This is a genomic window from Labrys sp. E2SS-1L, assembly GCF_057073705.1.
Genome location: NZ_CP172712.1, coordinates 5,466,949 through 5,524,619, shown reverse-complemented (window position 1 = coordinate 5,524,619; position 57,671 = coordinate 5,466,949). Strand labels below are relative to the sequence as shown.

45 protein-coding genes and 5 pseudogenes (2 of these 50 only partly in view) are annotated in these 57,671 nt (G+C 59.7%); 28 read left to right on the top strand and 22 right to left on the bottom strand.

From position 1 onward, the window contains the following. Positions 1-783 carry the 3' portion of a GlxA family transcriptional regulator gene (locus ACIGJE_RS25760; protein ID WP_483679047.1) on the top strand. The gene continues 177 nt to the left of window position 1, outside the view, so only the last 783 of its 960 coding nucleotides appear in the window; its start codon lies off the left edge, out of view; the stop codon is at positions 781-783. Positions 784-966: 183 nt separating this feature from the next. Here ACIGJE_RS25760 and ACIGJE_RS25755 read toward each other — a convergent pair. The 3 genes and pseudogenes from ACIGJE_RS25755 to ACIGJE_RS25745 all read right to left on the bottom strand — a co-directional run. Continuing rightward, a pseudogene (locus ACIGJE_RS25755) lies at positions 967-1,408 on the bottom strand (DDE-type integrase/transposase/recombinase); the annotation flags it as partial. A gap of 69 nt (positions 1,409-1,477) precedes the next feature. Then, positions 1,478-2,176: a class II aldolase/adducin family protein gene (locus ACIGJE_RS25750; protein ID WP_483679046.1), complete on the bottom strand. Its 699-nt coding sequence runs from the start codon at positions 2,174-2,176 to the stop codon at positions 1,478-1,480. Positions 2,177-2,225: 49 nt separating this feature from the next. Further along, entirely contained in the window at positions 2,226-3,611 is a 1,386-nt protein-coding gene (locus ACIGJE_RS25745; RefSeq protein WP_483679044.1) for an MFS transporter, read from the bottom strand. A 259-nt stretch (positions 3,612-3,870) separates the two neighbouring features. On the opposite strand from ACIGJE_RS25745, the gene ACIGJE_RS25740 reads away from it, so the two are divergent. From ACIGJE_RS25740 to ACIGJE_RS25710, 7 genes are all read left to right on the top strand, one after another. Further along, complete coding sequence (locus tag ACIGJE_RS25740; protein WP_483679043.1) at positions 3,871-4,755, top strand: LysR family transcriptional regulator; 885 nt, start codon at positions 3,871-3,873, stop codon at positions 4,753-4,755. 438 nt (positions 4,756-5,193) lie between these two features. After that, on the top strand, positions 5,194-6,630 hold the full coding sequence (locus tag ACIGJE_RS25735) for an aldehyde dehydrogenase family protein (protein ID WP_483679041.1): 1,437 nt from the start codon (positions 5,194-5,196) through the stop codon (positions 6,628-6,630). Positions 6,631-6,769: 139 nt separating this feature from the next. Further along, a complete protein-coding gene (locus tag ACIGJE_RS25730; protein WP_483679040.1) occupies positions 6,770-7,255 on the top strand; it encodes a cupin domain-containing protein in 486 nt (161 codons plus the stop codon). 11 nt (positions 7,256-7,266) lie between these two features. Then, positions 7,267-8,781: an argininosuccinate lyase gene (argH, locus tag ACIGJE_RS25725; RefSeq protein ID WP_483679039.1), complete on the top strand. Its 1,515-nt coding sequence runs from the start codon at positions 7,267-7,269 to the stop codon at positions 8,779-8,781. A gap of 144 nt (positions 8,782-8,925) precedes the next feature. After that, positions 8,926-9,192 (top strand): (2Fe-2S)-binding protein, encoded by a 267-nt coding sequence (locus ACIGJE_RS25720; protein WP_483679037.1) that lies wholly within the window; start codon positions 8,926-8,928, stop codon positions 9,190-9,192. A 2-nt stretch (positions 9,193-9,194) separates the two neighbouring features. Then, positions 9,195-10,628 (top strand): FAD/NAD(P)-dependent oxidoreductase, encoded by a 1,434-nt coding sequence (locus ACIGJE_RS25715; RefSeq protein ID WP_483679036.1) that lies wholly within the window; start codon positions 9,195-9,197, stop codon positions 10,626-10,628. After that, positions 10,612-11,775 carry an NAD(P)/FAD-dependent oxidoreductase gene (locus ACIGJE_RS25710; protein ID WP_483680304.1) on the top strand — a complete coding sequence of 388 codons (1,164 nt, stop codon included), beginning with the start codon at positions 10,612-10,614 and terminating at the stop codon, positions 11,773-11,775. The genes ACIGJE_RS25715 and ACIGJE_RS25710 overlap by 17 nt, the downstream gene beginning before the upstream one ends. A gap of 29 nt (positions 11,776-11,804) precedes the next feature. On the opposite strand, the gene ACIGJE_RS25705 is transcribed toward ACIGJE_RS25710, so the two are convergent. After that, entirely contained in the window at positions 11,805-12,350 is a 546-nt protein-coding gene (locus tag ACIGJE_RS25705; RefSeq protein WP_440727166.1) for an Lrp/AsnC family transcriptional regulator, read from the bottom strand. A 123-nt stretch (positions 12,351-12,473) separates the two neighbouring features. Between ACIGJE_RS25705 and ACIGJE_RS25700 the strand changes: the two genes are divergently transcribed. From ACIGJE_RS25700 to ACIGJE_RS25680, 5 genes are all read left to right on the top strand, one after another. After that, positions 12,474-13,376: a LysR family transcriptional regulator gene (locus ACIGJE_RS25700; protein ID WP_483679034.1), complete on the top strand. Its 903-nt coding sequence runs from the start codon at positions 12,474-12,476 to the stop codon at positions 13,374-13,376. Positions 13,377-13,542: 166 nt separating this feature from the next. Further along, positions 13,543-14,409 carry a transporter substrate-binding domain-containing protein gene (locus ACIGJE_RS25695; protein WP_483679032.1) on the top strand — a complete coding sequence of 289 codons (867 nt, stop codon included), beginning with the start codon at positions 13,543-13,545 and terminating at the stop codon, positions 14,407-14,409. Then, positions 14,406-15,125, top strand: a complete 720-nt coding sequence (locus tag ACIGJE_RS25690; protein WP_483679030.1) for an ABC transporter permease — start codon at positions 14,406-14,408, stop codon at positions 15,123-15,125. Before ACIGJE_RS25695 ends, ACIGJE_RS25690 begins: the two co-directional genes overlap by 4 nt. Further along, entirely contained in the window at positions 15,122-15,817 is a 696-nt protein-coding gene (locus ACIGJE_RS25685; RefSeq protein ID WP_483679028.1) for an ABC transporter permease, read from the top strand. Before ACIGJE_RS25690 ends, ACIGJE_RS25685 begins: the two co-directional genes overlap by 4 nt. 123 nt (positions 15,818-15,940) lie before the next feature. Then, complete coding sequence (locus ACIGJE_RS25680; RefSeq protein WP_483679027.1) at positions 15,941-16,732, top strand: ABC transporter ATP-binding protein; 792 nt, start codon at positions 15,941-15,943, stop codon at positions 16,730-16,732. A 611-nt stretch (positions 16,733-17,343) separates the two neighbouring features. On the opposite strand, the gene ACIGJE_RS25675 is transcribed toward ACIGJE_RS25680, so the two are convergent. Next, positions 17,344-20,688 carry a hypothetical protein gene (locus ACIGJE_RS25675; RefSeq protein ID WP_483679025.1) on the bottom strand — a complete coding sequence of 1,115 codons (3,345 nt, stop codon included), beginning with the start codon at positions 20,686-20,688 and terminating at the stop codon, positions 17,344-17,346. 185 nt (positions 20,689-20,873) lie between these two features. Here ACIGJE_RS25675 and ACIGJE_RS25670 point away from each other — a divergent pair. The 3 genes and pseudogenes from ACIGJE_RS25670 to ACIGJE_RS25660 all read left to right on the top strand — a co-directional run bounded on the left by ACIGJE_RS25670 (position 20,874) and on the right by ACIGJE_RS25660 (position 23,302). Next, a pseudogene (locus ACIGJE_RS25670) lies at positions 20,874-21,803 on the top strand (IS3 family transposase). A gap of 148 nt (positions 21,804-21,951) precedes the next feature. Further along, on the top strand, positions 21,952-22,815 hold the full coding sequence (locus ACIGJE_RS25665) for a DUF2971 domain-containing protein (protein WP_483679024.1): 864 nt from the start codon (positions 21,952-21,954) through the stop codon (positions 22,813-22,815). A 343-nt stretch (positions 22,816-23,158) separates the two neighbouring features. Then, positions 23,159-23,302 (top strand): phage integrase N-terminal SAM-like domain-containing protein, encoded by a 144-nt coding sequence (locus ACIGJE_RS25660; protein ID WP_483679022.1) that lies wholly within the window; start codon positions 23,159-23,161, stop codon positions 23,300-23,302. A 102-nt stretch (positions 23,303-23,404) separates the two neighbouring features. Here ACIGJE_RS25660 and ACIGJE_RS25655 read toward each other — a convergent pair whose 3' ends face one another. Further along, complete coding sequence (locus ACIGJE_RS25655) at positions 23,405-28,678, bottom strand: sacsin N-terminal ATP-binding-like domain-containing protein (protein ID WP_483679020.1); 5,274 nt, start codon at positions 28,676-28,678, stop codon at positions 23,405-23,407. 57 nt (positions 28,679-28,735) lie between these two features. Here ACIGJE_RS25655 and ACIGJE_RS25650 point away from each other — a divergent pair. After that, positions 28,736-29,080 (top strand): annotated as a pseudogene (locus ACIGJE_RS25650) (site-specific integrase); the annotation flags it as partial. On the opposite strand, the pseudogene ACIGJE_RS25645 reads toward ACIGJE_RS25650, so the two are convergent. From ACIGJE_RS25645 to ACIGJE_RS25615, 7 genes and pseudogenes are all read right to left on the bottom strand, one after another. Continuing rightward, positions 29,066-29,332 (bottom strand): annotated as a pseudogene (locus tag ACIGJE_RS25645) (transposase); the annotation flags it as partial. The pseudogenes ACIGJE_RS25650 and ACIGJE_RS25645 overlap by 15 nt on opposite strands. 332 nt (positions 29,333-29,664) lie before the next feature. Further along, positions 29,665-30,417, bottom strand: coding sequence for a hypothetical protein (locus ACIGJE_RS25640; protein WP_483679019.1), 753 nt, complete (start codon positions 30,415-30,417; stop codon positions 29,665-29,667). Between the two features lie 2 nt (positions 30,418-30,419). After that, positions 30,420-31,022, bottom strand: coding sequence for a competence protein CoiA family protein (locus ACIGJE_RS25635; protein ID WP_483679017.1), 603 nt, complete (start codon positions 31,020-31,022; stop codon positions 30,420-30,422). Between the two features lie 667 nt (positions 31,023-31,689). Next, a complete protein-coding gene (locus ACIGJE_RS25630; RefSeq protein ID WP_483679015.1) occupies positions 31,690-32,184 on the bottom strand; it encodes a DUF6985 domain-containing protein in 495 nt (164 codons plus the stop codon). A 90-nt stretch (positions 32,185-32,274) separates the two neighbouring features. Continuing rightward, a complete protein-coding gene (locus tag ACIGJE_RS25625) occupies positions 32,275-33,453 on the bottom strand; it encodes a hypothetical protein (RefSeq protein WP_483679013.1) in 1,179 nt (392 codons plus the stop codon). A 400-nt stretch (positions 33,454-33,853) separates the two neighbouring features. Then, the gene (locus ACIGJE_RS25620) at positions 33,854-34,072 is read right to left on the bottom strand and encodes a conjugal transfer protein TraD (RefSeq protein ID WP_483679011.1); all 219 of its coding nucleotides are present in this window, start codon (positions 34,070-34,072) and stop codon (positions 33,854-33,856) included. Position 34,073: 1 nt separating this feature from the next. Next, the gene (locus ACIGJE_RS25615) at positions 34,074-34,400 is read right to left on the bottom strand and encodes a conjugal transfer protein TraD (RefSeq protein ID WP_483680302.1); all 327 of its coding nucleotides are present in this window, start codon (positions 34,398-34,400) and stop codon (positions 34,074-34,076) included. A gap of 168 nt (positions 34,401-34,568) precedes the next feature. On the opposite strand from ACIGJE_RS25615, the gene traA reads away from it, so the two are divergent. From traA to ACIGJE_RS25595, 4 genes are all read left to right on the top strand, one after another. Then, on the top strand, positions 34,569-37,616 hold the full coding sequence (gene traA / locus ACIGJE_RS25610; RefSeq protein WP_483679010.1) for a Ti-type conjugative transfer relaxase TraA: 3,048 nt from the start codon (positions 34,569-34,571) through the stop codon (positions 37,614-37,616). 128 nt (positions 37,617-37,744) lie between these two features. Further along, positions 37,745-37,969, top strand: coding sequence for a helix-turn-helix transcriptional regulator (locus ACIGJE_RS25605; RefSeq protein ID WP_483679008.1), 225 nt, complete (start codon positions 37,745-37,747; stop codon positions 37,967-37,969). A gap of 204 nt (positions 37,970-38,173) precedes the next feature. Beyond that, positions 38,174-38,626, top strand: coding sequence for a hypothetical protein (locus ACIGJE_RS25600; RefSeq protein WP_483679006.1), 453 nt, complete (start codon positions 38,174-38,176; stop codon positions 38,624-38,626). Between the two features lie 132 nt (positions 38,627-38,758). Further along, a complete protein-coding gene (locus tag ACIGJE_RS25595; RefSeq protein WP_483679004.1) occupies positions 38,759-38,998 on the top strand; it encodes a hypothetical protein in 240 nt (79 codons plus the stop codon). A 769-nt stretch (positions 38,999-39,767) separates the two neighbouring features. Here ACIGJE_RS25595 and ACIGJE_RS25590 read toward each other — a convergent pair. Beyond that, a complete protein-coding gene (locus ACIGJE_RS25590; protein WP_483679002.1) occupies positions 39,768-40,727 on the bottom strand; it encodes an aminoglycoside phosphotransferase family protein in 960 nt (319 codons plus the stop codon). A gap of 482 nt (positions 40,728-41,209) precedes the next feature. On the opposite strand from ACIGJE_RS25590, the gene ACIGJE_RS25585 reads away from it, so the two are divergent. Continuing rightward, positions 41,210-41,689, top strand: coding sequence for an N-acetyltransferase family protein (locus ACIGJE_RS25585; RefSeq protein ID WP_483679000.1), 480 nt, complete (start codon positions 41,210-41,212; stop codon positions 41,687-41,689). Between the two features lie 28 nt (positions 41,690-41,717). Here the strand turns inward: ACIGJE_RS25585 and ACIGJE_RS25580 are convergent, their stop codons facing one another. The 5 genes from ACIGJE_RS25580 to ACIGJE_RS25560 form a co-directional block, all read right to left on the bottom strand. After that, on the bottom strand, positions 41,718-42,236 hold the full coding sequence (locus ACIGJE_RS25580; RefSeq protein ID WP_483678998.1) for a PIN domain-containing protein: 519 nt from the start codon (positions 42,234-42,236) through the stop codon (positions 41,718-41,720). Continuing rightward, positions 42,237-42,992: a hypothetical protein gene (locus tag ACIGJE_RS25575; RefSeq protein WP_483678996.1), complete on the bottom strand. Its 756-nt coding sequence runs from the start codon at positions 42,990-42,992 to the stop codon at positions 42,237-42,239. Between the two features lie 159 nt (positions 42,993-43,151). Then, positions 43,152-43,718: a recombinase family protein gene (locus ACIGJE_RS25570; protein WP_483678994.1), complete on the bottom strand. Its 567-nt coding sequence runs from the start codon at positions 43,716-43,718 to the stop codon at positions 43,152-43,154. Between the two features lie 161 nt (positions 43,719-43,879). Further along, positions 43,880-44,254 (bottom strand): hypothetical protein, encoded by a 375-nt coding sequence (locus ACIGJE_RS25565; protein ID WP_483678992.1) that lies wholly within the window; start codon positions 44,252-44,254, stop codon positions 43,880-43,882. Positions 44,255-44,371: 117 nt separating this feature from the next. Beyond that, positions 44,372-45,208 carry a glyoxalase superfamily protein gene (locus ACIGJE_RS25560; RefSeq protein WP_483678990.1) on the bottom strand — a complete coding sequence of 279 codons (837 nt, stop codon included), beginning with the start codon at positions 45,206-45,208 and terminating at the stop codon, positions 44,372-44,374. A gap of 496 nt (positions 45,209-45,704) precedes the next feature. On the opposite strand from ACIGJE_RS25560, the pseudogene ACIGJE_RS25555 reads away from it, so the two are divergent. After that, positions 45,705-45,917 (top strand): annotated as a pseudogene (locus tag ACIGJE_RS25555) (helix-turn-helix transcriptional regulator). A 30-nt stretch (positions 45,918-45,947) separates the two neighbouring features. Here the strand turns inward: ACIGJE_RS25555 and ACIGJE_RS25550 are convergent. Both ACIGJE_RS25550 and ACIGJE_RS25545 read right to left on the bottom strand, forming a co-directional pair. Next, positions 45,948-46,280, bottom strand: coding sequence for a hypothetical protein (locus tag ACIGJE_RS25550; protein ID WP_483678989.1), 333 nt, complete (start codon positions 46,278-46,280; stop codon positions 45,948-45,950). Positions 46,281-46,601: 321 nt separating this feature from the next. After that, positions 46,602-47,315 carry a hypothetical protein gene (locus ACIGJE_RS25545; RefSeq protein WP_483678987.1) on the bottom strand — a complete coding sequence of 238 codons (714 nt, stop codon included), beginning with the start codon at positions 47,313-47,315 and terminating at the stop codon, positions 46,602-46,604. 107 nt (positions 47,316-47,422) lie between these two features. Here ACIGJE_RS25545 and ACIGJE_RS25540 point away from each other — a divergent pair, with 107 nt between their 5' ends. Then, positions 47,423-47,719, top strand: coding sequence for a helix-turn-helix domain-containing protein (locus tag ACIGJE_RS25540; RefSeq protein WP_311943041.1), 297 nt, complete (start codon positions 47,423-47,425; stop codon positions 47,717-47,719). A 72-nt stretch (positions 47,720-47,791) separates the two neighbouring features. Here the strand turns inward: ACIGJE_RS25540 and ACIGJE_RS25535 are convergent, their stop codons facing one another. Beyond that, complete coding sequence (locus tag ACIGJE_RS25535) at positions 47,792-48,787, bottom strand: hypothetical protein (RefSeq protein ID WP_483678985.1); 996 nt, start codon at positions 48,785-48,787, stop codon at positions 47,792-47,794. Between the two features lie 288 nt (positions 48,788-49,075). Here ACIGJE_RS25535 and tssI point away from each other — a divergent pair, with 288 nt between their 5' ends. The 4 genes in view from tssI to ACIGJE_RS25515 are tightly spaced (at most 25 nt apart) and all read left to right on the top strand, a layout consistent with a single transcriptional unit that may run on beyond the window. Beyond that, positions 49,076-51,622: a type VI secretion system tip protein TssI/VgrG gene (gene tssI, locus ACIGJE_RS25530; protein ID WP_483678983.1), complete on the top strand. Its 2,547-nt coding sequence runs from the start codon at positions 49,076-49,078 to the stop codon at positions 51,620-51,622. 25 nt (positions 51,623-51,647) lie between these two features. After that, positions 51,648-52,826, top strand: coding sequence for a DUF2169 family type VI secretion system accessory protein (locus ACIGJE_RS25525; protein ID WP_483678982.1), 1,179 nt, complete (start codon positions 51,648-51,650; stop codon positions 52,824-52,826). Then, complete coding sequence (locus ACIGJE_RS25520; protein ID WP_483678981.1) at positions 52,823-53,245, top strand: PAAR-like domain-containing protein; 423 nt, start codon at positions 52,823-52,825, stop codon at positions 53,243-53,245. Before ACIGJE_RS25525 ends, ACIGJE_RS25520 begins: the two co-directional genes overlap by 4 nt. A 1-nt stretch (position 53,246) precedes the next feature. After that, positions 53,247-57,671 carry the 5' portion of an RHS repeat-associated core domain-containing protein gene (locus tag ACIGJE_RS25515; RefSeq protein WP_483678980.1) on the top strand. The gene runs 192 nt beyond the window's last position, so 4,425 of the gene's 4,617 nt are visible here — the first part of the coding sequence; it begins with the start codon at positions 53,247-53,249; its stop codon lies off the right edge, out of view.

The window sequence follows — 57,671 nt, the reverse complement described above, 5'->3', positions numbered from 1 at the left end:
GCACTCGACGATCTGCCTGATGACATCGATACGATCATCGTTGCCGGAGGCAGCGAAGACGGATTGCGAAAAGTCATCTTCCAGACCGGGCTGATCGAGTGGTTGAAGTCGCGCGCAGGCCGAACGCGCAGGCTTGCCAGCGTGTGTACGGGCGCCTTCGTTCTTGCTGCCGGGGGCTTTCTCGACGGCAGGCGAGCGACGACCCACTGGAACTCGGCAGCTCTCCTCAAGCAATTACGCCCGCAGGTCGATGTCGAGCCGGATGCGATCTTTGTAGCCGAGCCGCCAATATATACCTCTGCCGGTATCACGGCCGGAATCGACCTGTGTCTTGCTTTGGTGGAAGCCGATTGTGGCCCGCAGACGGCTCTGTCCGTATCCCGGCAAATGGTGCTTTTCATGCGCAGGCCCGGAGGTCAGTCCCAGTTCAGCCCGGGGCTGGCAACTCAGGCTATGGCGACGCCGCGCCTTCGCAACCTGGTCAATGAAATCGTGGAGGACCCTACCGGCGATCTGTCAGGACCCGCTCTTGCGATGCGCGCCGGCATGAGCGAGCGCACCTTTTCGCGCTCGTTCCACAAGGAGACCGGCACGACACCGGCGCAATTCGTTGAGGCCGCTCGGATTGCACGCGCAAAGACGTTGCTGGAGACGTCGGACTGGCCATTGGCTCGCATCGCCGAGCGTGCGGGTTTCAGGAGCCTCCACGCACTGCATCGGGCATTCCAGAAGCGGCTCGGCATTACGCCGGGTTTCTATCGTGATCGCTTCGGGGCAGGGTAGAGCGCCATTGTTACGGTGACATGAGGCGGCCAATCGCCTGCGTTGTAATCCGTCGAGAGAATATTGTGGCGTGCTGTGGAGTATGACTTGGCTGCGCTCCCCCCGCGACCAATTCTGTCATAAATCGCTCGCCATCTGGGTCTAACCGGCCAGGCAGACCGGTTAAATGAGTGAGGTCGGACTGGCCGTGATGACCTCGCGGTTTGTCCGGCTGCCGTCGACGATAGCGCGTGCGGGCGCCGGAGTGCCCTGCGGATAAACCGTTCGCGACCGCCACATCCCGGTGCTCGTTGAAGAAAAATGCAACCGTGTCGCTAACACCGTCAATGGTTCGGTACATACACACCCAGTGTCCGCCGTCCCAAATGTAAATCTTGCTGCTCAGCGCTCCCCTTCGGGTCATCGATATGCCATCGTCTCGTGATGATCGGTTTGCGCCGGTTGAACCGCTCGAACAGCGGCGGAGAGAAGCCAACAAACCAGCGGTAGATAGTGGACTGATCCACGGGGATACCATGCTCGGCCATCATCTCTTCCAGATCGCGCAAGGCTGAGGTTTGTACGCCAGATCCCAGCGAATGCGCAGCAAGATCTCAGAACGATCGAAGTGGCGACCTTTGAACATCACGAGCTGCTCAAAGACGGAGAGCTTCATGGTCTGACATAGCTTGCCGTCCGTTTGCGACAGAGCCGATTATCTCGCCACTTTGCGCTTGTAAAAGCTCCAGAAGGTATCGATCAGCACGGGATCGAAGATTTGGTCCTTCTTTGCCTTCAGCTCCGATGCAGGCGTTGTTTTGTAAGGTAACTGGGTGGCGAGCAGTTGCATCTGCGCGCGGCAAGCCCCTTCAAGAAAAATGCCCATCAACGCCGCCTCCGCAATCGAGCCGCCCACGAACAGGACGCCATGGTTGCGCATGAGCACTGTCGATTGCGAGCCGAGTGAGCGGGCCAGACTCGCGCCAAGCGCCGGCGTGTCGATCAGGCCGGTCGTCTCATCGAAACGCCCGACCGGCAGGCCAAGATTGGCCGCCTCATTGGTGACCGCCTGCAGTTCGACATCGAGGGCGGAGAAAGCCGTGGCAAAGAACGGATGACTGTGCCCAACGCAGTGCACATCCAAACGGGCGCGCAAGACTTCGGTGTGGATGGGCCATTCCTTGTGGATGCGCCCCTCTCCTGTGAGCCTGCGTCCCTCGAAATCGATCAGTACGAAATCCTCCGGCCCCACCACCTCACCGAGCCCGATGCCGGAGCGTTTGATCCAGACGCCCCGCCCGGAAGGGTCACGTAGCGACAGGTGGCCGAGTGTCATGTCGGCATGCCCTTCCATATGCAGAATACGGCAAGCGGTCGCGACCTCCAGCAGGTCGTCATGGGGAATGTCGGTCATTGGTGTTCTCCGGGTTTTGTGATTGTGAAGCTGAGGGCGAGGCTGCTGCCTATCTGGGCGCATGATCTGTGATGCGACGCCTGAAACCGACCAGGGCAAGGATCAGGGCACATCCTGCCATTGCGGCTGCGACCCGGAACGTGCTCTCCATGCCTCGTGCAATTGCGGCCTGTGTGGCTGCGGTAGTGCCGCCGCTCGCTGGACCGGTCTGGCCGGCAGCGGCACCGAAGATGGCTCCCATCAAAGATGCGCCGGTGATCAGGCCGAGATTGCGGCCAAGGGCGAGGAGCGCCGACACCAGGCCGCGCTGCTCGGATCGCGCAGCGCTCATCACGGCCGTATTATTGGGCGTCTGGAAGAAGGCCAGGCCCACGCTGACGAGAACGATCGAGGCGGCATACTCCTGAACGCCGTGCTCTATCGTGATCAACGACATGAAGGCCGAGCCGATGGTCATCAAGGTGAGACCGCCTAGCAGTGTGAGCCTTGGCCCAACGCGGTCGGACATCCAACCGGCTGGAATGCTCATCATTGCTGAAGTCAACGGGCCAACCGTCATGACGAGGCCGGTTATACGGGTATCGAGGCCGACTCCTCGTGTCAGAAAGATCGGGCCCAGTACCAGCGTCGCCATCATGACTGCGTAGGCGAGGACGCTGACCATCATGCTTGTCGAGAGTAATCGGTCCCGGAACAAGCCCAGCGATAGCAGCGGCTGCCGGGCCTTGATCTCGATTGCGAGAAAGAGGACCAGTCCGAGAACTGCTCCGGCGAGGTACTCGAGGACCAGGGAGTGGTTGATGCCATGACTTCCCGACAACGTCATGGCGACGCAATAGGCAAGAAGAGTAAGGCTCAGGACGATCGTGCCAGACCAATCGAAATTGCCAAGGGATCGAACGCTGCGCGCCGGGTCGACGGTCCGAGGCAAATAACGGCTTAACAGAACATAAGTGAGCAGCCCGAACGGCAGGTTTATCCAGAACATCGCCCTCCAGCCGAAGGTCACGAGCGCGAGGGAACCGAGCGAAGGGCCTAGTGCGATGCCCAGAGCAACCATCATCGAGAGGACGCCCATGGCCAGGCCGATGCGATCTTTTGGCATGATCTCGCCGACAAAGGCGAAGCTCAAAGCCATGATGACAGCGCCGCCCAGGCCCTGGAGCCCTCGGCCGACAATCAGCACGACCAAGTTCGGCGCCAAGGCACAGATCACGGATGCTGCCAGGAAGCTGATGAGCCCGGCAAGATAAAGCCTCTTCTTGCCCAGTTGATCGGCGAAGCGACCGACACCGACGATCAAGGCGGTGACGGTTAGAAGATAGGCGACGACTACCCATTGGACTTCAGCAAAGGTCGCGCCGAACTCCTGCATGAATGTCGGCAGGCCGACGCCGACGACGTTCGTACCGAGCTGCGACAGCAGGATGCCCACGGACAACCCCGTCAACGCGTATCCGAAATGAATGGGCCGATGATGCAGCGCAGGATGACAGTGCTGATGAACTGTCTGAGCCATTGCTATGCCGAGGTTGTCATCCTGCAACGCGGTCAGGTGGGGCCGGCCGCCACACATTTCGCATGGGGCACGAGGGAAGTAGCAGCACGGCATTGATGTGAAAATTGCATGCTTGTAACTCTATTCGTGCATCAAACGCACTTCAGGAAGCATGCTCACCCGGAAAGCGCAGCCAATGATTTTGCCCGATCTGAACCTCCTGATCGCGCTCGATGTCCTACTGACAGAAGGGAGCGTCGCCGCAGCAGCGAAGAAGATGAATCTGTCTCCCCCCGCCATGAGCCGGACACTCGGCCGTATTCGGGATTTGCTCGGCGATCCGGTGCTTGTTCGCTCGGGACGTGGTCTTACTCCAACAGTGCGGGTCGAGGCTCTGCGCGAGCGTTTACGTGCGGTCGCAGAAGATGCGCAGGCCATCATCCGCACCGAAAGGCGACTCGATCTGGCGCGATTGGAGAGAACGTTCACCATTCATGCCAATGATGGCTTTGTGGAAACCTTTGGCGCGCCCCTGATCGCAAAAGTCACGGAGGTGGCGCCCGGGGTACAGTTACGCTTCGCTCAGAAGCCGGAAGGTAATGATATGGCGTTGCGTGAGGGGCGCGCAGATCTAGAGACCGGCGCGACAAGCCGACCTTTGCCCGAGCTACGGGTTCAGGCTCTCTTCAAGGATCGTTTCGTGGGTGTCGTTCGCGTAGGGCACCCCTTGCTTGAAGGCAGGGTGACACCGAAACGCTTTGCGGCCTTCGGACATATTTCCGCGTCAAGACGTGGCCTCGACCATGGACCGATCGACGATGAACTAGCTACCAAGGGGCTTCGGCGCCGAGTTGCCGCAGTCGTTCCGGGCTTTTCTGCAGCACTGGCGCTTGCTCGAGATTCGGATCTCGTCGCGAGCGTACCGGAAAAGGAGACGAGCCGTGCCCGCAACGGCTTGGCGATGTTCCCATTGCCTGTTAGCACGCCGACCATCACCGTCTCTCAATTCTGGCACCCGCGCCTCGATGCGGACCCGGCCCATCGATGGCTGCGATCATGTGTGAAGGATATCTGCAGATAAGATGTCACCGAACCGCGCCAGCAACCTCTCCGAAGCAGATGATTTGACCGGCACGCTCCTTGGTTTGGTACCCAGCACACACCTTCGGCCATAGTTCCATTTTAGCCATTGGCCGTTCCCAAGGCCGGGCCGGTCGAGATGAATCAAGCAGCTCCGCGCCGGCGGTGTTAGGCTGGCCGCGCTATGGAAATCGGCCAAGGCTTTGCAGCGGCCGTCGCGAGACGATCAAGCCCGCAATCGAAGGTGACGTGCTTTGACTGGCTGCCAGTAGACGAGGCCAGTGCAGGCCACCGCAAGGTTCGGTTGAAGCTTTCCGCGCCACGGCAGAATTTGTCCGCGCAGCGCCCGGCAATGACAGCATATTCTCCCCTCTCCGCGCGATACAGGGGCGCGCGGTATCCGCATCCCAGCGTGCCGCTGTTCATAGCGAGGTTATGCATGCCACAGGTCAGGAACAACTATATCGATGGTGCATGGCGTCCGGCCGAACTTTGCAGCGAGAGCTACAATCCGTCCGACACGAGCGAGTTGGTCGGCCGCTTCGCCATTGCCAGCACCGCCGATGTCCGCGACGCGGTGAACGTCGCCCGTAAGGCTTTCACCCACTGGAAGGAGACCTCACCGCAACAGCGTTCCGATATTCTCGATCGTGCGGCCGACGCGATCGACCGCCGAACGCCGGAGCTGGCGACGCTGTTGTCGCGCGAAGAGGGTAAGACCTTGCCGGAGGCCGTCGCCGAAGTGACCAAGGCCGCGCATACCTTCAGATATTTCGCCGGCGAAGCCGTGCGCCTTGCCGGTGCGAGCCTGCGTTCCGTGCGCAAGGCCGTCGATGTCGATGTTCGGCGCGAGGCAGTCGGCGTCGTCGGCCTTATCACGCCATGGAACTTTCCTTTCTCGATCCCGGCTTGGAAGAGCGCACCGGCGCTGGCCTATGGCAATTGCGTGATCCTAAAGCCGTCGGAACTGACCAATGCCATCGCCTGGGAACTGGCCAGCATCCTGCACGAAGCTGGCGTGCCGCCTGGCGTCTTCCAGATGGTCATGGGCGGCGGCGACATCGGCGCGGCCCTGGTTTCCAGCCCTGATGTCGATGCGGTCAGCTTCACGGGATCGGGAGCTGTCGGTCGCCTGATCGCGGCACAGGTCATCGGCCGCGGCGCCAAGCTGCAGCTCGAACTCGGCGGCAAGAACCCGCTTGTGGTCGCCGATGACGCCGACCTTGACAAGGCCGTGGACGCCGCCGTGCGGGGCGCCTTCTATTCGACCGGACAGCGCTGCACGGCATCCAGCCGCATCATCGTCGACGCTGCCATCCACGATGACTTCGTCGAACGGCTGCTGGAACGAACGGCCAGGCTGCGTGTCGGCCATGCCCTGGATGAGGCGTCCGACATCGGCCCGCTGGTCAGCGCCGCGCAACTGGAGCGCGTGTCCCGCTATGTGCAAGCCGCGCCATCCGGCGGCGCGCGCCATGCCTACGGTGGTCGCGTGCTTGAGACGCCGGCAAACGGCTACTACTTCGAACCGGCGATCTTCCTGGACGGCAACATGCGCCAGAGCATCAACCGAGAAGAGGTCTTCGGGCCGATCGTCTCGGTGTTCAAGGCTACCGATTTCGAGGATGCCGTGCGCCTCGCCAACGCTACCGAATTCGGCCTTAGTGCCGGTATCTTCACCGCCTCGCACGCGAAGGCCCGCGCCTTCATCCGCGCCAGCAACAGCGGCATGGTGATGGTCAATCTGCCGACCGTCGGTTCCGACTACCACGTGCCGTTCGGCGGGCGCGGCGCCTCCGCCTACGGGCCGAAGGAAATGGGGCTTGGTGCGGTCGAATTCTTCACCCAGACCAAGACCGCCTACATCGCGGACTAGATCGGAGGGTGTCACGACACCTTCTGTCATGAACCCAGGCAAGGCGACAAAATCCGCTTTCTGCAACCGGGGAAACGGAAACTTGTGCTCCTCCCGGTGGCCTATCGTCGGCTTCTGACACCGGCAAAGAGGCCGGCGCATGAAAGGAGCCAAGATGTCCAATTCGCCGCACGTGATCGATCCCGCAAGCATCGAGCCGGATACGAGATCGACCTATCCGGAGCATCTGCAGGGACCTGTCAAAGGCCGCCGCAAGCGGCGGCTTGGCTCGCTCGCGGGTCTTGGCAATTTGTCGGCCGTCCATGTCGAGCTGCCCTCTGGCTGTGCATCGTCGCTCAGAGTCTGGCACAGCCACGAGGACGAGCTCATCATCGTGCTGAAGGGCGAGGCGACGCTGGTCACCGACCAGGGCGAGCAACTGGTGCGTGCCGGTCAGGCGATTGGATTCCCGGCGGGGGAAGCCAATGGTCATCAGATCGTCAACCGTGGCGAAGCGCCAGTCGTCTTCATCGAGGTGGCCAGTTTTGCCGAAGCCAATGTGTCGACCTATCCGGACGACGACCTGTTGCAGATACCGGACGGCCGCGGCCGCCGCTTCGTGCGCAAGGACGGCACTCCCTACTGAGGTCCGGTATCATGCAATCGAAGATTTCGCCGCGTCTCGCCCAGCCACTGGCGCCCGAGATACTCGATCTCGTCTTCCGGCCGCGCATCGAGCGCGAGCTGGCGCTTGGGATCGACGATCTGTGCGCGGTCAACGAGGCCCATCTCGTCATGCTGGCCAGTACCGGCTTGATCCAGCCTGCGATCGCTTGCGAGCTTGCCGATGCACTGTCCGGCATCCGCGAGGAAGGCGAGGGTGCCGTTCCACGCGATCCGGCCCGCGAGGACGGCTACTTCAATTTCGAGGCCCTGCTGATGGCCCGCGCCGGTGCGAAGGCAGGTGGACGGCTGCATGTCGCACGCAGCCGTAACGATATCAACGCCACGCTCGACCGCCTGGCGATGCGGCGGATGGTTCTCGACCTCCTGGCGAAAACCATCGCGTTGCGCCAGGCCCTGCTGCGTCGGGCGAGCCAGTTTGCCGACACCCTCATGCCCGGCTACACGCATATGCAGCCGGCACAGCCGATCACGTTTGGCTTCTACCTGACGGGCGTCGCGCAGGCTTTGGCTCGCGACGCCGAGCGGCTCTTCAACGCCTATGGCGCGGCCGACTCCTGCCCACTCGGAGCCTGCGCCTTTGCCGGCACATCCTTCCCAATCGACAGGCAATTGGTTGCAGGCCTGCTTGGCTTCGGTGCCATCCAAGTCCACGCGCAGGATGCGGTGACATCGCGCGACTATGTCTGGGATGCAGGTGCTGCCGTTCTGGCCATCGCGGCGAACTGGGGGCGATTCGCACAGGACATGTATGTGTGGAGCACGCAGGAATTCGGCCTCATCCGCTTTCCAGACAGCATCGCCGGCACGTCGAGCATCATGCCGCAGAAGAAGAACCCGGTGGCAGTCGAATATCTCAAGGCGAGTTCCGGTGAAGTGATCGGTGGCCTGACCGCCACCTTCGCGATCCTGAAAGGCGGACATTTCAGCCATGCGGGCGACACCGGCCGCTCGTCGCTGGCGCCACTATGGCCGTCCTTGCGCCTCGTCGGCAATGCATTGACGATCGCCCGTCTCGTTGCGGAGAAAATCGAGCCCAATGTCGAGACGATGCGGCAACGCGCCGGGGCCGGTTTCTCGACGGCAACCGACCTTGCCGACTGCCTGGTGCGTGAAGGAGGCTTGTCGTTCCGCGAGGCGCATCACGTCGTGGCCGACCTGGTAAGGGATGCCCTTGAGCGCGGCTTGAACCCAGACGAGCTCAGGCATGGCGATGTGCTTGCCGCTATCGAGCGCGTGCTCGGTCGGACCATCGAGTTGCCCGACGAAGCCGTCGCGCAGGCGTTCGACCCGGGTCGCTCCGTCGAGGCACGGCGATCGGCGGGTGCTGCTTCGCCGGCCGAAACGCGGCGCATGATCAAGGCGGCTCTGGTCGAGCTGGATCGCCACCGGTCCAGGCTCGACGCGCTCCACGCACATCTGGCATCGGCGCGCGGGCGGCTAGAAGAGCGGCTCGATAAGCTCAGGCAGGCGGTTCCGTCGAACTGATGCGGCAGGCATCCGATGTTTGGAAGAATCTGCTCGTGGAGACATTTCATTTGGAAGAGTCCGCGAGCGGACAATCGCTAGGTTAGTCCTGGTATTTCGAGTTTTGATCCAATGACAGGCAGCAGTGCAGGACAATTCATCCGCTTGGGCGAGACCGACAGGACGCCGGTTGCGATTCTTATCGATGGCGAGAGTGTCTCTTGCCTCGCCGGTGATACGCTCTTGACCGCGATACTCTTGAACGGCCGGTTCCTGCGTCATTCCGAATTTGGCGACGGGCCGCGCGCTGGTTTCTGCAACATGGGCGCCTGCCAGGACTGCTGGCTGACGCTCGCATCGGGAGAGCGGATTCGCGCCTGCACCACCGAAGTGCGCGACGGCATGGTCGTGTTGACGCGCGAGGCAAGGTGATCATGGCCAGCAATGACCGCATCGTCATCGTGGGCAGTGGGCCAGCGGGTACGCGGGCAGCCGAAACGCTCCATCGCGCCGGCTGCCGCAACCTCACGGTGATCAGCGAGGCCCCGGCAAGCGGCGGCCAGATCTACAGGCGTCAGCCCCATGGCTTCAGGCGCCCGCCGGCTAGCCTCTATGGTGACGACGCGCCGAAGGCGGTGCGCTTGCACGACATGTTCGATGCCTTCGCGGGCAAGATCGACTATCGACCCAATACGCTGGTCTGGAACATTTTCGATCATGCCGTGCACACCAGCGACGCATCCGGTACGGACAGGCTGGAGTTCGATCGGCTGGTGCTGAGCACCGGTGCCATGGACCGGATCGTCCCGATACCGGGGTGGACCCTGCCTGGCGTGTTCACGCTCGGCGGTTCGCAAATCGCGCTCAAGAATCAGGCCTGTTCCATCGGCCGCGCCGTCGTCTTCGCCGGCACGGGACCGCTGCTCTATCTCGTTGCCTACCAATACGCAAAGGCCGGCGCCAATGTCGCGGCGGTGCTTGATTGCGCCTCCTATCTCGACAAGGTGCGCGGTGCCGCGCGCATGGCCCGCCTGCCCAGATTGCTGCTGCGCGGGCTTACCTATCGCCGCTATCTCTCGCGCAAGAATGTCATGCTGCGGGAGGGTGTGCGGCTGCGTTCGATCGCAGGTAGTGACAATGTGCAGGGTATCCACTTCAGCGCTGTTGGCCGGGATGAATTCGTGCCATGCGACGCCGTTGGCTTCGGCTTCGGACTAAGCCCCGAGATGCAGCTTGCGGAGATCGCCGGATGCCGAACCCGCTTCGATGCGGCCAACCGGCAGTGGGTCGTCGCGCATGACGGACAGGGCCGCGCGGGCGATGGCATCTATGTCGCTGGCGACGGCAGCGCGATCGGCGGCGCCGATGTGGCCGAACTGGCTGGCGAGCGTGCGGCACTGGCGCTGCTTGCCGATATTGGAATGCCGTCGTCGAAGGCGCGGCTGCGCCAGATCGAGCGCAAGCTCGGCCGGCTGTCGACATTCCGCAGGGGCGTCGAGACGAGCTTTCCCTTTCCAGCAGACTGGATCGGCGAGGCGCCCGACGAAACCATCCTTTGCCGCTGCGAGAACGTCACCTTCGGCGAGGTCCGAGCCGCCATTGCCCGGTTCGAGCCGCAGGAGGTCAATAGGCTGAAGGCGCTTGCACGTCCCGGTATGGGACGCTGCCAGGGGCGCGTCTGCGGCCCGGTCCTGGCCGAGCTGCTTTCAGCAACGACCGGAAAGCCACTCGATCAGGTCGGCAAGCTTCGCGGGCAGGGACCAGTAAAACCGATTTCTTATGGACGCACTTGCGGCCAGGCCGACCCACAGGTCGACGCCTGGATGCGTGCCGGTGAAAAGCGTGACGGCGATGACCAGGGTTTTTGAAACGGATGTCATGATCATCGGCGGCGGCATAGCCGGCGTCTGTTCGGCCTATTATCTCGCACGGCGCGGCGCCCGGGTCAGCCTATTCGAACGTGGCGCGGTCGGAGCCCAGGCCAGCGGCGTGAACTTCGGCGGTTTACGCACGAACGGCCGCGCCGAACCCGAACTGCCGCTCAGCCTGCGCGCCCGCAATCAGTGGCAGAAGATCGACGCACTTGTCGGCGATAGTTGCGAAACGGAAATCACCGGACATGTGGAGATCTGTGACCGCCCCGACCATATGGCGGCGGTCGAGCAATGGGCCGTCATGGCCGAGCGTCACGGCGTCGGCGCGCAGATGCTGACAAGTACCGAAATTGCCAGGCGCTTCCCCTGGATCGGCACCAAGGTACTCGGCGGATGCTACGTCGCCGGGGATGGCGCGGCCAACCCGCGGCTGGTTACGCCGGTATTCGCCATTGCCGCACGCAAGCTGGGCGCCGACATAGTCGAATACGACGCGGTGCGGACTGCTCATTATGACGGGACGTGCTTCAGAATCGAAACAGAGGCCGGCACCAAAGCCCGCGCACCTACCCTGATCAATGCTGCCGGCGCCTGGGGCGCACGTCTCGCAGCCCAGTTCTCGGAGAGCTTCCCCCTTGACGTCATGGCGCCGCAGATGGTCGTCAGCGAGCCGTTTCCGCGCTTGGTCACGTCGACGGTGGACTATCCGGTCAATGGGCGCTTCTTCTATGCCCGGCAGATCGGGCGGGGCAATCTGCTGTTCGGGCGCGGTCCCGGCCGCGCCGACCTGGATACAGGCCGCGCGAAATATGTTCCGCAGAACCTGTTCGATGCCTCCCGCATCGCTGTGGATGTCCTGCCTTTCCTGCGCGGACGCAATTTCATCCGCAGTTGGGCCGGCGTCGAAGGCAAGTCACCGGATTCACTGCCCTTCGTGGGCAGGAGCCGTGCCGTCGACGGGTTGATCCATGCCTTCGGCTTCTCCGGACACGGTTTCCAGCTCGGGCCAGGCATCGGCGAAGTGATAGCCGAGTTGGTGCTCGATGGCCGCACATCCACGCAGATCGAAGGTTTCGACCCCTACCGGTTCGACAGACGGGCCGATGGCGCGGGCAAGTCGACACACGCCCAGACCGCCTGAACCGAGGCGGTCCGGCCCAGGTCACCGGATCAGGCGACCCGCCGCAATTCATCCTGTGATCCCTGCAGCGAGGCGAGCGCCGGCGACAAGGGCTCGTTCTTGATCTCGCGCAGCACCACGAAGCTGTCGAAACGCGAGAAGGACACGTCGCCGTCGAGAAGTTCACGCGAGATCGCTTCATAGGCCGCGATATCGCTACAGTCGAAGCGCAGCATGTAATCGTAAGGCCCGCACAGTCCGAAGCAGTTGGTGATTTCCGGATGGTGTTTGATACGGCGCTCGAAGGTCTGGAAGTCGGCAGAACCGTGATTCTTGAGCGACACGGCAGCGAAGACCGAGACGTTGGAGTAAAGCCGGGACCAATAGATCTGCGCGCGGTAGCCCCTGATCAGCCCCATCTTTTCCAGGCGGCGCACGCGCTTGTGACACGGGCTGGCGGAGATGCCGACGATCGAGGATAGCTTGAAGTTCGTGATCCTGCCATTCTTCTGCAATTCGGTGAGGATGCGAAGGTCGATGCGATCGACCTTGCCGGGCAGGCCTGCGAATTCCGGTTTCAAGGGCACCATGTTCATTGTGTTTTCTCCTGACGAGGCTCAACTGTGGCGGTATGCGCACCGTCGGCCAGTTGGTCTGCTGGGGCACTGTCACAATGAGAGGACGCCCTGGGCTTGCAATGGAAAAATGGTAACGCCTGAATGAGCATCAGACATGCACAGACCGTCAGGCTCCCCTGGCTCAACACACTGGTCGCATTCGAGGCCGCATCCCGTCTCGGCAGCCTGACGCTTGCGGCCTCCGAATTGAACCTCACCCCCGGCGCAGTGAGCCGGCAGATCAAGCTTCTCGAACAATCCCTCGAGGTGACGCTGTTCCAGCGCAGCCACAACGCCATCGAACTGACGGATACGGGCAAAGCCTTCCTCGGCCATGTCAGGAATGCACTGGCCGAAGTTCGCAAGGGTGTGCGCGAGGTTTCCGGCCAGGCCACCAAGCTGACCATACGGGCACCGCTGACACTGACGCAGCGCTGGCTGATCCCGAGGATAGAGCACTATCGTCTCGGCCACCCCGGGGTCGACCTGCGCTTTCGCACCATCGGGTCGGCGGGCGGCGACCGGATCGACATCGAAATCAAATATGCCCGCGGCTTGCCAGCGGCAGCGGATGCCGAGGGCGAGGTGTTCCTGGCGGACAACACGGCGCCGATCTGCCGGCCGGAGCTCCTGGACGGCAGCTCCCTCGAGGTCGAACCGGCACAGGTTCTCGCCCTGCCGATCCTGCAAGACACGGCAGATGCCTGGTCCTGGCGACAGTGGTGCAAAGGGGCCGCCATCCCCTTCGAGCCGCTGGGCTGCAGCATGGTCTTCGATACCGACGAAGCGTCGATCGACGCCTGCCTTTCGGGTCTCGGCGTCGCCCAGGCCAACACGGCCTTCGTCGCCTCCCTCCTGCAGTCCGGGAGCATCGTCCGGCCATGCCCGTCGGTCGAAGTCGTGCTTGGAGCCTACTATGCCGTCGTCCATACGCCGGGGCGGGTCTCGGAGGCATTCGTGGCTTGGTTGAAGAGTCAGGGAACCCAGATCGAGCTGGCGAAATAAACTGTCGGGCCGAGCGCTAAACTAGACATATTTTGCCACCTGCCGCGGCTCGTTTGACCAAACGTGGCTGTCTTTCGGCCTACTCTCGACAAGGCTCCGCGCAAGACGTCCGTTCCGGGCGCTTCATGGGCGGCGTAAACGAGAACAGAGGGTGAGCGAAATGAACATGAAGAGACGAGTTCTGCTTGTCTCCGTGGCGACGCTTGTCGCCGGAGCCGGAATGGTCCATGCGGCTGATCAGCGGGTGGTGAAACTCGCAACCGATGGCACCTACGCGCCATTCAACTATACCGATCCTTCAGGCAAACTGGTCGGTTTCGAAGCCGATCTGGCCGATGACATCTGCAGACGCATGAACGTCAAATGCGAGTGGGTCATCCAGAATTTCGACGGCATGATCCCGGCCCTCAACGAGAAGCGGTTCGACGCCATCCTGGCCTCGCTCTCCATCACAGACGAACGCGCGAAGGCCGTTGATTTCTCGATCCCCTACTATGCCGGTCCGACGCGCCTGATTGCCTCCGCCGACAGTCCGCTCGGCCAGTTCAAGAGCGGAGAAGGCACGACCATCCTGGTGGGTTCGATGAGCGACAAGGATAAAGCGGTCATTGGTGATGTGGCGATGGCCCTCAAGGACGCAACCGTTGGCGTGGAACGCGCCTCGACCCATGCGAAGTTCTTCGAGGAGACCTTTCCGGGCATGAAGGTGAAGATCTACGACAAGGGCGAGAACATGCTGCTCGATCTCGTCGCTGGCCGCATAGATGCCGCCGTCGACGGCGCAGGCGCAACGCTCAATTTCATCGGCGAACAGGAGAAGGCCGGCAAGAAATTCATCGCCTTTGGTCCTGCGCTGAAGGGCGGTGCCCTCGGCAAAGGCGTGGCGCTGGCATTTCGCAGGGGTGAGGAAGCCGAACTGCGCGAGCAGTTCAACAAGGCGATCCGCGAAGCGACCGCCGACGGCAGCATCTCGAAGATGAGCGTCAAGTGGATCGGTGTCGACGGCTCGATTCCCGAAAACCTCGCCAAATGAAGATTCTCGATCTTCTCGCCTTCGGGCCGACCGGCTGGGGTGACGAACTGGCATATGGTGCTGCAATGACCTTGGTCATCGCAGCACTGGGTTTTGCCGGCGGCCTTGTCGTGGGGTTGCCGATCGCGGCGGCCCGCCTCTCTGCGAACATCCTGCTGCGCGCGATTTCCGGTGTCTATGTCACGGTCGTCCGCGGCGTGCCCGAACTCCTGGTGATCTACCTTCTCTTCTTCGGCGGCGGCCAGTTCTATCGCCACATCGCCAATGCGATGGGATATTCTGGCACGGTCGCAGCCGATGCCTTCAGCGCTGGCGTGCTCGCCATCGTCCTGATCTGCGCGGCCTACAGCGCTGAAGTGTTTCGTGGTGCGTTCCAAGCTATTCCGAAAGGACAGATCGAGGCCGCCAATGCCTTCGGCATGAGGTGGGCCACCCTGTTTTTCCGCATCAAGCTGCCGCAGATGCTGCGCTATGCCTTGCCGTCCATCGCCAATGTCTGGCAGCTGGTGCTGAAAGACACGGCGCTGATCTCCGTCACGGGCCTGGTCGAACTCATGCGCACCATCGACGTCGCAGCTGGCTCCACACGCAGTCCGTTCTTGTTCTACATGGTCGCCATCCTGATCTTTCTTTTCATCACCTCCGTCTCGCACAAGGTTTTCGAAAGCGCCGAACACCATTTCAGCCGCTCCGTCATCGGAGGATACGGCAAATGAGATGGGATGTATTTTTTGACTCGTTTCCGCCCTTGCTTTTGGCACTGCCGCTGACGCTGGAACTCGCCCTGACATCGATCGCGCTCGGTTTCATGCTGGCGGTGCTGCTGGCGGCGGCAAGGCTTTCGAAGGTCCGCACGTTATCGGCGCTTGCCTACTCCTTTGTCTACGTCATTCGAGGCACCCCGCTGCTGGCGCAGGTTTTCTTCGTTTACTACGGACTCGGTCAGCTCGATGCGATGCGCAACTCCATCCTGTGGCCGATATTTCGGGAAGCCTATGCCTGCGCTCTCATCGCCCTGTCGCTCAATACGGCGGCCTATGGCAGCGAGATCATCCGTGGCGGGCTGCTAGCGGTTCCCCGTGGGCAGGTCGAAGCTGCCAAGGCGTTCGGGCTCACCGCCACGCAAAAGTTCCGCCTGGTGGTCTTCCCACAGGCCCTGCGCACCATGTTGCCAGCCTATGGCAATGAATTGATCCTGATTCTCAAGGGCACGTCGCTCGCCAGCATCATCACGATTATCGAGTTGACCGGGCAAGCGCGTATACTGGCTTCCGAGACCTATGCCCCGATCGAAGTCTTCGCGGCGGCGGGCGCGGTCTATCTCGCGCTCAACATGGCACTCAGTTTCGGGGTGCGGCTGCTTGAAGGCCGGATCAAGCGCAGCGGCGGCCTGGCGATGGAAGGCTGAGGCGCAAGCCATTCCCAACCCCGCCCAGCCAGGCGATCCCGACAAGACGACGAGAATGCGCATTCCAGCAATGGCGTGCCAGGCGGGACTCTTTGTACCGCCGCCAGAGCATCACCGGAGGAAATGATGAGTGTAATCGAACTGCCTCCCGGCAAATCCGCATCCGCGGTGCCGACAATCGAGTCGCGGGACTTGCGCAAGAGCTTCGGCGTCGTCGAGGTGCTCAAGGGCATTTCCTTCAAGGCTTACGAGCATCAGGTGGTTTCGATCATCGGTGCCAGCGGGTCCGGCAAAAGCACCTTCCTGCGCTGCCTCAATTTCCTTGAGACGCCGAGTTCCGGCGAGATAGACTTCAGGGGTCAAAGCCTCAAGATCGGCGGCGGCAAAGCGCCGGCCCGGGCGGATGTGGAGCGGCTGCGCCGCCGCACCGGCATGGTGTTCCAGCAATTCAATCTCTGGTCACATTGGACCGTGCTTGAGAACATCATCAAGGTACCCATTCACGTGCATGGCACGCCGCGCCAGCAGGCGGTGGAGAAGGCAATGGAACTGCTGGCCAAGGTTGGCCTGCAGGAAAAGGCCAATGCCTATCCGACTTCGTTGTCTGGCGGCCAGCAGCAGCGCGTCGCCATTGCACGGGCACTTGCCGTCGAACCGGAGTTGCTGCTGTTTGACGAACCGACCTCGGCGCTCGATCCCGAATTGGTGGGCGAAGTGCTGGCCGTGATCCGCTCCCTCGCGAAAGAAGGCCGCACAATGCTTGTCGTGACACACGAGATGAGCTTCGCCCGCGAGGTCTGCGATAAGATAGTGTTCTTCCATGACGGCCGTATCGAAGAAGAAGGCCCGCCGGCCGAACTGCTACGCCAGCCTCGTAGTTCGCGTCTCGGCGCGTTCTTGAGATCGGTTCGCTAGTAGCACGCTGATCCGAAGGAAGTGCCAGGAATGATCCTATCTCCATAGTGGGTTGGATCGCCGCTGAGTTGTTCGCGTCAGCGATCGCTTATTCACCGCAGGAGGAGCCGCTCTTCCGGGATCTGTCTATTCGCGACAGCCGACGTCTGTCCTGCATTCGGGCAATGCAGCACCTCAAATCTGAGGGGGAGGGCACATGGAAAGCCTGTTGGCACGCATTCCTGCCTCTTCCAGAATCTGTCGATAGAAATCGGGGTGCGGGACATTGTGGCGTGCTGCGGAGTATGACTTCGTTGCGGGCCCCCGCAACCAATTCTGTCATAAATCAATAACCGTCCTGATCTGACCATCAGGGCGGTTTTTGCGTTTGAGTCCCTTGAACTGGAGTGACGTTCGCCGCGCTGTCCTCGCTAGGACAAAATTGGAGGAGAGGGCGACATCCGACGAGGTGGCAGCCTGTATTTCAATCGAATTGGGTCGAATGCGATCGGCGGTGAGGTCCACCTACATCGCTACCTTTAACAAGAGGCTATCGCGCCGCCCTTGACCACTCACCGGACCCGTAGCCTTCCCGCTCCACCGTCACCGGGCCACGGAGACCCAGGGTCGGTTCATACCCTCTGCCTGCGGCGAGCTTCAGTCCCACGCATTCGTGCGAGTGTTTTCAGAACGGGCGGGTCAACGACGTTCGCCGGGATGATGGGCGGGTCATCGGGGTCGAGTGCCATCATGTCCGGGTCGTTGGGGCCGATTTCCCATCCCTGCCTTACGCACAGGTCATACTTGCCAATGCCAAGTTCGACCTCAACGGACGGCGTCGCCGTCACCGTTGGAAGATGTGCCGGAGCTAGCAGGAAGCGCCCATGTCGCTCGAATTCCGCAAGAAATCTGTCGAGGTTCTCCGAGGACGAAGGCGTCATCGTCTGAATTCGCGAGACGAATTCAAACATGGTCGTGGCATCCGTCGAGATATTATCAGCGTTTGGTCCTACGATGACCGCGTAAGCGTGCGGGTTGGATGCACGTACGCCCCTGATGACGGCTATCCGAACCGTGTTCAGCGCATCGTCCAACCCGAGCCGGCCGCGCCATCCCCTGAAGATCGCTGCCCCACGTTCGGCGTTTTCAAACACAAGCCCGAAAATCGGCGGGACAACACTGCCGGGAATCGTCATGAAAAGCGCGGCACGCCATTTCGCGGCGTTCCACTGATTGACGTCGATGGGACTGATGACACGTATGTCGGTGTGCTTTTGCCGCTCCATGTTGAGCATGTCATCAGACGGTGAGGCGTCCGAAAATAGCGGCTTTTCGGACGATGCGGTTTTCACCGAGAGTCTTGGCACCCACGGAGTGGTCCGTATATTGCCGTGCAGAACGTCGGCGTCTTCCATCCATTCTTCGATCGACAGCCGTTGTCTCTCGGTTCCGAAGATGGCGTTCATCGGAATTAGAACATTCGAGAATGTCAGGGCCCGCGAGAACGCATTCTCGTTCGTAAGCACATTGTCGCGCCACTTCTCGAACTGTTGTGGGACCGCCAGCGCGATAAACGTCTCAATCACGGCCTGATGTAGCCAGTCCATAAACCGGACGACATCCTCCCGACTTGCGAAATTCAGGATGTCCGCGTGCGTGATTTTTCCGACTCTTTGACCGGCTTCCTCCACGAATTCCAAGACCGGCGCGGCGTTATCCACACCGCCACCAGAGACGCGAATCCGGAGACGTTCGGTATTCGGCAACAACTGGTAGTTCAAACTGGTGGCAAGCAACGCCTCCAGTGAACCAAGCAGCGATTCCGCGATTGAAATCGATGTCAGGTTGTTCGCGCAGGACATCACCAAATCGCAGCCGATGACCCGCGAACGCAGCTCGACAACATCACCGAGCATGAAATCAGGCGCTGGTACGTGCGCCTCCCGACCAAGAAATACCCACTGTTCAAAGAGCTTGGCGTATCCCTCGGCAGTTTCTTCCTTCGGAACCCAGCCCTCTGACCGCAGAACGTCTTCGCGGCCCAGCATGAACATCAGCGCCATGCGCGCCTGCGGCAGCCCCATCCGCTCCAATCCGTCGGGTAGCCGCCGGACCCTGTCCAGCACATCGAACGGCGTCTGGAGTAGCAACGCGCCGATTTGCTGATTTTGGGCGGAGACGCGCTTGGCGAGTGACGTGCGCCTTTCGTCCGTCGTGGCACGCGCCTGACCAATCATAGCCCCGAGATGATACGCGGCCAAAACATACGGGACACGGCCAAGACGAAACTCGCGCGCATACCACTGGGTCAGGACTGCCGGACTGACTTCCTCCACCGAGCCGGAGCGTTTGAATGCGCTGAACTGCTGGCTGGCGGCAGCGAGCGCGTAGTTCCGTGCCGCCCAAGGCAGACCGGCATCTGCATAAGCGATGCTGCATCCGACGAGCGCGTGCACAAGGTCTTCTGCGTATTCAGCCTTGACCAGCAATCCGACTGCACGCCCAAACCAGCGGATGGCCTCATACGGAAGCTGCTTTTCCAGCTTCTGGTATCCACGCGCCATGTTTCGTCTGGCAGCTTCGCCTTCACTTCGGCGCTTCACGAGCGCGTCGGTCAGCGCCTCATAGAGAGCATCAAAAGCTTCGCTCTCCGGTACGAATTCCCCCACCTCGGTAAGCGCATTCGCGATTGGTTCGAAGGGGAATGTCCCCAGTCCATGTGCCTGCTCTATGAGGTTGCGGAACTCGCCCCATAGTTCTTCAAGCCCGCTGATATCCGCCCCATCTCGTACGGCAGGACCGAACTCGGCCAGACGCATCATCAACGCCAGACTGTGTGCGTGCAGCGCGTTGTTCGGACGGCTGCCATCGGCCTCGACACGGGCAAGCGCCTCCTTGAGCCGGGTAGACCTGACGCCCAGCTTTCCGGCCTCCGGCGACAGAATGCCGAAAGCGACATTGGAACTCATGCACGTCAAAAGGTTCGAAAGTTTTTCAAGGTCATCAGCCACATCGCTGTCGATGGCGAGAGTCTCGACCGCGTCGTAAAGCACGCTCGCCTCGCGAGGGTCTTCCAGCCAGAAATTGGTCGTCCATGCCCAATCATAGGCGGCGGCCAGCTCGAGCTCGGGCAATTCGTGTTCTCTGGCGAGCCGGATCGTGCGCTGAAACCGGCCATCGATTTCATAGCGCGACCTTTCGAGGCCACGGGCGAGAAGCGCAGACCTATGGCTGTCTTCAACCAGTGCATGCCGCGTCCCCTGGTACTCGCCCGGGTCGCCGAGCACCCGGTCCAATTCCGCCAACTCGGTCTGACGGCGAAGATCTTCCGGCCCGACTTGCCGTTCCCCCCGAGCGGCGCCCGCGCCAACACCAAGCGTGTCAACGGCGATATCGAGACTGTCATCATCGAAAACCCGGTCCAGCAGCCACGTCCGATCGAGGATATTGACCGACACACCGAATTCTTTCGTCAGCGCCTCACGTGCTGCGGTGTTGTCCTTCGAGGGTATGTACTGATTGGATACGAAATAGATTCTGAGGAACCCGTGCCCGGCTCCGACAATGGACATGACGTCCTTACGCACCTTGCTTCGCCAATCCTTCTGACAGCTAAAGGCGAAAGCCCAGTGTTCATGCGCACCAGCAGTATCCGAGACAAACCAGCGCTGCGCGACTGCGTCTGCGACCGGATAGGTTTCCGAGTCGGTCTTTCCATCGCCCCCGCCGAACGGCCCCGTCTGCGGTTTGAGGTTCGGCGATATGAATTTTCCTGAAAGACGGCGGGCGAAAGTTTCGAACGCCGATTCCTTCGTCTGGTTCGTCAGTGTTTCGATGTGGTTAGAAAGCACCTCCCGCGTAATAGACGGAATCAAAATCTGCTTCGAATCGGAAAATAGATTTGGATGCCTACTGCGCATGTAGCGCCGTGGGCTGAACCGTTCTTCTTCGCTATTCTCCGATGCTGTGTTTTGCATGCGTGTGATTGTAGCAGAAGGGCGCTCGCAACAGCAGGGCTGAGTATGACGTCCACCACCGGAATCCCGTGGAAACTGCGGCGCTCGCCGGAAGTAGGGAGCCATTCGCCGTTGGATGGGGCGACGTTGCCTCTTGGACCTAACCTGTTTTGAAGTTCGCTCTGGCCTGTCATGAGGATCAGAGCATGAAGCGTATCCGCTTTTCGGAAGAACAGATCATCGGCATCTTGAAGGAGCACGAGGCTGGCGTCTCGGTCGCGGATCTGTGCCGCAAGCACGGGGCAGCGACGCCAGCATCTACAAATGGAAAGCGAAATTCGGCCGGATGGAGGTAGCCGAGGCCAAGCGACTGCGGGCGCTGGAGGACGAGAACGCCGAGCTCAAGCGAGAAGGCTTCGTGGTCAATCACAAACGCCTGTTCCGGATCTACCGCGAGGAACGGCTGACCGTGCGTCGTCATGGCGGACGCAAGCGGGTGGTCGGAACTCGGGCGCCGATGATGGTCCCATTGCGGCCGAATGACCGCTGATCGCTCGACTTCGTTTCCGATCGACTGACGGACGGCCGCCGTTTGCGCATCCTCTCCGTGGTCGACGACTGCATCCGGGAGTGACTGACGCTGGTGGCCGACACCTCGCTCTCCGGCCAGCGGGGCGCACGCGAACTCGATCACCTTATCGATGCGCGTGGAAAGCCGACGATGATCCTGGATCAAGTCCGGGACCAACGACATTGGCAACGAACTCGCCAGCAATGCTGTCCTGACCTGGACCGAAAAGACCAAGGTCGAGTGGCACTACATCGCGCCCGGCAAGCCGACGCAGAACGCGTTCATCGAGTCCTTCAACGGCCGACTACGCGATGAGTTTTTGAACGAGGCCCTATTCTCGACATTGCAGCAGGCCCGGATCGCCCTGGCCACATGGTGGGCGGACTACAACGGAGCTCGCCCACACTCGAAGCTCAGTTGGCAGACGCCGGCCGCGTTTGCCGCAACCTTCCACCCGCGCTGGGATCTGGCGCTGCGCTCTGCCAATGGCTCCGCGTCAGCTCCCGTCGCTTACAGCGCCCATAAGGGCTACTCCAACCACCGGAGCGAACTCAGAGCCGGCTAAAACCTGGGGGCAACGTCACCTACTACATCTTCTTTGCGCTCCGAGGTGTAGGTTAAGGCTCGGAGCTTGGCGTCATCGAACGAAAGAAACCACGCATTTCCTCGCAGGCGGATGATAGTAGGTTCTTTGTCTTGGATTGAGAGAGCGGATGATGGTTAAAATTGCCTCGGGCACCTCGCCGACAAGATCGGTGCTAAAAGGCCAGAAGCTGCCGACGAAACTGAGCCACTATACTACTCTTTCCGGCTTGGAGGGTATCGTTAGGACGAAGAGTTTATGGGCTTCTAATGCGTCATTTCTGAACGATAAAGCTGAACTGACGCATGCGCTGAACGCTTCGAAGAAAGCTATCAAGCTGCTTTCATCAGAAAAGGCATTGCGAGCTTGGGGGCCAGCCATCGAGACCGCTTTTGATGAACTCAAGAAAGGTCTCCAAGCACAAAGTTATGTTGCATGTTTTTGTAGCGATGATGACAATCTAAGCCAGTGGCGCGGTTATGGTGGAGCCGTTCAAGGTGTCTCTCTCACATTCGAGCAGTCCGCGCTGACCGAGAGGCTTAGGATGGACTCCGCCCATTTACAGCACGTAGTTTATGCGAAATTTTCAACTGCACAGAAGCTACGCGATGCGCTGGAAGCTGAGCTACGAGACATCGCCGAATTGGAAGAAGCTCTCGGCGCCTCTGATGAGGAGGAGCAACAGGCTGATATCATGGCGAGAATCTCCCGATTGCTCCCCAAGTTCAAGCACCTTGGCTTTAGGGATGAGAGGGAGTGGCGATATGTCGTGCAGAAGGACATTCCCGCGAGCGACATGCAATTTAGAGTACTGCAGAACAAGATCGTACCGTACATTGAGATCGGCAGCAGCGAGGCTAGATTGCCTATTAGGTCAATTCGAATCGGACCAGGTACAGACCAAGAACTAACCGCCCGAAGTGTCGAAGCTTTCATGAAGGCCCACGGATACGACGCGGATGTAGCGCTGTCCGAGGTGCCATTCAGACCATAGAGGTCAGAAAGAGCCTTTGCCGATTTTAGATTGCGATGTCGGCTTCCAGGATCCATCGACAGTGGGCTTACATCCGCAATGGGGTCGGTTGCTGAACGGCAGCTACCTTCGCAGTGGCTCCAAGAGCCGATGGTCTGCTCTCGGCGCCCGATCACATAGGACAGCTGAGCGCCCCATGCACGTACCCGCTTCGCGGGAGTGTTACCTGGCGGTGAGGTGGCGTAGTATTCACAGCCTTTGAGCGGTTGGCAGCGGCCGACCCGACCATGGAGTTCCCTCCAACGAGAGGAACTCGCCATGGCTACTGTCGACTGGTATATCCGTCTCACCCCTGCGCCAGCGCATGCAGCACGACATGTTCCTGCGTGGTCTGGGCTCGCACACGCAGCAGGATTACGTTCGTCACGTTCGACGCTTTGCCACGTTCCTCGGACGATCGACCGACACCGCAACACCGGAGCATATTCGCGGCTTCCAGTTGAATTAGCATGAGAACGGTATCGGTCCGGCGACGACCAACGGTGCAGTCTCGGCACTGCTTTGCCAAAACCTGCAAACGATAAAAGAGCACCGCTTTGCGCGCTGCGATCTATCGAAAATCGAAGTGATATCGCACTGAACCGGAGCGCACGACCTTGAACCTGTTACGAGTGTTCTCGCCCAGCGGGTTTTGAAGCGGCAGAACCCGCCATCGCGTCGGATCAAAGACATAAGGGACATACAATATGCGGTAGCGACGCCTGCCTTCGCTCATGGCGCTACCGGCAACCTTGATTTCATTTGCAGTCAGTTCGAACTCGCCACCGGCGTCCTGTGCCGATTTGACTTCGTACAACCACTCGTTTCGAGCTGTCACAACGCGGAAGTCATAACCTAGGCTGTCGTTGCCTTCACTCCCGCCACAGAATTCCAGGCGATTGGTCGAAACCCAGCAATCGTCATTCATCTCCCGAGGATGGCGACGCCTAAGATATTCGCGCGCCAGAAACTCGCTTGCTAGGCCCATCGCTATGCGGATCGCTTCGGGCGCCTGGTCGGTTCGTCCCGGCCCGCCGGGACCTCCGCCCTGTCGCCGAGCGGAATCGGATGGCTTTTCCTGCAACGCTAGTCGGGGCGGACTGCTCCGCTGATACCAATCGTCCGCCTTTGAAATTTCCGCGGCTGCCAGTTGTGAGAACTGAGCCGCAAATGCCGATCGGTCGCCGGTGTCGAACTGCTTGTCGTGGATCCAGACTGATCGAGACCTCACCTCGTCTTGACGTTTCCGCTCGCACGCCTCCTGTTCCTCAAAATTCAGATCGTCGACTTCCAGCCCAAGGGTCTTGAGGTCGAGCGACTTGGGCATTCGCTGCGGCCAGAATCCCAATGACGCGTACAGACTGGGCAGTTGAAACGGCACGACCGGGGCAAAGTCGAGCAGCCCGGAATTTTCAAGCGCTCTAAAAGCGACATGCGCGTCGGACGGCAAGGTCTCATCCCCAGCGCCCGTGTCTTTCCGCCGCCATGCTCTGACCGTCTTCGCGAGTTGATCGTGGTTCGCACTGACGATTTTGCGATTGGCTTCCCTCAAGCCATACAGTTCCGGCAGTGCAATCGCCTCATCATCCGGCCCAAGCGCGGCTTCTGCCTGTTCGTCGAGATAGTTTCGAACGAAATCCGGTTCCAAGCTCTCCCGGGTCAAAACCCAGTTCGGATCGTAGATGGCAAATGGTAGCCCTCTCATCGTGATGTACAGACCGAGATCTTGCCCTTCCTGATAGGCCTTAAGGAATCGCCGTCTTACTCGATTGCGGAGCGCAGGTCTGGCATCGTTCAAATAGACCTCGAACAATCTTTGGAACTCCGCGTCGCTTGCTAGCGGCGTATAACCCAATTCAATTAGAGCGTTGTTGTATCGTGCGTAATCAATGTCCAGCTGTCTTCGGATGGAACGGTGATCGTCGGCGGTGTCAACGGATTCTAGCAGCCTGTTGCCCATGATCTCGCCAAGTGTGCGTATAAGCCACGCAGAAATCTCGGCATTTGGGGCGCCCGACCGACTGATGTCTGCGAGCTGACTTGCCGCCTCCGCGCTCAGCAGACACGCAACGGCAGGCAGAATCAGGTCAACCTTCCTGCGATAGACGTCGCTGGCCGACGCAAAATATTCGCGCACGACCGAAACGTCTCGTCGAATTGCCCGCGCGAATTCCTGGTCACTCGGTCTGGAAACGCCGTTGTCGATGCGGTCGCGTCTGAGTTTGAGCAGAATCGTCTCGAGGAAGTTGGAACGCGCGCCGATCAATTTTGCCAAGGCAGGCGCAGCATCGATCAGCAAATCAAAATCAAAGTCGGCATTACCGGCGATGATCAGCGTTGGCCGATGCGGATCCTGGACCTGATAGACACGCTCCGTGATGGCTGCGGAAAGTTCGGTGCCTGCCACCATCAAGCCGAAACGATCGCATCGACGTATCCGAACCTGCCGCAGCATGCGCTCAATAGCGTCCGCGCCAAGTGTGCGCCTCTCTAGTGGGTCTCCCAGGTGCTCATGTGCCAGGATCGCGGCGTCAATCAGCCAACCTAGGTTCAACGAGATCAGAAGAGGGTCCGTTTCGTTGTGCGCGAATGGTAAGCCGTCAACCAGCAGCTTGACATCACTGGCAAGGCGCGCATCAAAAGCGCCGTGATCTGTGAGCATTGTGCAGATTCTACCGGCGTCATCCTCTCCGACAAATAGTACTGCCTCGCCCTGATCGTTGAGAGCTCTCGAAGCGAAGCTTTCGCGTTCCGACGTCACAAAAAGCGTTGGTGGCTCGGAGGTGTCACCCTGGAGGGGCTGGAGCTCGGAGCGGCGCTCGACAACGAGCGTAAGGTTGGTCGGCAGCGAGGCCTCGACCGAAAGGGCATCCTCCCAGGCGCGGCGCAATTGATCCCGAAACACCCGTCTCTCGGCGGAGGACAGGTCAGGCAGGGCATCTGCCAATGCCATCAATCGCGCAACTGCGGTCTCCTTGCGCGACCAGTCGCGCACACCGATACGCTCGTCAAAAAGAAGAGGCGGAGGGCCTTTCGCCAAGCCTTCGTGGATTGTGCGGCCAATGAAGCGGGGCGGCAGATCGCGCGGAGTAAGGCTTGACCACGAATTTCGGGGGCTTCGAAGAACGGTTTCTTCCTTGAGGCTGCTCGCGACCCAATTGCCCTGTCGCAAGAAAACAGCAAGAGGCGTTGGCAACTCGATTTCGTTGTACCCTCTGTAGTGACGGATCTTGAAGGCAAACTGGCTATCGTCGTTCGCAGCAAGGTATTCCAGGATGAGGCCTGATAGGCCCGTCTGCGCTTCAATCGATAATCGCCCGTGTTCGATCTGTCCTGGTAAGCGCCAGGCCTCTCCGCGGCGCACATAATTTGTTTGCGGGTTCTCGAATGCCTTGGAATTTGCAGCCGCAACCCAGTCGACGCCAAGCCCTTCGCTCGCCTTTCCCTGTCGCATCAGGTTGTGCCAGATCCAGCTAGGAAGTCCTTCAAGCGGAATTTCAGCGGCAAGGGGACGCAGCCCGACGGTGACGTTGAGATTTTCCAGGAAATGTATCCAGTCCGACTTGCGATCGTTGTTCGTCAGACATGGCCATTTGTCATAGGCCACGAGAAACCGTCCTGCGGCAATTTTGCAATCCGGCGAATGGGCGGCCGCTTCAAGCAGGTAGTCTTCGAGACCTCTTTGCTGAATTTTCCATGAGCTCGGAAATGCGGCGTCCGCCGAAGCGACCCAACCCCCAATCGTTGGCACAGAGATGGAAATCGTCTTTGCCGCCTGTTCGAGAATGGAGGGTGAAACCTTCCATACCCGAAAAGCCCAACTTAGCGCTTCAACCAGCTGGTTTTCGGTCGGCTTGGGACCCAACGCACCAGCCAGATCCTCCAGCACTTCAAGCGCATCGAAGCGCCTGATTAGCTCGGCGCGCTCGAGCGCTGCAAGTGTCGTTTCGTTGAGATGGACACCCTCGCGGAGAAAGCGCCAGCGCCTGGAGAGTGAGGATGGAGGAAGCGGCGGGACACCGCTGCCCGATCTTCGCTTGCCCCCCGGTGGCCTGTAGAAGATCGGGCGACTATCGTCTTCGCCCTTTGCGCGAGCCGGCAGCAACTTGCCTGCCGACCCGATCATGATCGATTGGCCCTCAAGCAACTTCAGGTCCAGGGAAAGAGCTTGGAAAAGTGCTACGAGATCATTGTAAAAGTCGGACCACGCCGACGATTTTCTATCTTTTTGCAGTGCCAGATCCTTGGCCAGCTTTATCAGCCAAGGACGAAGTGCGTCTGCGGTAACTGAAACTGGAAGGCCCAGGGAAGTAGCGATCGCTCGAATACGTGAGACGCGCTCCTTGCCAAGGTTCGCATCGAGAAGATGAGCGCCCGCAATACGGGAAAGTCGGCGTGGCTTGACCCAACGCGTCTGGCAAATCGGCCACTCATAGAGGGTGTCGAAACTTGCCCGAGACTCGCCGCCTCCCATCTCTATCGGCCAGATTTTGGCCGGTCCCAAAGGCGCTCCAATCGCCTCGAAGCCCACTTTGATCAGGCCCGTATGTGGGGGCCCCCATGCGGCTAAGTCCACGACGCACCCGGGAGACAAATCCCGAAAATCTTCGGCAATCGTCTTCGCGGCCGCGGCGCAGGTTTGTGCGGCCTGCTTCAACAGGTAGTGGTTCAGAGGGAGGTCGGCCTTGATCGAGCGCCTATCGATATCGGCGAAAAATGGCGCGTCCAGATATCCCGCAAAGGGTGCAACCTCATGCTCGCCCATCGGCAGGAAGTTGAACATGCGCGGCCTAGCAACCATTGCGCCTGACATGGGAACTGCCACCGAAATGACGGCGTCTCCCTTCCAGGCAAGCCACCGCTTGAGTTGGGGCGCTGCGCCAATACTGGTTTCAACTGCTTGCAGGACTTCTGTCTTGGGCAAGACCCTGCGGGCAACCAGAAACGATTCCGTCGCATTGGTGAGCTTGATGCGTTCCAGTTCGCATGTCGGCAGACCGGGAACCATCGCCAAATGGGTTGATTCACGGCCGAGCGTCACATCCCTTGGCGGGCAGCCGGCCTGTTGGATGACGATGCGAAGTTTATGCACGCGCTCCAGAAAGAGAAGCAGTGGCGCGTCCAGCGATAAGAGATCGTCCATCTGCTGCCGTGCCAAAGCAACTGCCTCTGCAGATGACAGTGGAAGCACGATGACGGTCGCAAACCCTTCTCGCGCAAATCTTTTGACGTCATCAGGTTGGCCGTCAATCGGCACCGCGATCAGATAGCGCGGAATGGATCCTGCAATTGCCGAAGTCGCGTCTTCCGGCACGGCCAGGTCTCTCAACCGCTCCACGACTTCGCGATCCGTGGCGAAGCGAAAGCAAAAGCCGTCGAATTGGTCCGATGGCCCGGCCGTCTGCCTGGAATAGATATGCACGTCATCGGTTAGGGCCTCAACGCTGCGGAAGCCCAGCCCTTTGTTCCCGATGCCTTCACCGACTTCCTTATCGCTGGTCCCGATATTGCGCACGGCGTCAAAGTTGGAAGACGTAAAGCCCCTGCCCCTGTTCGCGACCAGGAGCACGCCCGACCCATCACCCTCAATCTTCAGGTGTATTTCGATATACCCGAGGTCACCTGCGCTATGCGCGTCATGAGCATTCTGGATCAGCTCATAGAGAACGCGGTCGCCATATTCGGTCCCGATGACATCGTTCAAACTCTTGAGGCTTTGATAGACGCGCAACCCGCGTCGGTGAGCGTCAATGACATGTTGCAGTTGCGACCGGGCAAGCTCCTCCAATCGGTCAGGCGTTGCTTCAAATGCGATGAAATCATTGTCGATGTTTGCGTCGTTCACCACATCATCCCAACAGCTGTCGATCTGTTTTGCACCCGCACTATCTCTTCATTGGCCATGTTGGCCAATGGGAGAAGTGTTACGGGTATTTCACAGTATGATCCGGCTGCTAGAGGCCGGCCAGCTTGGAATGCAGGTAAGCAGGTTGGCGTCAAACGTGCTCTCAAAGTCAAGCAGATCTGGCTGATCTGGTTTTTCCTCGATCACGAACGTAGGATGCGCGACCGAGCGTTGTTTGATCCTGCGATCGACAGCAAGCTTCGCGGTTGCGATCTCGTGAAAATGAAGATCGGGTCGCTTGTTTCCGGTCCGGCGATACGTAATCAATCGATGGTGATCCAGCAGAAGACAGGCCGACCTGTTCGATTCGAGGCTACAGCCGACACAAGAGCAAGTCTGCTCGCGCGGCACCTCGATTTCGATCCGTCCCGGCTCGGTCGTCACCGTCTTGCGGCCGTAGCCGTTGCGGCTGTTGTGGCCCTGCGCCTCCTGCTCGAGATGATGGTCCATCTCGGCGTTGAGCGCCCGTTCCGCCAACGCCTTCTTCAGCATGTCCAGCAAGCCGCCTTGGTTCAGCGCCGCCGCAGAGTCAGTGCCTGTCGGCAACTGATCGAGAAGCTCCTTCGGTATCGCCGGGTCTTTCCGTCGTGACATACTGGGTCTCCCTTCTACCCATTATGCCAGCCCGCACACGAAATTCCTGACAGTCCCATTAACCCTGGCCAAGACAACCGAAATCTGAACGTCGTCTCGTGGTCTCGCCACAATTCGTGGAGCACCATTCTGGAACGTGCCCCCAATATCGCCGTTCAGGAGGCCACGCGCCTTTCTCAACACCAGTCAACCCTCCGGAAACCTGATGGCCCATCTCCTAACGGCGGCAGTGGGAGCTGACCGGAACGGCCCCTTCGGGTCGCTTGCAGACCTAGCTGGCAGCTCACTCCCCATGCAAAACCTACCCCGCAGGAGGAGCGCCGCGCTTGAGATTATTCGGGGTCAGAGCTGTAGGGTTCGGTTGCGGCATTCTTCGCCTCATTGAGGTGATTCAAGTCTGCCAGCAGTTCGTCGCTGACTTCCGGGAATGACAAGGCGATGATGCAAATGATGGCAAAGCCAAAATCGAGGCAGGCGCATAGTCCGCGGATCGTTTCGATATGGGTGGTGCCGTAAAGGCTGGTGTGGCTGACAGCTGTAAAGCCGTCATCGCGTTGATCGCTTAGCCTCACATGGCTGAATACACCCTTGATGTTCGGATGGGCTCCATAGTCGATCGCCCCCTCGTAGCCGAGGATAGCCAGGTCATAAATATCGGGCGCGCGCTCCTTCAGCGGCATGATTGCTTTCTCAAACGTGAAAGCCTTGCGGCAGGCCTTCTTCTCGGCCTCACCACGATGCCGTTGCCTCCAAACGTCCTGCAGTTCGGGACGCCGCGCGATAAGTCCGCCATAGGCCGCGTTTTCGAGGGCGGTGCGGAGCAGCGAAAACACGGCCGCAGGATGCCCACTCAAAGCAATTCGTACGCTGGCGAGGAAGAGCTGATAGGCGTTTATGTACAAGACGAGGGGCAGCGCGGGGGGCTGGTGCTGGCGCCATAACCCTTCGCGGAAGTAGGCGTCATAGTCGCGCAACACGGAGATCATCACATCATCGGACGCCAGCAGTTCGGCCGTCGTTTCATTGGCCGCAGCCATATAGGCGTCGATTCCTCCATTCATATTCACGCGGACATTGCCAGTCATAGTCAGCCTTCCCAATGGACAGCGCGAATAAACTCTTCCCGCTTCAATCGGCAATAGGCGAAATATCCTTTTTCCAGGGGCCGACCGCCGTTGGCTCGTCTTGAAACTGCTTCGCCAGCGAGGAAGAAAATATAGCCCTGGTAATCGAAGAAGACGTGTGCAGCTGATCGCTTCCATTTTTCGATAAATTGGCTACTGCGCGACGCGAAATGCGCGATTTCAAAGATGTGGCCGTCAACCGTCTCAGAGCGCGCGCCGAGCCCCAGCGATAGGCGGAAGCTAGTGCCGGTAAAGCTCTTCTCGTCGTGTAGATGCACCAGCCAGAACATGCGGTGCCGCTGGCTATAGAAGGCCTCCCGCTCAATGCGCTCCTGCTCGCTAATGCTGGAATGCTGCAGCTCCAACACCGTCGCCTTTGGCGTACCGGCACCGCATAGTACGTCAGCGCGGTGCCACTCGCCGGCCCTCTCATCATAGAAGCTGATTTCTCGGCATTCCTCGGGGAACATCTCCTTCCAGCCGAGATGCCAATGGCCTTCTGGCTCGCTCCACGGGTCGCAATCGCCAGCCTTGTGCCTCCAGTGCCTCACGTTCTCGACGGGCATGACGGAAGTCAGCCCGCCACCGCAATCCCGGCATGTCGTGCTTTCACCCTTGGCTATCGGCGGACGTTTTACTCCATCTACCCAAGCGTACAGCATTCGGCCTCGCTATATTGACCTTACCTTCTGAATATCAGCTGCCCGGAAGGTATCGCAGGGGACCGCGAGAGGAAAGTCTTCTGTGGGTGTTTTCATACCGCTTGAGAATCTGCATTCTGCAGAGATAGCGGATATGCTTCAGGGAGCGGTCAATTCGCCTAAGACAGACGTTGCTGGCGACCAAATCGGGATCGTCAAGGTGTCGCAAATCGCCTGGGCGCAGCGACAATGTAGGCTCCGACCTGTGCGCGAAAGCGCCGTCGAGGTCTCAGCCACTTTACGGCAGCTATTCAACCCTCGACACACGTTTGCGGACGGTCGGCCTGCGGCCCCATTTCGGACCTTCGACCGTACGCGTCACAATGTTGGTACTTGGCGCTCAAAGGTCCAGGTAGCCGCCGTAGAGTAGTAGCGGGTCGGCTAAAACCTCGGCAGGTTTTGGCCAAAACCGACGTTTGCTATTGGTGAAGATCTAACGCACGTCCTGCAAGACGCCACGATCGGATTTTACCCGTGATTGCCGTCAGATAGTTGGCTGCTGACGGACGCATCGAAGTCCGGCGTGTCTTGTTCAAGGCAACTCGTTGAGGCGGGTTGTGAATGATGGGTCCGAGGCCGCATAGACAACCTCGGCCAGGTTGTCGTCGGCATAGGCATGGCTGTTGGTCAAATGCCCGTCATAGCCGCCAACCTTGGAGAGGGTGGTGCCATTGCGCCAAACCAGCATGAGGCCGTGCTCTTCTTCCCAGCCGCAATTGGCCTCCATGACCACATACCAGTTCTGGTCACCCTCGTGGCCCTTCGTCACGTCAATCTGATCGCTGGGCGTAACATATTTCCAAATATCGGCCGGCGTTTCAGGGACACCCATTTCGTCGTCCAGCCAATCCTCGCCGCCTACTGCCTGGCGATAGTCCTTGTAGTAGGCGAAGACATGGCGTGCATCGGCGACACGGTTTGCCGGAGTGAGCTCCACAAACGCAGAAAACGCAGCGATCGCGCCTTCGTCGGTCACCTCCTCGATCGTCTCGATTCCAGCGTCGTCGAAATAAGGCACTTTGAACATCGAGTCGTTCTCACTCGCTTTGGTGTTTCTATTCGCCGACTTGTCCAAATCGCACCAGCTTAGGGCCGGCAGGGCCAAATTCGAGCGATTTCAACTCGCCAGCCATTGCGCGATGAGCTTTGCCGCTGCGCGCTTGCGACCGACGCGAATGTCGGCGGCCTCAACATCGAAATCCAGACCGCTCTTGCCCCGCACCTGCTTCAGCCATGCCGGGAATGCATACAGATTTCCTGATCCAAGCACTGGGAAGTCCAGATCGTTTTGAAAGCTCTTTTTCTCGCTCTCTGAATATCTGCCCCGCTCGGACACCCGCGCACTGAGATCCCACTGCCAATCCGGATTGGGCCTGATATGCAGCCGCACGGCGTCTTTGGCGATCAGAGCAGGGCCATCACTGCCTCGTAAGGGGATCGAGATATGGATATCCCAGTCCTCTTCCGCGTCGAATGGCAGACCCAGCCTTTGCGCTAGGGCGACGGATTCGGTGGCGTTGCGCCGTGCATGCTCGATGTGCCTGAGGCGTAGGGCCAAGGCGCGGAAACGCTCCTCGTCGGAATCGACATCGGGCAGGGCCGCCTCGACATAGCGGTGTAGCATCGCGATCTGCTCGTCCTGCTGCATGAGGTCATATTTCCCCTCGACCATGTCGGCGACGAGATCGGCGCGGGTTGATTTGTTGAGCAGACCGATGAAGACCATGCCCCAAAAACTGAGATTGGTGACGTCATAGAGGTCTTCGCCATAGCGTCGATCATGACGATAGCCGAGATGCCGGAAGGTTTCGAGAATGCGCCCCGCCTGGTCGGCAAATGGAACAAACCTAGCCTTCTTTTCGCGTTGAGCTGGCTGGGTCGTATAGTTGTCAACCTGCGCGATAAGCTTGAGGCGCGCTTTCAGCGCCTTTGCTGAAATCGCCTCGCCGCTGGGCAAAACGCCGGTGTCATCGAAGCCAAACACAAACAACAACGTGTGCCGCCGGCTCATCTGAATGATGCCACCCAGATCGAGAAACGGCAGAATGCGCTTGTAAGCGTCGAGCAGCAGCGACATTTCCTTGTCATCGACCGACGGCACCCCCCCGGTCACACGCATGAAATGGAAATAGAATTCCGTTCGCTCGCTCGGATCGAGCAGTCCGGACACCTTAGTCGCCAGCGGACTTATTTGGTAGTGATTTGAAGGCCAGAATTGGCCTTGACGCCGCTCGGAGAAGGCTTGGTTCTCGTCATCGAGGAAGTTTCGCAGCAGCCCCACAGTCGCCTCGGTCATGAGGTGTTTATGCTCCTGTACCAATTGCATTATTCCCTGGGGCCGACTTTTGGTGTCAGCTAGCGATCACGGCCCCTCTACGTAGTGGTTCCTCGCCTTGTCGTGTCTTGTGCCTGAGTTATGCGACAATCGATCTCGACTGTCACGACGCATGGTTTTCGTTTGGCGGGTTGGCTGGATCGTAGCTTCGGACTGACACGGCCTAGATGTAGAATTGCACCCGGGCGTGTCGACCTGTCCGGGTCCTTATCATTTCCATTGTCAATCATGCCTGCAGCAAGAATGTAGTGACCGAGCCCCTCATTCCCGCCATCCAGTAGATGCATGCAGGTGATGCTAATGGGCATGGCACGCTCTAACTGCGTGAAGTGTTGACTTGCCAGGCGATTGCGGATCCTCTTCAATTCTGTCCGAACGCCCGCTTTCCTTTAGCGACCCACAGCGCTCGCGCCTGCTCACCTTGTTCGCTCTTGAGCTTGTCCGCCATCCAGAGCAGCGCGCCGTAGATCATGGTGCGATCATCGCCGGTCAGGTCCACGACGCCTGCCTTAACGACAAGACCACCGAGTTCGATCAGATGGCGCGTACGTTTGCGGCGTTCGACTTGCCACGTCCGCATGTCATGCCGCGCCCGCGCCGCCTGATGTCGGTTGCGGTCGATCTGGTTGCGTCGGAGTGCTGTTCGTATCGCGATCAGCCGCCGGCACAGATCGCCGTGCTCGCCCCTGGAAAAACATGGCGCCGCGCCTCGCGCACACCTCTCTCCTGCTGGCGTCTTTCGTCTCGGTCAGAAGGAGCAACGCGCCGGCGAGTTCTTCGGCGCTGAGGGCGTCGGCACCGGTGGCGATTACCAGTTCGCCGAGCTGCTGCACCTTTCGGGCCTTGAGCTCCCGTGCCTTATCTTCGAGGGCTTTCAATTCGGCATCGAAGTTCCGTGGTTTGCGCATCATGTCCTCCAAAATGTCGATGCGGCGATGATAGTCGAGCCCCTGTCGAACCGCTGCAGGGTTGCCGAGACTGGCTGGGACCGGATAGTCGCTCCCGAGATTTTTTTCGAGGGAGGGCGCGCTTATACGTCGTTCCGACGTAAGCTCGACTGTGCCACATCCTGATCGGTGGCGATCTATCATCTGCACGTCAAGGTCATCGGCCGCAAGGCCGGCTCCAGCGCGGTGGCTTCCGCCGCCTACCGCTCCGGCTCGCGCCTGCGCGACGAGCGCCTCGACCGCAGCCACGACTTCTCCGCCAAGCGCGGCGTCGTGCATTCCGAGGTGCTGCTGCCCGATGGAGCCCCCGAGGCCTGGAGCGACCGCGAGCGGCTCTGGAATGACGTCGAGGCCTTCGAGATCCGCAAGGATGCCCAGCTCGCCCGCGAAGTCGAATTCGCCCTGCCGCGCGAGCTGAGCCAGGCGCAGGGCATCGAGCTTGCCCGAGACTTCGTGCAGGCCGAATTAGTCGATCGCGGCATGATCGCCGATCTCAATGTGCATTGGGATGTCGGCGAAGACGGCGTGCTCAAGCCCCATGTCCATGTCATGCTGACGATGCGCTCAGTTGAGGCCAACGGAGATGAGACCCGCTTCGGTCAGAAGGTGCGAGAGTGGAACCGCACCGAGATGGTGGAGCATTGGCGCGAGCGCTGGGCCGAGTTTGCCAATGAGCGCCTGGCCGAGCTCGACATCGACGCCCGCATCGACCATCGCAGTCTGGAAGACCAAGGCATCGCCTTGGAACCGCAAAGCCAGATCGGCGCGCCAGCGCAACGCATCGAGCGTGAAGGCATCGAGGAGCTTGGTGTCGAGGATCCTGGAGCCGCTGCCGATCGTGCCGAACTGCACCGCGAGATTGCGCGCGGCAATGGCGAGCGCATCATTGCCGATCCCTCCCTCGCCTTGGACGCCATCACCCATCAGCAATCCACCTTCACGCAACGCGACATGGCAATGTTCGCCCATCGCCACAGCGACGGTCTCGACCAGTTCAATGAGGTGATGGGTGCGATGCGCGGCGCCCCTGATGTGATCGAACTCGGCCAGGACGGACGAGGCGAGGATCGCTTCACCACCCGCTCGATGATCGAAGCCGAACAGCGCCTACACCGCGCCGCCGAATTGATGGCGGAGCGACAACGCCATGCGGTCGATGACGCAGATCGGGATGCGGCTCTGGCACGAGCAGCAGACCGCGGTCTGCTCCTGTCGAGCGAGCAGGCCGATGCACTGGCGCATATCACCGACGGACGGGATCTTGGCATCGTGGTCGGCTATGCCGGCACCGGCAAGAGCGCCATGCTGGGCGTGGCACGACAGGCCTGGGCGGCAGCTGGCTACGAGGTCCGTGGCGTTGCCTTGTCCGGCATCGCGGCGGAAAACCTCGAGAGCGGATCGGGCATTGCCTCGCGCACCATCGCCAGCATGGAACATGGCTGGGGGCAGGGCAGGGATCTGCTCACCTTGCGTGATGTCCTGGTGATCGATGAGACCGGCATGGTCGGCACACGCCAACTGGAGCGCGTGCTCTCCCATGCCGCCGAGGCGGGTGCGAAAGTCGTGCTGGTCGGCGATCCGCAGCAGCTGCAGGCGATCGAGGCGGGCGCTGCCTTCCGCTCGCTGCACGATCGGCATGGCGGCGCCGAGATCGGCGAGGTGCGCCGCCAGCGCGAGGACTGGCAGCGGGATGCCACGCGGGATCTGGCGAGCGGCTGGATCGGTGGAGCCATCCACGCCTATAGCGCCCATGACAGGGTGCATGCCGCTGAGACCCGGGAGCAGGCCCGCGAGGATCTGATTGAACGCTGGGATCGCGACCGGCAGACCTCACCCGATGCCAGCCGCATCATCCTCACCCACACCAATGCAGAGGTGCGCGCCCTCAACGAGGCGGCCCGCGATCGGCTTCGAGTTGCCGGTGATCTCGGCGATGACGTGCAGCTCACGGTCGAGCGCGGCGAGCGCAGCTTCGCCAGCGGCGACCGCATCATGTTCCTGCGCAATGAACGCAGCCTGGGCGTGAAGAACGGTACGCTCGGCACAATCGAGAAAGTCAGTCAGCAATCCATGTCGGTGCGCACCGACGACGGCCGATCCGTTGTCTTCGATCTCAAGGACTATGACCGCATCGACCATGGCTATGCCGCGACGATCCACAAGGCCCAGGGCATGACGGTGGACCACACCCATGTGCTGGCAACACCAGGTCTGGATGCCCATGGCAGCTATGTCGCCCTGTCGCGCCACCGCGACGTCATGGAACTGCATTACGGCCGCGACGACTTCGCTGATCGAGATCGACTGGTCCGAACCCTGTCGCGCGATCGATCCAAGGACATGGCGTCGGACTACGAGCAACGGGATCCGGCGCAGGATTATGCCGAGCGGCGCGGCATCAGCTTCCGCGAGCGCGTCGCCGAGATCGTGCGAAAAGTCGTGCCGGAGAAACTGCGCGATCGGATCGATCAGTTGCTCGATGGGTGGCGCTCGTCAGCGGATGGTCCACCCAGCAGAGAAGCAGGGCAGGGGCCGGAACGGGAAGCTGGAAGAGTCCGGACAGAGGTACGGCCCGAACCCTCGGTACCCGAAAAGCAAGCTGTCGAAGATCCCGAGGAGGCGTTGCGCAAAACCCGCACGCGGGCTCTGCTGCGCCATGCCCGCGCGGTGGATGCCATCTTCGCCGAGCAGGAAATCGGCGGCAAGGCCAGCCCCGAGCAGAGGCGCGAGCTGAAGGATGCGCGCGATGCCTTTGAGAAGGTGAGGCCCTATGGCTGGCGCGATGCCGAGGCGGCCTATCTCAAGGATACGGGTCTTGCCCGCGAGGCGGCCGACGGCAAGCTCGGGCGCGCCATTCGCGCCCTCCAACTCGAGACGGAGATCCGCACCGATCCGAACCGTGCTGCTGATCGCTTCGTGGAGCGCTGGCACAAGCTCGACCAGACCAGCCAGCGCCAGTATCAGGCGGGCGACATGTCCGGTTACCAGGCCACACGCGCCGCCATGGGCAACATGGCCTGGGGCCTGGAGCGTGATCCACAATTGGAATCCCTTCTCGCCAACCGCAAGCGGGAGCTCGGTATCGATGTCGGGTTCGACTCAGGCCGCCGTCTCGGTGTGGAACTCGCCTTCAGCCATGGCCTCGGCAGGGAGCGAGGACTGGATATCGGCATTTGACTCATCCGATCTGCCGCCGTCTCCTCGCCACGGTACGACGAAGCGGAAAACGATCTTGCGCGCCCGTGACTACCTGTTCTGTGTAGTCCCAACACCAGTCAGAAACAGCCAGCAGGAGGCAGCCTGTCATGCGCGAGCCAGACCGCATCATTCGCATGAAGACCGTACGGTCGCGAACCGGGCTGTCCCGGTCCACGATTTATCGCAAGATCGCCGAAGGGACCTTTCCGCCCCGGATCAAGATCAGCATCAACGGGGCGGGTTGGCATGAATCCGAGATCAGTCGATGGGTTGCCGATCCCGCCGCGTGGAGAAAGCGTTCCCATAACGAGTTTGATATCCTCGATTCATAAAGGAGTTGCCCGCACCGGTCTGCAGGTGGGCTGCACTTCGCGTCATGGGCTCCTTACAGACTCGGCGGTGCTGTGCCGGTGAAGCGGAACGAGGGTTTCTCGCCGTTGTAAAAATCGCTATTTTGCGACGCGGCAAAAAACAGATGCAAAAGTCTCGCTTTAATTGGGACTTTTGCGACGAAGACGCTACTGATCGAGGCTTTGATGACAGATGTGGCGGACATTGACCGTACGCCGTTCGGCCGTCTTCGTTACGGCAAGGAATATGGCGCCGAGTTTTGGCTGGGCGGCGTGACGCTTCCCGGCTTCGACCAACCGTTCTCAATTGTCGTGCGGGCGGGACGGAGTGGACCATCGGAGCGACAAACGGCGGCGATGACTGCTGTTGCAGCGAATGCTTCCTTGCTTCGGCAGCAAGCGACCCAGCCCATGGCAGAACTTCATAGAGAGGCTCCTTTGCCTTTTTCAGAGGAGGCCGAGGATAGCGAAGTGTGGGCGATCCTCCAGCCGGGGGAGATCGAGGTGTCGGACGAGAGCTATTATCGCGACGGCCGCATCTTCGTGGGGCTTATTTTTTACTCCACGGTAGAGCCGGATTTTGCCCCTGCTATTGAAACGGCCGATGGTCATTTCGTACAAGTCCTCTCCGGTACATAGGTGTCGCGCAATTCCTAAGACCGGCTACGTCACATATGTTAGTCGCAAGAGGTGTCGCAGGTTTCGGAATTTCTGGGAATGGTAGACGGTTAGAATTGCTCCGGTTACGGCCATTCGATGAGTATATGTTCTATGGATGAAACGGTAGAAATAGACGGAGAAACATATCGAGTTATAATCTTTAGTAACATCGTGGATGACACGATGTGTCTGGAGCTCTGGAACTCAAAAGACAAAATGGTTGCTTGTATTGACCGCCACGATGAGGATGGGCGCATGACCTTTGGCAGCCTGATCCAAGGGCTTCCATTGACGGTGGTTGAATGGATGATTGAGAGTGCGAAGAAGCGCCTGCCACCCGTGTCCTCATAAACCGATATCCGGGCGGTGACTGCTTGAAACCTGAGAGTGCTACATTCCTTTGTCGCGCTGTCCAAGGCCTCGCGCGGCCACATTGGTAAGGTTGACAGATCATCCAGCCAGGCCTTTCCTTAAGGAAGGCACGGACCACACAGAGGTCCCCATCTCTGGTGTGGAAGCCATTCCTGCACGGTGGTTCGTGTCACGCCATCCGACGACAATTCTCAGCCGCCGCAGAATGCGGGATTTCTGCGAAAGTGGCGGATAAGACCAGAAAGCAGAAGGCGTGATACAACTAGCATGCCGAGTTTGCGGCAGATATCTTACCCACCCACGCAATTGGGGTGGTTTGGACCAAAGAGACGAATCTGTGGGGGACGGGCAATCGCCTGTACCACGTGATCTATTGATCCAGATGAAGGAACGGTCCTCGCCCATATATCGCGGCAGCCAACAGATCGGCACGCATATATTTTCGCCGGAAGGGGCAATAGCCGTTCATCCCGAGACCGTTATTGAAGCCTCGCTTCTATCTTGTGGCAAAGATAGCGGCTGCTGTGGATCAAGTGGTTCGGATGGCCCAAATCGGGCTTGTATCTGTGGAAATGTTGTCGCCACTCAGTGGAGTGACTGCTGGACATGGGCAGAAGTGCGCTTTCTTCCCAATGCTGTTGTCGAGATTTCAACCGACCCATCTAACTAAGCGGCTGTCGAAAATATCCTGATTTTCGTGTCAGAAAGCGCCTCCGGCTGGGCGCGGCGCGCGCATATTGCGAGCCTTTCATTCTAATCTTGGCGAAGGCCACACGATATCTTCTAGGTCGAGCAGGCTTTCAACGCGATCTTCCCAGCCATCGATATCGATATTGCGTAGATCGCTCGCCCGATGGAGAAGCATCAGCGTGAGCAGGCGACGCCGCATGCCGCGGTCGCAATCGCTGGGAGCCAAGCCGTAACCTTCGAACAAATGTTCGACACGGCCGGAGAGCCCTGCGCACATGAAGGCACTGGGGCCGAGGAGGTCGTATTCTCGCCATCCAATCATGACGTCACCGAAGTCTATCACCGCTGCGAGCCTCCATCTGCCGTCGTTCTCTGACAGAAGAAAATTCTCCGGAATCCACTCTCCGGTGAGGATAACAGGTGATACATCCAGCGGAACAATCGACGATGCGTCCGACAGAAGCTCGGGGAGGTCTGACAGAAGCCGGGAGGGCAGACCTTGCCGACGATGTCGTTCGATACAATCCGTGAGCTGTTGTGCAATAAAATCAGGCCATGTTGGCTTGATCGCTGCGAGTTCTCCCAAGGGTGTCGACTGCACCTCGGCGATCGTCCGGCCAATCTCTTTGAGGATTTGTTCCTTCTCTTTTTCAGGTAGGCATGGCCAGGCTTCCGATCCGACTACGCCTTCCAACTTGGTCATGACGAGCCAGGACCAACCGTCGTGCGCTCCTTCGGCAAGAATGCAGGGAATGGGAACGGACAGCCTGCCAGCCAACTGACGAAGGGTCGCGCGCTCGCTAACGAACTGTTGCCGGTAGATCGGTGGGAAGAGTTTCAGGACTGATCTGCCGTCGAGATCGATGACGAGATTGGTTCCAGTTGCGAAGGACGAAAGAACGCTTGGCGAGATGTTCTCCGACAAGGCAATCTGACGCGCCATCGGCAACCAGCAATTTGGGTCCGATCGCCATTTCGCGAAGTCAGCGTCATTCGTAAGGATCGGAAGCTCGATCATCTTGGTTGCGTTGCGCCTAATTTGAAAATAATGCCACGGTACAATAGGCAAACGTCAACTTTCTAGACCCTCCAGGACTGTAGCATGCCGCGCAACTCCTAAATTTTGAGGCGAGAATCTCGGAACGCGAGCAAATCACCATGATCCCAGTGAGCCGAAAAGAACTGGCAATCTTCATTGAGCACGCCGTTAGGTCCCGTCACGATAGGCGGTCGTGGGAACGAATTATGGTCAATCACTATCATGATGTTGAAATGGAACATGCTCGCCGGGAGTGCGTGCGAATATTGGGGATCAAGGCCAAAGGCGATTGGACCATATTAACCGAGCTGGAGACCGAGCATTTGAAATCGCTGGCTACCTCACTCATATCATCGCAAGTGGCGCGGAATTCCTGATTTTCACAGCGGCATCAAAGCTGGCTTGCAAGATTCCCGCGAAAGCGGGGATCATCGAGTTCGTTGCGATCGAATTAGGAGTCCATGCCCGTGCCGAATATTCGCCCCTTTTTGACGTCAGACAAGATCGCGTTGACAACTTTGTTGGAGGAGATGCAGGACTACTATGGTGTTGCCTGTCCACCACGTGGCGCCATCGAAAGCGATCTGTCCGCGCTTCCGGCAGGCGTAGAGATTATTGTGGCCGAAACAGACAAGATTATTGGCTTTGCCGCATTCTCCGCGATTTATCCCGGTCCTGGTCTGAAGTCCGGTTTGTTCATGAAGGAGCTCTTCGTCACCGCTGCGGCTCGGGGGAACGGTGTAGGGAAGTGCCTGATTCAAACGGTTGCACGCGTTGCAGTCGAGCGGGGGCATAAACGGGTCGATTGGACCGCCGATCGTGATAACCCTAGATTGCTCAGCCTCTACTCGGCTTTGGGAGCCCTTGCGCAGAACGAAAAGGTTTTCTTCCGCCTAGAGAGCAACGCGCTCACCTTATTGGCAGAAATGCGAAACCCCTGAGTTTTGATGCTTGCAGCCTATACCCCGGCTACCCTTCGTCGGGCGCCTCGAACTGCATGGATGCCTGAGGGTCCTCTGGTGGCAATGGAAGCTCGGCTAGTCGGTAGGCCTCCATGCCGGCTTCGCGCGCGTAGTTGCACACGTCCTCATCGTCCGAATAGACGACCGACGCGCGCTCGACCGACGCGACAGCGACGATCATGCGGTCGAATTTGATCTTGGCTTTAGTCGCCTCAGGATTGCCCCCCCTGCGCTGGCCGCGCCGTCTTGCGTCGTAGACCCTGGCCGCAGCCTCGATAGCAGCGCGTTCATCGAACGGCACGACGCGAAAACCAGCTTGCCGGTGGATGATCGCCAGGTAGTCGGGGCCAGCCGGGCCGGCTCCGACCAGGCACTCGCTCAATGCCGGGGTCGGAATGATGATCGTTTCGTTCACTTCGGACAGCGTATCGATCAGGTGCTCGACACGCTCCACGGCCCTCGGAACGGAAGACGGAGTGTTCTCATCAAGGAAGAACAGGAGGATCGAGGCATCGAGGACGATCATTTAGTGCAACTCATCCTCGTCGCGACGCATATCGGCAAGCTCCGTCAGCGGATCATCGAAGTCTTTCCAGCCACTGCCTTTCACGCCGCGAAGTGCTCCCACGATGTTACGCAGGCTGTCCTGCTTCAGCACCTCGAAGCGGTGAATTCTGAACCGCAACAGGGTCCAGACTCCGTCCGCCTCGCGCGTCCAACGGCCCGTGCCGTGGATGCGGATTGGCTCGAACAGATGCTTGCCCAAATCGCGGGCAATAGCCCGGTTGGTTTCGCAGTTGCTGTAGGTCACATCCCCGTTCTGCAGGCGGATGCTGACGGTTTGATCCTTGCCGCCGACCGAAATCAGAATGCCCTCGAGATGGCCTTCCTGGTTGAACGGGCCATAGGTAAGGGCTTTAGGTCGATCACGGCCGGGAAAGGCTAGCAGCTCGGCCGAACGCTCCACGCCCTCGACATAGATGCGACCAGTTGCGTTGTCGTTCGCTAGGCGATTGTCGATCGCCTCAAACACTTTCACGACATCCTTGGCTGCATTTCCCCTGCGGAGATCCCCTAGGCGGCTCTCGACCTTTGGCACGTCTTCATATTCGACGATGGCGGCAAGCTGCGTGCTACCCTTGGTGAGGCCTCCAAAATGCACTGCATTATCTTTGCCAAGCAACGCCGCAAAATCTCCCATATACTCCGCTAGCTTCGCCATCGGAATAGTTTCCGGCGAATAGGCGTCTATATGTAAAATTAGGCGTTTATCTTTGGTCATTTTCTTCTAATCTATGCCTACATCAAATTTTTTGGATTCATTCGCCAATTTAGCCAAGCCTGGTTCCTAAGATCATCATACCTTATCGGTGATTGCGAAGTGGTTAGTACACTCTAGAGAGCCTCACTCGCCGACTTCGTGCTGGAATACACTGGCGCTCTATGCTGACGATCGGATGGAACTGCGCAAACCTCTATAAATTGTCGCTGGATGCACGCCTAGCACACTAGCGACCTGGCGGGCAGATTGCCCCTCATCGAGGAGCTTTTGGCCCAAGGCAATCTGCTCACCCTTGAGCGCCGGCGGCCGGCCGAACCGCACGCCCTTGGACCGCGCTGCCGATCGGCCGGCGCTGGTGCGCTGATGGATGAGGGCGCGCTCGAATTCGGCGATGCCGGCGAACACCGTCAGCACCATGCGTCCTGCCGGCGACGTCGTATCTGCCCACGGCTCAGCAAGAGAACGTAGCCCGGCTTTCCGCTCATTGAGTTGCTCGGCAATGTCGAGGAGGTTTTTGGTCGATCGCGCCAGGCGATCGAGTCTGGTGATCATCACCACGTCGCTCTCGCGCAGATGATCGATCATGCGCGCCAGCTCGGGCCGATCGCGTTTCGCTCCGGAGATCTTCTCCTCGTAGATCTTGTTGCACCCGGCCGCCGCCAGAGTGGCGCGTTGCTGGCTTAGATCCTGGTCGTCGGTCGAGACGCGGGCATAGCCGATCAGCATGGGCAAATCCGTCGCATAAATCGTTCGCAAAACAATACTTTTGCGGTCGACTTTTGCAACACGAAAACAGCTTAGATTTCAGCGGATCGATCGCGTGTCGCGAAACTCAGGAGTTGTGCATCTCATGAATCGCCGACTTTGGTAGTGGGTCAGTTTGAAATTCAGCGCCGCTTGACGAAATGCGGCGTCTCGCCGTCCGGGCCATAGTACGAATAAATGAATGCGCAGAGCCGCGGACCGGTAGCCCTCGCGAGCTTTTTGCGCTCCGCCGGCAGGGCGGCCGCGACGCGCAGCGCGATCTCGCTAGCGCTGAGCCCCGTTGACTTCGGCATCTCAGCGCGCGCCCAGTCGGGTGCCAGTTCCGGGCATCGCTCGAGTCCAATTTCGGTCCTGGCGAGATGAAGCACGACGGTGTCCGGCCAGTCCGCCGAATAGGCGAAGGCTGGCGATGGCGAGACCGTCGCCGCCAGCACGATCAGGGCCGCCTTCGCCAGTTGGTTGGCGTAGCGGTGGCGCTTGGGCTGCTTTGTCCTCATGTACCTAACATAGCATGCCGAGCGCCCGGGCTTCTACGCTCGTCAATCAAGGTCCGCCCGGCTGAACAAAGTGTTGCGGAGCTTAGGACTTGCGCGACGCTATTCGCGTGGGTCCTCTCAAGGCCCTGGGGTGACCCAGGCCGTGTCGATTAGGCCCTTTGAATCGAGCGCAATCCGCCAATGTGAAGCACCATTTGCATGTCGCACGGTATAGACGTCTTTGCCCTCGCTATCGACACCGAGGAATCTCACAGTTTCGACAGCGCCTAGTTGTTCGTGGCCAGGATGGAGATGAGACAATTGCTGACGGGTCGCTTCGGCCAAGTCAGGGCCCATTTCATGATAGTTAGGCTTTCCGCTTGTGAGGCCTTCGATAAGTCGAAGGAGCGCTTCCTCGGTTCCTGGGGTGGCCGACTGGCTTCTCATCTTTTCGGCCACATCCGCCTCAAGCCTCTGCGCAGTTGCAGCGTCAACTCGCTTCATAGGGTAATCGCTGCCGCCCTGGCTCTGAACGAGAGACAAAGCGTGCCCGCTTTCGTCGACGATGAACTTGACCTGTGCATCGACGACTTTGGCAAAGAACTCAGTATTGCTCTGAGCATAGAACGGAACGTCATCTTGCCCCGTTATTCGTGTGAGAAGATGGCCTCCATCACGTGTAACCGTATAGGTGAGCCGGTTGCCGAGTTGGTAGAATCCAACATATCCATCGAGAATTGCAGCATCCACGGTGATTTCCCGGCGCGGTTCGCTAGATGGAAGCTCTTTGGGCGAGGTCTTGTTTGATTGGACGATGGAAGCCTCGATCTCTGCGGACAGGACATTCCAGTCCTGAAAGCCCAAAATCTTGGCAATCAGTTCCAGACTCTCACTGTGCGTAACGGAGATGGATTTGGCTGTGAGAAGGTCACGTAGCGTACGCGCCATAGCTTTGGCGTCGCGGAAATCGCGCATAAAATATTCCTCTGCATAGACGAACGGCGAATGTCAGATGCTTGCGTTACTGACCCGTTCGTCGGGCAAAGGAAGCCTTGGTCGGCCTGATACATTTCACCATACCCCGGAAGAGGCGCAAGCAGCAGGCTGTATCTACCCGAGGCAGAGTAAGCTCCAAGGGCTCATTATCTGTCAAGCTAGCGATGTCGAAGTCAGCAGCGGGAGGGGCACTCTGATAGGGTACCTTGCTGACGTTCGAACCCCGGAAAAATGGCACAAATGTTCGCAAAACTCCCGATTAAAGCATCACTTCTGCTGCCGACTCTTGCAACAACGGATCTCAATCATAGCGACAGCTATCGTTTGCCAAGGCGACCGCGTTGCAGCTTTGGGCCGGCCCATCCTAATGACCGCCGTCTCCCCTCCATAATACAATGGCACGATGTTCCCCTTGCGCATCCACGGCGGCTTGGCCTCGCTGCCCTGGAAATAGCCAACACGAGGCAGTGCAGCCATGCGCGACCCAGATCGTATCATCCGCGTGAAAACTGTCCTTGCCCGGGCCGGGCTATCCCGCTCCACGATCTACCGCAAGATCGCCGAGGGCACTTTCCGGCGCCAGGTCAGGATCAGTGTCAATGGCGCGGGCTAGCATGAATCCGAACTCAATCGCTGGATTGCCAATCCTGTCTCATGGCGTCCCAAAGGCGAGTTCGATGGGGTCTGACAGGGGATTAACCTGCTACTCGGTCCACCGTCAGTAGCCGAGTATGGCGTAGCAGCACAGGGCGAAGCCGCCGGCGGCACCCGCCAGGCCGGTGTAGCCGATGATTTCGTCGCGGGACTTGAGCTGTAGTTTGTTCAAATGCTCGGTGCTGCCTTCTGCCCCTGAAACATCATAGCCGAATAGACTTGCAGCCTTCCGAGTGGCTGGGTGATCCGTTCCCGTCTTGCGCAGAAACCAGCCGAACAGGGCCCCGATGAGCAGCTTTTGCAGAGTGCGGGTAATGGTCCCGATCACACTGAGCTTAAGGCTGATGCCGCTGACAAACATAAGGCAGAAGCCCGCGGCGAAGAGCCAGATGTTCATACCGGTCTCGACAGTTCGGGGAACACTCTCGCTCAACAATCTGGATGAGCTGGCAACGAGACTCAAGTCGCGTTTTGGTTGTAGCAACGCGACATTCCCCTCCCGAGGCCCTAGGCTGTGCTCTGCGCTCCGCGAGAATTGGGCTTGTGTCGGCTCACTATCCGCCGGGGGAGGCGGAGGCGCCCACCCCGAGGTCCGGAGGAGCATCGGGGAAGCGGGGCGGCATGGATCCGCGATCGGCCGTTGGACCACGGATCCAGGGTCGGGCAGCCCAAGGGCGAGAGCGATGAGTTCTGATGAAGGCGAAGGCACTTCGGGAGGCTATGCGCCAGAAGCAGGTCGGCGAGCACGAGAAGTCTCCCGGTCGCTGCCAGGTATGAAGACATTCGGTTCGATGGTCTGAGCGATACAGATCAGGTCGCGGAGCGCTGAGCGGATCTGCGGCTGGGGAAACTCGGTGTCGTCTTCCCAGATTCTGCCCTCGTGGAAGATCATATCGAGCTTGCCCGCGATGCCGGCGAGTGAGGTGGCTGGTGTGGCGGTCAACGCTTCGACGAGTTCTTGTTCCCGCTCGCCCGCTTCCACCTCCGCCTGCTTGGTAGCCGAATAGCCTATCCGTTCATCGACCACGTCCCAGCGCGCCTGATGCTCGGCTAACTCCGACTTGGCCTTCGTACACAGGTCAGCCATCTCAGGGGCTGAGCCACAAACGGCCTCGATGTCTTCCGGCGAGAAGAATTCCAGTGCCTCGCTGCTCCCCGGCAGGCGAAGTGTGGTCCGGGGGAAGCCGATTTCTCGGACCAGCTTCGTCTCGAGCCGCTGCTGCTTGTGGCAAAGCGCTTCGGTCCTGAGCGCTGCAGTTTTCCATTGCTGCCATGCCAGTAGCGCTGGATCGGCGTTATCGCAGTTAGCTAACGTTTCTGCAGCCGGCCCTTTGCCCTGAAATGGCCAGGCCAGTGTGGTTACCGCCGTGCCCATCAGCAAGCGCCGTCGGGTGACGAAAGACAAAGTCGTGCTATGGTCGGAATCAGCCATGATCCGAGCTCCTTGCAGCTTGGTTGTGGTCAGGCCGTATCGAGTGTTCGCCCACTTGATGCGGCCGCTTTCTAAAAACGAAAGGATTGTCTGTTTTCGGAAAGCTATTGTCAACGCTTTCCGAAAAAGCTTGCGATTTTCGAGAGTTATTACCAGTTTGCGGAATGGATTCTGCGCAGTGTCGCGCCGCACGGGCGCTGTTGAAATGGACACAAGAGGAACTCGCTGCCCGCTCTGGCGCGAGTGCCGTTACCATTCGCAATTTTGAAAACGACCGCTCCGTTCCTCAAACGGGAACTCGATACCTTCTCCAAAAAACACTCGAGCATGCCGGCATCGAGTTCATTCCTGAAAATGGAGGCGGTGTCGGTGTGCGCTTGAAGAAACGTTCATCCGCTGAATGAATAGCCTGCCAAGCGCATTTGCTTCGGTGCACCTGAGGCTTGGACCAACCACTTGACTGTCCGGGGGCGAAATTAGTCGCCAGGTACTGCTTTGCCTTTGGAAGGATAGGCGGATCGACAATACTGGGTGGAGTCGGGCAGTACGGCCAGCACCCGCAAGCCCCCCTCTGCCTCAAAGCGTGCCGGATCACGCAACGGCCCGGCATGGCAGGCCATGAACCATCTCGCGACATCCTGATCATAGAGCCGGGCAATCATCGCTTCGATCCTGGAGGTGACATCCGTCAGTGCCTCGCTTAAGTCTCGGCTACGAAAGCTCGCACTGCCGCGCAGCACTTTGTGGCCACGTCTGGCGCGGCCTGCGACGCCTTGTAAGCCGCCATCACTCACCAGCAGGGCGAGATAGTGATAGCCGTGAGGTAACACGCTGACCCGGAGGCGCCTGGGACGCATGGCATCGAAATGCGCCTCGATCGCCGCCAGCCGCGCCTCGACTTTCTCCGCATCCTGCATGCATGGGTTCTCCTCCACCGGTGCCTCAGCAAGGCGCGTCAAGCGGTCGGCGAAACTGCGCTGCGCCTGAGCCCTGCCATAGTCATCCTGTGTCAGGAAGACCACCGGGTATTGCGCCAGCCAGGTTTCACGCTCAGCCATCGCCAGATCCCGGGCTCGTTCCTCGCCATATTTGTTCACCGAGAAACTTTTGCGCCGGGTGCCGTGCTTCAGCTCCAGCGTGGCACGCCAGGCAAACCCGCCATGGCCCATGCGCACACGTGCCACCCCCGCCATGCCGCTGGTGTTGTTCTTGTGCAGCCGCACGCTGCGTTCCAGATTGGTCGCCGGCGGCAGAACCGCGATTACGGCATCCCGATAGGCCCGGGCCTGCGCCCGCGCCGCTTCGCTCGAACCATAGACCGCGTCGGCGAACCGACGCAGCACTGTGCGCCCTTGCCGCGTCATCATCACCACGAAGGTACCCGTCTTCTGTTCGCGATAGAGGCCATATGTCTCGACTCCATCGGGAACAGTGTCATCGCCGGGGCGAGCCGGCGAAAGCGGCTGTAACATACGTATGGGATGCAAGACTGACATGCTGGCTTGTCTAGAGTAAAGGCCGCGGTGTGGTACGGCGTTCGGACCAGGAATGAACCCCACGAAACAGCGTCGTGCTCTTGGTTCGAGCTAAGTGCGGGAGATGATATCGCTCATAACTTCACCGAAACGTAAACTGTACTAGTATGATTGTGAGAATAAGAGCATGTCATTTGCGGTACGATTTTGCAGTTGATCTTGGACGTCGTCACGATACGTTTAATGACGTAAGGTTAGTTCGGCAAGAACGGCAGGAATGAGGCCATGGAACTATTGGACGCGGCGAGTGCCGGCTACATTCAGGCAGGCCGAATCCTGCGCATCGAAACGCCGCTCGGTGCCGATGTGCTTCTGCCCGAGCACATGGAAATGCGCGAGGCCATCAACGACCTGTTCACCCTCACCATCGCCGTGCGGTCCAAGAAGACCGACATCAAGCCGGACGAAATCGTCGGCAAGCTCGTCGACGTGTCTCTCGAACTGGGCCAGGGCGAGCGGCGCACCTGGAATGGGCTGGTGGTGCGCCTGGGCGAAGGCCCGGCGGTCACGAGAGGGCTGCGCGCTTACACCCTCGAACTGCGTCCCCAGCATTGGTTGCTGAGCCAGCGTTCGGACTGCCGGATCTGGCAGGACAAGACCTCGCTGGACGTCGCCCGCACACTGCTCTCCGAGCACAAGCTGCAGGCGCCGGTGACCTCCGGCGTCATCCCCGAACCCAAGCCCCAGCATTATTCGGTGCAATATAACGAGACGGATCTGGCCTATCTGGTCCGACGCCTGGAAGAGGATGGGCTTTTTTACTGGTTTGTCCACACCGGCGGCGAGGCCGGTTCTGTATCCGCCAGGCATGTCATGCATATTGCCTCGCATGGCTCTGGCTATATCGCCGGTTCTGAGCCCGATGTGCGCTATGCCCTCGGCTCTACGGACAGAAATCATCTCACCAAGCTGGAGCGCAGCTTCCACTATATTCCCGGCAAGCGCTCGGCGGGGGACTGGAACTTCCTCACACCCTCGACCACACCGGCTGGCCAGACGCCCAGCCTCATCTCGCTGCCAGGCAACGAGGCCTATGAGCTCTATGAATACCCGATGGTCGGCGGCTATGGCTCCGACAGCGCCTCCGAGGGCATCGCCAATGACCGGGTGGAGCGCCAGTCCAAGCTGAGGATGCAGGCGGCCGAAGCCGATTACGAGCGCATCGAGGGCGCCTCCACCATTCGTACTCTTGCGCCCGGTCAGCGCTTCAAGCCCTATGACGTTGCCAATCCCGGCAACAGCTACGAGGAGCATATCACCTTCCAGATCATCCATACGGCCCGCGACCGCTCCTACGAGACGAATGAGGGCGAGCCGGAGTATTCCAACCGCTTCATCGCCTTGCCGAGCCGGGTGCCGGCGACGCCCCACCGCTCGACGCAGCGCCCGCGCATCGACGGCACTGACATCGCCATCATCGCCGGCCCGCCGGGCGAGGAGATCCACACTGACAAGTACGGACGGGTGAAAGTGTGGTTCCCCTGGGACCGCCGCGCCAAGAAGGACGGCACCGACACCTGCTGGTGCCGAGTGGCACAGAACTGGGGCGGCGGCAATTGGGGCGGCCAGATCATCCCGCGCGTGGGTATGGAAGCGATCGTTTCCTATCTCGGCGGCGATCCCGATCGGCCGATCATCACCGCGCTGGTGCCCAATGCCAGCCAGCAGGTGCCCTACCAACTGCCCGAGCACAAGACCAAGAGCATCTTCCGTTCCAACACCTACAAATCCAAGGACCCGACCAAGTTCAACGAATTCTCCTTCGAGGACGCGCCGGGCCAGGAGAATTTCCACCTGCATGCCCAGAAGGACATGACCTCGAAGGTGCTCAACAACCAGATCCACACGGTGGATGCCAGCGCCCTGCATTCCTATGGCCAGCAGCACCAGCTCACCGTGGGTGCCAATATGAATCATCAGGTTGGCGGCGGCCTCAACCAGGTGGTGGGCGCCACCACCGGCATGGGCGCAGCCGCTCTGCTGGCGCCGCTCGCCGGCCTGATGGGCCAGAGCGCGGGCATGCTGCAGCAGGCCATGGCGATCGCGGCGCAGGCCGCCGCGAGCCAGCCTGGCAGTGCCGCCAGTAAGACAGCCGGCGCTGCGGCCTCGGCGGTGACGCAGGCCGCTCTTGGCGGTCTCGGCGGCGGATCCGGCTCCGGCAGTCCGGCGGCGGGAGGAAGCGGCGGTGCCAGCGATGGCGGCATCCTCTCCACCCCGCCCTTCGTGCCGCCGGCTGATGCCGGCGGGCAGGGCGGCATTGCGGGGGGCATTGCCGGTTCCCTGATGAACAACGTCCTCGGCGTCGCCTCCGGCCTCTTCGACCAGGGCCTGAAGGCCGCCGCCAATGTCGCCCCCCAGGCCCTGTTCCAGGCCGGCGGCGCTCCGATGGCCGCGGCTGGGACATCGGCGCTCGGTACGCTGGGCGGATTGCTGGGAGGCGGCGTGCTCAGCCAGACCATCGGGCGGATGCAGGTCAAGAATGTAGGGGTGGCCAGTTCGGAGCATATCGGTACGGCGAAGGTGTCGAATGTCGGGCAGGTGTTCAAGCAGAAGGTCGGTAATGCCTACCATGTCGATGTGGGCGAGGAATTCGTCATCGGAGTCGGTGCTAGTGTCGACACAGAAGGCAAACCGACACCGCCCAAGGCTCTCCTGGTGATGAGAAGCAACGGCGATATCATCCTGCAAGGCGTCAAGCTATATGGCCTTGCGGATGCTCATATCCAGCTTATCTCCGATATGATCGACAACAATCCTCCAAGCATTGGTTAAGAAATCTGTCTGGAGGATCTTGATTGTGCCTCGATTGATCAATCATGCGCCTTTCCCAAATTTTCGGTATTACTCGTCCGATAATACGGGAAAGGAGTTCGGTGTCGTCATCGTCAAGGGGACGTATGAGTTCGCCCCTTCCGGACGGCTGCTGCTGGCCGAGGAGCAGGCCGCTTTGGTGTTTACCGATCTATGCCATGGCGTCGTCAACGTTACCTCGCTGCGGCACCCCTCGGATCTGGTACCCAACAAGCCAAGCACGGACATCATCGTCAATGCCACCACCTGGGCGCCGCGCGGCGAACCGACCTCCTCATGGACTTGCGGTCTGCGCGTCGAAGCTCGCGACGGCAGTGCCGTTGTCGAAAAGAGCCTGCGCGCCACCGGTCCGCGCCAATGGGTGCCCCGATGGAAGAAGCAGCTGTCGGAACGCGAAACCCAAGAATGGCACAAACACCGGCGCTGGTTCGAAGGTTGGCAGTTGTCGGAGCCCGAACCGATTTCGCATCTGCCGCTTCACTACGAATATGCCTATGGCGGTCCCAAGCCGATCGGGGAGCAGGAGAACGGAGAATCCATTCTTGATTTCGACCCGCACAACCCGCTTGGGCGCGGCGCGCTCGACGAGGAATGGAGCGATCCCACAACTTCTCATCCCGCACCACAAATCGAGGCGGTGGGCGATCCAATCAGCGATCCCTACAAAAGCTATACTCCACAAAGCCTGGGTCCGATCCCACCAGCCTGGGAACCGCGTCTGCCTCTCGGCGGCACCTATGACGACGAGTGGGACAAGAACATCTGGCCCAATTGGCCGCCGGACTATCAGTTCGCCTATAATAATTCGGCGCATCCCGACTTGATTTGCGGCAACTATTTGCGTGGTGACGAACGTGTCACCCTTGTCAATTTGATCGCGAATGAACCGACGACGGTCTTTGATTTGCCGGGTGATGGGATCGATCTGGATTTCATCAAGGCAAATGGCGGCTACGACCGGCGGGAAATGGTATTGGATACCGTCTTTCTCGACGTCGCATCGGACAAACGACACAGGCGCCACGTTTTCTTGACTTGGCGCGCGAATTTCGAGCCGGACACGTACGAACACATTCGCATCATTCATCGACGCCGCAACGCCGACTCAAAGACGACGCGGGACCAAATTCAGCAAATAGGCGCCAAGCAAAGGTCAGTAGCATGAGCGAGGCCAAGGTTTCGGCGCGCAAGACGCACGCGCACACTATCGTCTCAAAGGGCCCGGATGTGTGCTGGACGCCGCGGGGCAATACCAGGGTCAAAGTCGCCTACAGCTCGATCGCCTTCATGGATACGGCGGTACGAGTTTCGACCTCGGTGCGCAACAACGGCGACTATGATTTCCAGCTGAATTCGCGCTGCGCAACATCCACGGGCCACGAACCGGGTATCGACAAGGGGGTACACAAACCGGGATACCTTGGTCCGGCTCATGTCGATACGGCCGCGAACTTCCTCTACTCGGAAGGCTTTGCTAGCGTCAGTCATCGCGATCCGGCCTGGATCAACGGACCGGAGATTGGTCCGCGGGAGGCACAGAAGGCACGCGGTGATACCTCCAAAGGTGGCAAGGGGAACGAGTGAAATGGGTGAACCGGCTCCAAGTGCGCCTTCGCCGCAACACAAAGCCCCACCGATTAGCGACCTTGGAGCTCAAGCGAACGCAGCTGCGCAGACTGCAAAGAGCACGGCAGCAGCAATTCCGGGAACAAGTAAAACCTGCGACACGAACAAGAATGCGAAAGGCGAGGTTTGTACAGATTCCACGGCGCCGGGGGTGCTCGATCTGATTACCCACGACCTCGATAATGTGTACAATAAAAATGCCCAGCGGATAAATGAGTTAGATAAACAAATAGAACAAAGAAACGATCAATTACGAAAAGACGACAATTATTCGGATATTGGAACTTCGTATAAATTAAAAGACAACGATAATTGGGCTGATTATGAACCAAATAGTTATGATGGTGGCGATGGTGAGCTTAAAAATCTTTTTGAAGAAAGAAATAGCAGATATGGCTTCCAATCCTATATGGATGATATAAGGCATAAAAAAAATTTAATTGATGAAACTAAGAAAGGAAATTACAAACCTCTTCGCGATGAAATAATTAGAGCTGGTATAATATATATCTTTGCCAGATATCTTGGGCCCGAAGCTTCTCTTGCCTCCTCCGCTGAGAGAAAAGCGGTGACAACGGCAGAAGGTTCCGCTGCCCGCACCGCTGCCGGCGAACCAGTCTCCGTCGCTAATGGCGAGTACTTGGAAACTTGGCGCGATTTCTTGATTCCCGGTGCAGCCTTAGCGCTCGACGGCTCGCGCTATATGGGCCTCAAGCTGCCGATGCCGACGCGCTGGCGCAATCCGCTCGGTGTCTGCCAGATATCCGCCTTCGACGAGTTTTTCACCAATCCTCAACGGGGAATGCTGGAGTTTCATCAAGCCGACGGTAAAGTCGTCGCCTTCGAGCGCCCGTTCAACTTTCTGCCCTCCATCAATGGCAGCTATCCGCATCTGGAGCTGAAAGCGCCCTGGCTTGGCCAGCTCACATTAAAAGACAGGCGCATCGTCAAGCATTTTACACAATATGATGATCGCTTCTATCGCCTTGAAAAGATTGAGGATCTCAACGGAAACGCGCTCATTTTTACCCGCTCGGAAACGGGTGTACTGGAGAAGATCGAGGCCAGCGACGGCCTGTCCCTGCTGTTCGACAATGATGGAGAGGGGCGCCGCGTTTCGATTACACTGATCGGCGCCGATCGCTCGGAACTGGAGCTGGCGCGCTATGCCTATGATCAGCGCGGGCGCATGCTTTCGGCGGACTGTGCCTTCGGCATGTCAGTGCGTTACTATTGGTCCGAGACCAAGCCGTTGCTCAAGCGCTGGCACAATCTGACGCGCCGCAGCGAAACGATTTTCCAATATGACTCGGAGGGGCGCGTCGTTCACACCGCCACCAACGGCATCTGGAACGACGATCGCTTCCGCTATGATCGAGAAAAAGGCGAGACCACCTATCTACCAGCCGGCCAGGAAGAGCGGGCTCAGCGTTTTCAGTACGACGAGCACCAGAACGTCACGGCTGAGATCGACGCCTTGGGCGGGGCAGTCAGACATCGCTATAATCGAGCGGGTATGCGCGTCTCCACCACGGATGCCCACGGTCATGCTGCCAGTACCAAATACGACCAATACGGCAATGTGCGCGAGTTCACTGACGCCGAGGGACGCAGCACCGTCTATGGCTGGGGGCCAAACGGGAATGTCGACACCATCATCGACGGCGCCGGCGGCGTGCGCAAATTCGAGAATGACCGCTTCGGCAATGTGGTGGTAGCGCGCGATGCCGAGAAGCACGAGACCCGCTTCGAGCGCGACGAACGCGGGCGCCTCACCAAAACGATCTTTGCCGATGGAACTGAGGAAACTCGCACCTATGACGAATACGGCCGCCTCGCGCAGATCCGCGACGCCAAGGGCGGGCTGACGCGCTTTGGTTATGACGCCTTCGGGCGGATGGTGGAACGGGTGGACGCGCTCGGCGGCGTCACCAAGCTCGACTACGAAGCCGGCGCCGGCGGCTTTGCCACGCCGACACGGCTGACGCGGCCGGATGGGGTGAGCATCGGCCGGCGCTTCGATGCCGAGGGCTCGCTCGCTTCGGTGAGCGATGGCGAGGGGCGACAATGGCATTATCGCTTCGGAGCCTTCGAGGTGCTGGAGGCGATCACCGATCCCAAGGGCGGCGAACTCTCTTTCGGCTATGACAGTGAGGGACGCCTCATCGCCGTGACCAACGCGATGGGGCGGGTCTATGCCCTCAACCGCGACGTCGCGGGCCGGGTGATCGAGGAGGAGGATTTCGACGGGCGGGTGACGCGCTACACCCGGGATGCCGGCGGGCGGGTGATCGAAACCATCAAGGCCGATGGCGGACGGTTGGTCTATGGCTACGACAAGACCGACAGGATCACGCGCATCGAAACCTTCGCGCCGAAAGCCAAGCCCGAAGACGCTCCCCAAGATGTGACGCGCTTCTGGTATGACGGGCGCGGCCTAGTGATCAAGGCCGAGAATGGCGCCTCCCTGGTCGAGTATGAGCGAGACAAGAATGGCGCCATCGTCGCCGAGACAGTGAACGGGCGCCGGGTCGAGGTGAAGCTCGACGCGGTGGGCCGGCGGACCGAGCGTCGGCTCTCCACGCCCAAGGCCACCAACCCAGGCGAAAGCCTGGTTGCCTACAGCCATGATCCGCTGGGTCTGATCGAAAGCCTGACCATCGACGGCCACGCGCCGCTGTCCTTTCAGCATGACGCGCTGGGGCGGGAGACACGGCGATCGAGCCCTGCCGGCTTCCAGCTCACCAGCCGGCACGACGCGGTAGGCCAGTTGATCGAGCAGACCGGTGGTAGTGATCCGGCTGAGCACCTACGCCAGGCGGCGTTCGGCGAGGCTTTCTCCCGAAGCGCAAGCCCAATCCCTGGGCGTGACCCGGGGATCGAGCGCCGCTATCGCTGGGACCGCGCCAACTCGCCGCTCGCCATCCTCGATGGGCTGTGGGGCGAGACAAGCTACGAATACGACGCCAATGGCCAGGTGGCGGCGACCAAGGCAGGCGAGGGCACCGGCGACGAACTGCGCGAGCGTTTCGAATATGACGCGGCACGCAATCTCGTCGGCACGGCGGCGGCCGGCGCCGGCAAGCTGCACGGCTTCGGCGAGGCGCTTGGCAAGCTGACGGCCTGGAGCAACACGCCGGGCGGTGTGGTCAAGATCGCCCGTGGCCCGCGCGGGGAAAGGCTGGCCCTGAGCCATGACGCCTGCGGGCGGGTGACCGAGCGCAAGGTCGAGCGCAACGGCTTCCGTTCCAAGGTCTGGCGCTATGCGTGGGATGGGCATGACCGGCTGGTGAAATGCATTACGCCAGAGGGCGATATCTGGCGCTACGGCTACGATCCGTTCGGGCGGCGGGTGTGGAAGGTGCGGGAACTCACCCAGGCCGAGGCAAGAAGCCATGCAGGCCGCTACCCGGACCTGATTGCCGCCAGTCGCGTAACGCCGGACTATGCCAGCAGCCTGTTGCCGCCGCCTTCTGAGCGCCGGGGCGGACTGCTGGGGCAGTCGGATGATGGTGAGGAGAAGCCGCCGGTCGTCGGTGTCGCTTATAGCTGGGATGGCGATGTCCTCGCCGAGGAGGCGCCGTTGCGGCTTGACGGTGCCATCGATTGGCACCTGACGACGCGCTGGCATTACGAGCCGGGCACGTTCCGCCCGCTCGCCAAACAGGAGGCGTCGCAACGTTCAAAGACGCCGGAGGGAAATCGAAAGGGGGATCCTGGCGCGTTGCTTTACATCGTCACCGATCATCTTGGCACGCCGAGGGAGATGGTGGACGAGAGCGGCAGGGCGCTCTGGGCAGTTAGCTTCACGACCTGGGGTGTTGTACGCGGCATCAAGGTCGCGAATGACGATCGTGTCGGGACCGTTCTGCCGGCTGGAGAAGGTGAAGCAAGTAGCGTTGCCTACCGCGATGCCCGCGGAACTTTCGTGCTTAAGCCGGTTACTCATGATGCGCCGCAGGTTCAGCATTGCCCGTTGCGTTTCCAAGGTCAGTGGCAGGATCAGGAAACGGGTCTATATTACAATCGCAATCGACACTATGATTCACTGGCGGGGCAATATTTAAGCCCCGATCCGATTAGATTAGAAGGAGGAGATAGAACACAAGGATATGTATCAAATCCTATTTTTTCTATTGATCCCCTTGGCTTGGCTGCTAGATGGCCCCTCACGCCGTATACCGGAGACAAGCTTAGGCTCTATCATTACTCAACTCCAGAGAATATAGAAGGCATTAAGCAAAGCGGGTCTATAAATCCGTCGAAAGGGTTTGATCGCGCGCGTCACGGCGATGGTGTTTATGTTACGGACATCCCGCCAGAAAACATAGTTGTGGAGGCAGCGACCAAGCGCGCGCTCACCCAACAGCAAATACAAAGCGGA

Bases quoted from the DNA above. Each gene is read 5' to 3' on its own strand.
- ACIGJE_RS25750 (WP_483679046.1), bottom strand. From the start codon at position 2,176: ATGACCGACATTCCCCATGACGACCTGCTGGAGGTCGCGACCGCTTGC.
- ACIGJE_RS25740 (WP_483679043.1), top strand. From the start codon at position 3,871: ATGATTTTGCCCGATCTGAACCTCCTGATCGCGCTCGATGTCCTACTG.
- ACIGJE_RS25735 (WP_483679041.1), top strand. From the start codon at position 5,194: ATGCCACAGGTCAGGAACAACTATATCGATGGTGCATGGCGTCCGGCC.
- ACIGJE_RS25730 (WP_483679040.1), top strand. From the start codon at position 6,770: ATGAAAGGAGCCAAGATGTCCAATTCGCCGCACGTGATCGATCCCGCA.
- argH (WP_483679039.1), top strand. From the start codon at position 7,267: ATGCAATCGAAGATTTCGCCGCGTCTCGCCCAGCCACTGGCGCCCGAG.
- ACIGJE_RS25715 (WP_483679036.1), top strand. From the start codon at position 9,195: ATGGCCAGCAATGACCGCATCGTCATCGTGGGCAGTGGGCCAGCGGGT.
- ACIGJE_RS25710 (WP_483680304.1), top strand. From the start codon at position 10,612: ATGACCAGGGTTTTTGAAACGGATGTCATGATCATCGGCGGCGGCATA.
- ACIGJE_RS25705 (WP_440727166.1), bottom strand. From the start codon at position 12,350: ATGAACATGGTGCCCTTGAAACCGGAATTCGCAGGCCTGCCCGGCAAG.
- ACIGJE_RS25700 (WP_483679034.1), top strand. From the start codon at position 12,474: ATGAGCATCAGACATGCACAGACCGTCAGGCTCCCCTGGCTCAACACA.
- ACIGJE_RS25695 (WP_483679032.1), top strand. From the start codon at position 13,543: ATGAAGAGACGAGTTCTGCTTGTCTCCGTGGCGACGCTTGTCGCCGGA.
- ACIGJE_RS25690 (WP_483679030.1), top strand. From the start codon at position 14,406: ATGAAGATTCTCGATCTTCTCGCCTTCGGGCCGACCGGCTGGGGTGAC.
- ACIGJE_RS25685 (WP_483679028.1), top strand. From the start codon at position 15,122: ATGAGATGGGATGTATTTTTTGACTCGTTTCCGCCCTTGCTTTTGGCA.
- ACIGJE_RS25680 (WP_483679027.1), top strand. From the start codon at position 15,941: ATGATGAGTGTAATCGAACTGCCTCCCGGCAAATCCGCATCCGCGGTG.
- ACIGJE_RS25675 (WP_483679025.1), bottom strand. From the start codon at position 20,688: ATGCAAAACACAGCATCGGAGAATAGCGAAGAAGAACGGTTCAGCCCA.
- ACIGJE_RS25665 (WP_483679024.1), top strand. From the start codon at position 21,952: ATGATGGTTAAAATTGCCTCGGGCACCTCGCCGACAAGATCGGTGCTA.
- ACIGJE_RS25660 (WP_483679022.1), top strand. From the start codon at position 23,159: ATGCAGCACGACATGTTCCTGCGTGGTCTGGGCTCGCACACGCAGCAG.
- ACIGJE_RS25640 (WP_483679019.1), bottom strand. From the start codon at position 30,417: ATGACTGGCAATGTCCGCGTGAATATGAATGGAGGAATCGACGCCTAT.
- ACIGJE_RS25635 (WP_483679017.1), bottom strand. From the start codon at position 31,022: ATGCCCGTCGAGAACGTGAGGCACTGGAGGCACAAGGCTGGCGATTGC.
- ACIGJE_RS25630 (WP_483679015.1), bottom strand. From the start codon at position 32,184: ATGTTCAAAGTGCCTTATTTCGACGACGCTGGAATCGAGACGATCGAG.
- ACIGJE_RS25625 (WP_483679013.1), bottom strand. From the start codon at position 33,453: ATGACCGAGGCGACTGTGGGGCTGCTGCGAAACTTCCTCGATGACGAG.
- ACIGJE_RS25620 (WP_483679011.1), bottom strand. From the start codon at position 34,072: ATGCGGACGTGGCAAGTCGAACGCCGCAAACGTACGCGCCATCTGATC.
- ACIGJE_RS25615 (WP_483680302.1), bottom strand. From the start codon at position 34,400: ATGCGCAAACCACGGAACTTCGATGCCGAATTGAAAGCCCTCGAAGAT.
- ACIGJE_RS25605 (WP_483679008.1), top strand. From the start codon at position 37,745: ATGCGCGAGCCAGACCGCATCATTCGCATGAAGACCGTACGGTCGCGA.
- ACIGJE_RS25600 (WP_483679006.1), top strand. From the start codon at position 38,174: ATGACAGATGTGGCGGACATTGACCGTACGCCGTTCGGCCGTCTTCGT.
- ACIGJE_RS25595 (WP_483679004.1), top strand. From the start codon at position 38,759: ATGGATGAAACGGTAGAAATAGACGGAGAAACATATCGAGTTATAATC.
- ACIGJE_RS25590 (WP_483679002.1), bottom strand. From the start codon at position 40,727: ATGATCGAGCTTCCGATCCTTACGAATGACGCTGACTTCGCGAAATGG.
- ACIGJE_RS25585 (WP_483679000.1), top strand. From the start codon at position 41,210: ATGCCCGTGCCGAATATTCGCCCCTTTTTGACGTCAGACAAGATCGCG.
- ACIGJE_RS25580 (WP_483678998.1), bottom strand. From the start codon at position 42,236: ATGATCGTCCTCGATGCCTCGATCCTCCTGTTCTTCCTTGATGAGAAC.
- ACIGJE_RS25575 (WP_483678996.1), bottom strand. From the start codon at position 42,992: ATGACCAAAGATAAACGCCTAATTTTACATATAGACGCCTATTCGCCG.
- ACIGJE_RS25570 (WP_483678994.1), bottom strand. From the start codon at position 43,718: ATGCTGATCGGCTATGCCCGCGTCTCGACCGACGACCAGGATCTAAGC.
- ACIGJE_RS25565 (WP_483678992.1), bottom strand. From the start codon at position 44,254: ATGAGGACAAAGCAGCCCAAGCGCCACCGCTACGCCAACCAACTGGCG.
- ACIGJE_RS25560 (WP_483678990.1), bottom strand. From the start codon at position 45,208: ATGCGCGATTTCCGCGACGCCAAAGCTATGGCGCGTACGCTACGTGAC.
- ACIGJE_RS25550 (WP_483678989.1), bottom strand. From the start codon at position 46,280: ATGAACATCTGGCTCTTCGCCGCGGGCTTCTGCCTTATGTTTGTCAGC.
- ACIGJE_RS25545 (WP_483678987.1), bottom strand. From the start codon at position 47,315: ATGGCTGATTCCGACCATAGCACGACTTTGTCTTTCGTCACCCGACGG.
- ACIGJE_RS25535 (WP_483678985.1), bottom strand. From the start codon at position 48,787: ATGTTACAGCCGCTTTCGCCGGCTCGCCCCGGCGATGACACTGTTCCC.
- tssI (WP_483678983.1), top strand. From the start codon at position 49,076: ATGGAACTATTGGACGCGGCGAGTGCCGGCTACATTCAGGCAGGCCGA.
- ACIGJE_RS25520 (WP_483678981.1), top strand. From the start codon at position 52,823: ATGAGCGAGGCCAAGGTTTCGGCGCGCAAGACGCACGCGCACACTATC.